This is a genomic window from Pseudomonas syringae pv. coryli str. NCPPB 4273 (genome assembly GCF_000972175.1).
Taxonomy (GTDB): Bacteria; Pseudomonadota; Gammaproteobacteria; order Pseudomonadales; family Pseudomonadaceae; genus Aquipseudomonas; species Aquipseudomonas syringae.
This window is the reverse complement of the sequence record NZ_AWQP01000003.1, coordinates 57,258-100,826: the sequence shown is the minus strand read 5'-3', so window position 1 is coordinate 100,826 and position 43,569 is coordinate 57,258. Positions and strand designations below refer to the sequence as shown.

The 43,569-nt window shown below is 59.3% G+C and carries 49 protein-coding genes and 1 pseudogene (1 of these 50 cut by a window edge); 25 read left to right on the top strand and 25 right to left on the bottom strand.

Annotated elements, in window-relative coordinates; genetic code table 11:
- Positions 1 to 323 precede the first annotated feature (323 nt).
- Both P406_RS01780 and P406_RS01775 read right to left on the bottom strand, forming a co-directional pair.
- Positions 324 to 1,334 (bottom strand): AI-2E family transporter, encoded by a 1,011-nt coding sequence (locus P406_RS01780; RefSeq protein WP_003419507.1) that lies wholly within the window; start codon positions 1,332 to 1,334, stop codon positions 324 to 326.
- A gap of 188 nt (positions 1,335 to 1,522) precedes the next feature.
- Positions 1,523 to 1,813 (bottom strand): PsiF family protein, encoded by a 291-nt coding sequence (locus P406_RS01775; protein WP_046235134.1) that lies wholly within the window; start codon positions 1,811 to 1,813, stop codon positions 1,523 to 1,525.
- Positions 1,814 to 1,965: 152 nt separating this feature from the next.
- On the opposite strand from P406_RS01775, the gene P406_RS01770 reads away from it, so the two are divergent.
- On the top strand, positions 1,966 to 2,847 hold the full coding sequence (locus P406_RS01770; RefSeq protein ID WP_046235133.1) for a DMT family transporter: 882 nt from the start codon (positions 1,966 to 1,968) through the stop codon (positions 2,845 to 2,847).
- Here the strand turns inward: P406_RS01770 and P406_RS01765 are convergent.
- Positions 2,844 to 3,077: a hypothetical protein gene (locus P406_RS01765; protein ID WP_003368905.1), complete on the bottom strand. Its 234-nt coding sequence runs from the start codon at positions 3,075 to 3,077 to the stop codon at positions 2,844 to 2,846. The genes P406_RS01770 and P406_RS01765 overlap by 4 nt on opposite strands.
- A gap of 311 nt (positions 3,078 to 3,388) precedes the next feature.
- Here P406_RS01765 and osmE point away from each other — a divergent pair, with 311 nt between their 5' ends.
- Entirely contained in the window at positions 3,389 to 3,727 is a 339-nt protein-coding gene (osmE, locus tag P406_RS01760; protein WP_003317036.1) for an osmotically-inducible lipoprotein OsmE, read from the top strand.
- 209 nt (positions 3,728 to 3,936) lie between these two features.
- Here osmE and P406_RS30470 read toward each other — a convergent pair whose 3' ends face one another.
- Positions 3,937 to 4,023: a small membrane protein YohP gene (locus tag P406_RS30470; protein ID WP_441344152.1), complete on the bottom strand. Its 87-nt coding sequence runs from the start codon at positions 4,021 to 4,023 to the stop codon at positions 3,937 to 3,939.
- A gap of 210 nt (positions 4,024 to 4,233) precedes the next feature.
- Here P406_RS30470 and P406_RS01755 point away from each other — a divergent pair, with 210 nt between their 5' ends.
- On the top strand, positions 4,234 to 4,773 hold the full coding sequence (locus P406_RS01755) for a ferritin-like domain-containing protein (RefSeq protein WP_003317037.1): 540 nt from the start codon (positions 4,234 to 4,236) through the stop codon (positions 4,771 to 4,773).
- A gap of 121 nt (positions 4,774 to 4,894) precedes the next feature.
- On the opposite strand, the gene P406_RS01750 is transcribed toward P406_RS01755, so the two are convergent.
- Positions 4,895 to 6,961: an AsmA family protein gene (locus P406_RS01750; protein WP_046235132.1), complete on the bottom strand. Its 2,067-nt coding sequence runs from the start codon at positions 6,959 to 6,961 to the stop codon at positions 4,895 to 4,897.
- Positions 6,962 to 7,184: 223 nt separating this feature from the next.
- Here P406_RS01750 and P406_RS01745 point away from each other — a divergent pair, with 223 nt between their 5' ends.
- From P406_RS01745 to P406_RS01725, 5 genes are all read left to right on the top strand, one after another.
- Positions 7,185 to 7,817: a TetR family transcriptional regulator gene (locus P406_RS01745; protein ID WP_002555418.1), complete on the top strand. Its 633-nt coding sequence runs from the start codon at positions 7,185 to 7,187 to the stop codon at positions 7,815 to 7,817.
- Positions 7,818 to 8,050: 233 nt separating this feature from the next.
- Entirely contained in the window at positions 8,051 to 8,551 is a 501-nt protein-coding gene (gene ureE, locus P406_RS01740) for an urease accessory protein UreE (RefSeq protein ID WP_003317039.1), read from the top strand.
- Positions 8,548 to 9,222 carry an urease accessory protein UreF gene (locus tag P406_RS01735; RefSeq protein WP_046235131.1) on the top strand — a complete coding sequence of 225 codons (675 nt, stop codon included), beginning with the start codon at positions 8,548 to 8,550 and terminating at the stop codon, positions 9,220 to 9,222. Before ureE ends, P406_RS01735 begins: the two co-directional genes overlap by 4 nt.
- A 21-nt stretch (positions 9,223 to 9,243) precedes the next feature.
- Positions 9,244 to 9,861, top strand: coding sequence for an urease accessory protein UreG (gene ureG / locus P406_RS01730; RefSeq protein ID WP_003368915.1), 618 nt, complete (start codon positions 9,244 to 9,246; stop codon positions 9,859 to 9,861).
- Between the two features lie 25 nt (positions 9,862 to 9,886).
- Positions 9,887 to 10,459 (top strand): HupE/UreJ family protein, encoded by a 573-nt coding sequence (locus P406_RS01725; RefSeq protein ID WP_003368916.1) that lies wholly within the window; start codon positions 9,887 to 9,889, stop codon positions 10,457 to 10,459.
- A gap of 41 nt (positions 10,460 to 10,500) precedes the next feature.
- Here P406_RS01725 and P406_RS01720 read toward each other — a convergent pair whose 3' ends face one another.
- From P406_RS01720 to nrdR, 9 genes are all read right to left on the bottom strand, one after another.
- Positions 10,501 to 10,920 carry a hypothetical protein gene (locus P406_RS01720; protein WP_046235130.1) on the bottom strand — a complete coding sequence of 140 codons (420 nt, stop codon included), beginning with the start codon at positions 10,918 to 10,920 and terminating at the stop codon, positions 10,501 to 10,503.
- Positions 10,917 to 11,534 (bottom strand): GTP cyclohydrolase II, encoded by a 618-nt coding sequence (gene ribA, locus P406_RS01715; RefSeq protein WP_003419520.1) that lies wholly within the window; start codon positions 11,532 to 11,534, stop codon positions 10,917 to 10,919. Before ribA ends, P406_RS01720 begins: the two co-directional genes overlap by 4 nt.
- 133 nt (positions 11,535 to 11,667) lie before the next feature.
- Positions 11,668 to 12,633: a thiamine-phosphate kinase gene (gene thiL, locus P406_RS01710; RefSeq protein WP_046235129.1), complete on the bottom strand. Its 966-nt coding sequence runs from the start codon at positions 12,631 to 12,633 to the stop codon at positions 11,668 to 11,670.
- Between the two features lie 16 nt (positions 12,634 to 12,649).
- Positions 12,650 to 13,147, bottom strand: a complete 498-nt coding sequence (gene nusB / locus P406_RS01705) for a transcription antitermination factor NusB (protein WP_003419525.1) — start codon at positions 13,145 to 13,147, stop codon at positions 12,650 to 12,652.
- A complete protein-coding gene (gene ribH / locus P406_RS01700) occupies positions 13,144 to 13,620 on the bottom strand; it encodes a 6,7-dimethyl-8-ribityllumazine synthase (RefSeq protein ID WP_002555427.1) in 477 nt (158 codons plus the stop codon). Before ribH ends, nusB begins: the two co-directional genes overlap by 4 nt.
- 129 nt (positions 13,621 to 13,749) lie before the next feature.
- Positions 13,750 to 14,841, bottom strand: a complete 1,092-nt coding sequence (gene ribBA, locus P406_RS01695) for a bifunctional 3,4-dihydroxy-2-butanone-4-phosphate synthase/GTP cyclohydrolase II (RefSeq protein ID WP_003368927.1) — start codon at positions 14,839 to 14,841, stop codon at positions 13,750 to 13,752.
- Between the two features lie 21 nt (positions 14,842 to 14,862).
- Complete coding sequence (locus P406_RS01690; RefSeq protein ID WP_046235128.1) at positions 14,863 to 15,525, bottom strand: riboflavin synthase; 663 nt, start codon at positions 15,523 to 15,525, stop codon at positions 14,863 to 14,865.
- A gap of 47 nt (positions 15,526 to 15,572) precedes the next feature.
- A complete protein-coding gene (ribD, locus tag P406_RS01685) occupies positions 15,573 to 16,673 on the bottom strand; it encodes a bifunctional diaminohydroxyphosphoribosylaminopyrimidine deaminase/5-amino-6-(5-phosphoribosylamino)uracil reductase RibD (RefSeq protein ID WP_162234446.1) in 1,101 nt (366 codons plus the stop codon).
- Between the two features lie 41 nt (positions 16,674 to 16,714).
- Positions 16,715 to 17,179, bottom strand: coding sequence for a transcriptional regulator NrdR (nrdR, locus tag P406_RS01680; RefSeq protein ID WP_003317051.1), 465 nt, complete (start codon positions 17,177 to 17,179; stop codon positions 16,715 to 16,717).
- Positions 17,180 to 17,355: 176 nt separating this feature from the next.
- Between nrdR and P406_RS01675 the strand changes: the two genes are divergently transcribed.
- The 3 genes from P406_RS01675 (at position 17,356) to trxA (ending at position 19,568) form a co-directional block, all read left to right on the top strand.
- A complete protein-coding gene (locus P406_RS01675; RefSeq protein WP_046235126.1) occupies positions 17,356 to 17,805 on the top strand; it encodes a lipoprotein in 450 nt (149 codons plus the stop codon).
- A complete protein-coding gene (locus P406_RS01670; RefSeq protein WP_046235125.1) occupies positions 17,802 to 18,455 on the top strand; it encodes a class I SAM-dependent methyltransferase in 654 nt (217 codons plus the stop codon). Before P406_RS01675 ends, P406_RS01670 begins: the two co-directional genes overlap by 4 nt.
- 240 nt (positions 18,456 to 18,695) lie before the next feature.
- Entirely contained in the window at positions 18,696 to 19,568 is an 873-nt protein-coding gene (trxA, locus tag P406_RS01665; RefSeq protein ID WP_003349508.1) for a thioredoxin, read from the top strand.
- Positions 19,569 to 19,624: 56 nt separating this feature from the next.
- Here the strand turns inward: trxA and P406_RS01660 are convergent, their stop codons facing one another.
- Entirely contained in the window at positions 19,625 to 19,978 is a 354-nt protein-coding gene (locus P406_RS01660) for a hypothetical protein (protein ID WP_046235124.1), read from the bottom strand.
- 61 nt (positions 19,979 to 20,039) lie between these two features.
- Positions 20,040 to 20,462, bottom strand: coding sequence for a nuclear transport factor 2 family protein (locus P406_RS01655; protein ID WP_046235123.1), 423 nt, complete (start codon positions 20,460 to 20,462; stop codon positions 20,040 to 20,042).
- A gap of 301 nt (positions 20,463 to 20,763) precedes the next feature.
- On the opposite strand from P406_RS01655, the gene P406_RS01650 reads away from it, so the two are divergent.
- The 5 genes from P406_RS01650 (at position 20,764) to P406_RS01630 (ending at position 24,721) form a co-directional block, all read left to right on the top strand.
- Positions 20,764 to 21,351 carry a DUF2796 domain-containing protein gene (locus tag P406_RS01650; protein WP_046235122.1) on the top strand — a complete coding sequence of 196 codons (588 nt, stop codon included), beginning with the start codon at positions 20,764 to 20,766 and terminating at the stop codon, positions 21,349 to 21,351.
- Positions 21,352 to 21,420: 69 nt separating this feature from the next.
- Positions 21,421 to 22,131 carry an ABC transporter ATP-binding protein gene (locus P406_RS01645; RefSeq protein ID WP_046235121.1) on the top strand — a complete coding sequence of 237 codons (711 nt, stop codon included), beginning with the start codon at positions 21,421 to 21,423 and terminating at the stop codon, positions 22,129 to 22,131.
- Between the two features lies 1 nt (position 22,132).
- Positions 22,133 to 23,398 carry an ABC transporter permease gene (locus P406_RS01640; protein ID WP_003317058.1) on the top strand — a complete coding sequence of 422 codons (1,266 nt, stop codon included), beginning with the start codon at positions 22,133 to 22,135 and terminating at the stop codon, positions 23,396 to 23,398.
- A gap of 8 nt (positions 23,399 to 23,406) precedes the next feature.
- A complete protein-coding gene (locus P406_RS01635; RefSeq protein WP_004412093.1) occupies positions 23,407 to 23,931 on the top strand; it encodes a DUF3299 domain-containing protein in 525 nt (174 codons plus the stop codon).
- 103 nt (positions 23,932 to 24,034) lie between these two features.
- Complete coding sequence (locus P406_RS01630; RefSeq protein ID WP_011269052.1) at positions 24,035 to 24,721, top strand: OmpW/AlkL family protein; 687 nt, start codon at positions 24,035 to 24,037, stop codon at positions 24,719 to 24,721.
- 1,017 nt (positions 24,722 to 25,738) lie between these two features.
- On the opposite strand, the gene P406_RS01625 is transcribed toward P406_RS01630, so the two are convergent.
- The 3 genes from P406_RS01625 to P406_RS01615 all read right to left on the bottom strand — a co-directional run bounded on the left by P406_RS01625 (position 25,739) and on the right by P406_RS01615 (position 30,017).
- On the bottom strand, positions 25,739 to 26,668 hold the full coding sequence (locus tag P406_RS01625; protein WP_003391839.1) for an NAD-dependent epimerase/dehydratase family protein: 930 nt from the start codon (positions 26,666 to 26,668) through the stop codon (positions 25,739 to 25,741).
- Positions 26,661 to 27,545, bottom strand: coding sequence for a sugar nucleotide-binding protein (locus P406_RS01620; protein WP_003426665.1), 885 nt, complete (start codon positions 27,543 to 27,545; stop codon positions 26,661 to 26,663). Before P406_RS01620 ends, P406_RS01625 begins: the two co-directional genes overlap by 8 nt.
- A 153-nt stretch (positions 27,546 to 27,698) precedes the next feature.
- Positions 27,699 to 30,017, bottom strand: coding sequence for a mechanosensitive ion channel family protein (locus P406_RS01615; protein ID WP_046235120.1), 2,319 nt, complete (start codon positions 30,015 to 30,017; stop codon positions 27,699 to 27,701).
- A 291-nt stretch (positions 30,018 to 30,308) separates the two neighbouring features.
- Here P406_RS01615 and P406_RS01610 point away from each other — a divergent pair, with 291 nt between their 5' ends.
- Complete coding sequence (locus P406_RS01610) at positions 30,309 to 31,127, top strand: alpha/beta fold hydrolase (protein ID WP_046235119.1); 819 nt, start codon at positions 30,309 to 30,311, stop codon at positions 31,125 to 31,127.
- A gap of 48 nt (positions 31,128 to 31,175) precedes the next feature.
- On the opposite strand, the gene P406_RS01605 is transcribed toward P406_RS01610, so the two are convergent.
- Positions 31,176 to 32,024 carry an ureidoglycolate lyase gene (locus P406_RS01605; RefSeq protein WP_046235118.1) on the bottom strand — a complete coding sequence of 283 codons (849 nt, stop codon included), beginning with the start codon at positions 32,022 to 32,024 and terminating at the stop codon, positions 31,176 to 31,178.
- 318 nt (positions 32,025 to 32,342) lie between these two features.
- On the opposite strand from P406_RS01605, the gene P406_RS01600 reads away from it, so the two are divergent.
- The 6 genes from P406_RS01600 to P406_RS01575 all read left to right on the top strand — a co-directional run bounded on the left by P406_RS01600 (position 32,343) and on the right by P406_RS01575 (position 37,779).
- On the top strand, positions 32,343 to 33,155 hold the full coding sequence (locus P406_RS01600) for an energy transducer TonB (RefSeq protein WP_046235117.1): 813 nt from the start codon (positions 32,343 to 32,345) through the stop codon (positions 33,153 to 33,155).
- 10 nt (positions 33,156 to 33,165) lie between these two features.
- Positions 33,166 to 33,858, top strand: coding sequence for a MotA/TolQ/ExbB proton channel family protein (locus P406_RS01595; protein WP_046235116.1), 693 nt, complete (start codon positions 33,166 to 33,168; stop codon positions 33,856 to 33,858).
- Between the two features lies 1 nt (position 33,859).
- Positions 33,860 to 34,264 (top strand): ExbD/TolR family protein, encoded by a 405-nt coding sequence (locus tag P406_RS01590; RefSeq protein WP_010438282.1) that lies wholly within the window; start codon positions 33,860 to 33,862, stop codon positions 34,262 to 34,264.
- 72 nt (positions 34,265 to 34,336) lie between these two features.
- Entirely contained in the window at positions 34,337 to 36,643 is a 2,307-nt protein-coding gene (locus P406_RS01585) for a TonB-dependent receptor (RefSeq protein ID WP_046235115.1), read from the top strand.
- A 263-nt stretch (positions 36,644 to 36,906) separates the two neighbouring features.
- Positions 36,907 to 37,146, top strand: a complete 240-nt coding sequence (locus tag P406_RS01580; protein ID WP_003317071.1) for a hypothetical protein — start codon at positions 36,907 to 36,909, stop codon at positions 37,144 to 37,146.
- 81 nt (positions 37,147 to 37,227) lie between these two features.
- Positions 37,228 to 37,779: a hypothetical protein gene (locus P406_RS01575; protein ID WP_004412114.1), complete on the top strand. Its 552-nt coding sequence runs from the start codon at positions 37,228 to 37,230 to the stop codon at positions 37,777 to 37,779.
- 42 nt (positions 37,780 to 37,821) lie between these two features.
- Here P406_RS01575 and P406_RS01570 read toward each other — a convergent pair whose 3' ends face one another.
- Positions 37,822 to 38,457: a hypothetical protein gene (locus P406_RS01570; protein WP_003317073.1), complete on the bottom strand. Its 636-nt coding sequence runs from the start codon at positions 38,455 to 38,457 to the stop codon at positions 37,822 to 37,824.
- A 315-nt stretch (positions 38,458 to 38,772) separates the two neighbouring features.
- Between P406_RS01570 and P406_RS01565 the strand changes: the two genes are divergently transcribed.
- Positions 38,773 to 39,594: a glucose 1-dehydrogenase gene (locus P406_RS01565; RefSeq protein WP_044312262.1), complete on the top strand. Its 822-nt coding sequence runs from the start codon at positions 38,773 to 38,775 to the stop codon at positions 39,592 to 39,594.
- A 19-nt stretch (positions 39,595 to 39,613) separates the two neighbouring features.
- Here the strand turns inward: P406_RS01565 and P406_RS27000 are convergent.
- Positions 39,614 to 39,762, bottom strand: a pseudogene (locus tag P406_RS27000) (integrase); the annotation flags it as partial.
- A 440-nt stretch (positions 39,763 to 40,202) separates the two neighbouring features.
- On the bottom strand, positions 40,203 to 40,514 hold the full coding sequence (locus P406_RS01560) for a cupin domain-containing protein (RefSeq protein WP_024692021.1): 312 nt from the start codon (positions 40,512 to 40,514) through the stop codon (positions 40,203 to 40,205).
- Positions 40,515 to 40,747: 233 nt separating this feature from the next.
- Between P406_RS01560 and P406_RS01555 the strand changes: the two genes are divergently transcribed.
- Positions 40,748 to 41,590 carry a hypothetical protein gene (locus P406_RS01555; protein WP_046235114.1) on the top strand — a complete coding sequence of 281 codons (843 nt, stop codon included), beginning with the start codon at positions 40,748 to 40,750 and terminating at the stop codon, positions 41,588 to 41,590.
- 11 nt (positions 41,591 to 41,601) lie between these two features.
- Here P406_RS01555 and P406_RS01550 read toward each other — a convergent pair whose 3' ends face one another.
- Positions 41,602 to 42,132, bottom strand: a complete 531-nt coding sequence (locus tag P406_RS01550) for a nucleotidyltransferase family protein (protein WP_044312301.1) — start codon at positions 42,130 to 42,132, stop codon at positions 41,602 to 41,604.
- A gap of 195 nt (positions 42,133 to 42,327) precedes the next feature.
- A protein-coding gene (locus tag P406_RS01545; protein WP_046235113.1) for a putative bifunctional diguanylate cyclase/phosphodiesterase crosses the window boundary here: on the bottom strand, positions 42,328 to 43,569 show its end. Its footprint extends 1,677 nt past the window's final position; the window shows 1,242 of its 2,919 coding nt (coding positions 1,678-2,919); its start codon lies beyond the right edge, outside the window; its stop codon occupies positions 42,328 to 42,330.

Here is a 43,569-nt window from a genome sequence, read left to right as displayed (position 1 = left end):
AGCAAGCTCACTCCCACAGGGTGGGAATGCCCTTCGTGATGCTCCGCGTCACAGATCGCTGATCTTGTGGGAGCGAGCTTGCTCGCGAAGACGGATTACCTGACCAATGGACTTCCAGCGGCTGCACTGGCCTCTTCGTGAGCAAGCTCACTCCCACAGGGCCGGGGTGTTTTCAAGCCATGCGGATCACTCACACGGGCGGGAGTGTTTCGAGCCATGTGGATGCTCTGCAGCACCGCAGACGCAGAGCGTCCAGAACTGCATGCCAACGCGGTGAACTGGCACGATAGGCGTTCTTTCGGACGCCTATCTACCCAAGCGCCCTAGACCAACCCTTCCTTTTGCAACTCGCTCTTCAGGTAGGCATAGTAGATCGGCCCTGCGACCACGCCCGGCAGACCGAATGCGGCTTCGAACAGCAGCATCGCCAGCAGCAACTCCCACGACTTGGCGTTGATCTGTCCGCCCACGATGCGCGCATTGAGGAAGTACTCGACCTTGTGGATCACGATCAGGTAGCCCAGCGCCGCCAGCGCGACCCAGATCGAGATGGACATGCCGACGATGAAGATCAGCGTGTTGGACATCAGGTTACCCACCACCGGCAACAGGCCGAGCAGGAAGGTCATGATGATCAGGGTCTTGGTCAGTGGCAGGTGAATCCCGCACAACGGCAGCACGACGGCCAGAAATACCGACGTAAACGCCGTGTTGAGCAGGGAAATCTTGATCTGGGCGAAAACAATGTTGCGAAACGCCCGGCTGACCAGGTACAGCCGATCGAACAGTGCGGCTGCTAGCGGCTTGCGCGCATGCACGTCGGAGATACGCTGCAAGGCAATGATCGCGCCCAGTACCATGCCGATCAGCATGGTGACGAACATGTGCGCCGCGCCCTTGCCGATCAACTGCAATTCGCCCACGTGCTTCTGCAGCCATTGCCCGAGCGAAACCTGAAACTCTGCTGCGCTGGCAGGCAGGTAGGCATCGATGAACGGAGGCAACTGACCACGAGCGCGATCCACCAGGGTCATGAACTTGTCGAGCGAGGCGCCCGGATTTTCGGCTTCGTGCAGCACAAAACTGATGGCCCCGGCAAAAATCAGCGTCAGCAGGCTGACCACCAGCGTGCCCAGCAGCGCCACAGCCAGCCAGCGGGCCCGCTCGCCGGAAATCAGCCGTTGCAGCTTGGGGGTCAACATGTTGACCAGCTCGAACACCAGCAGTCCGGCCAGCAGGCTGGGCAACAACTTGAATGGCAACACCAATAACAGACCGCCAAATACAAGTATCCAGCTGGCTATTAACACCTGACGCGCAGAAAACGTTGGCATAGACCCTCAACGGGCAACACAAGGAAGGTGGGCAGTCTGCCAGCCTTCTCAGTCCAGAACCAGTGATCCGAAAGCGCTAAAAAACAAGCCGCAATCATCTGCCCGATGATCGGCTCGAGAACGGCGCGAAAGCGCAGTGTTTACTGCACCCGCGCCTGTTGCCAGCAGCAAAGAGGCTGACTGAAAAATTATTTCCTCTTGAGACAATCGCTCATGAAACTCTTGCGCGCGTCCCCCTTGAGCGCCTGAGTGCTGGCGGTCGCGTTGCAGGTTTTCATCTTCTCCTGCTGGGTAGCCGCCGGCGGCGGTGCCGCTTTCAGGCAAGTGCTCATGAACGCCTTGCGCTCATCCCCCTTCAGCGATTGCGCGCTGGCGTCGGCATTGCAGGTGGTCATTTTGTTCTGCTGCGCGGTCGCAGCGAAACCCTGGGCAGACAACATCAAACCAACGAGCAACACAGGAATACCGAGCTTGTTCATCGATCCACTCTCCAGATCCACTGCACCGGGCGGCACAGGCTGAGATTCAGTGTAGTCAGCGTCTGCGCTCTGTGACGGGACACCGGACATCGCCGCTGGCATTCTCGACAAACAGGCGGATAATTACGCCTCGCTTTAACGATGATCCCCTTATGCAATACGCTTTTCCGCTGATCACCGTCCTTATCTGGGCGATCAACACAGCCGTCACCAAGGCGTCTGCCGGGGTGATCTTTCCGGCTGAAATAGGCTTTTATCGCTGGGCGCTGGCCGGCTTGCTGTTCACGCCGTTCATGCTCGGGCCTGTGTGGGCGAACCGCGCGGCAATCAAACCGGTACTCGGCAAGATCTTCATTCTGGCCGTGCTTGGCACAGCGCTCTATCAGAGCCTGGCGTATTTCGCGGCCAGCCTGACAACCGCCACCAACATGGGGATCATTCAATCGATGGTGCCGATGATGGCGCTGGGGCTGTCGATAGCCTGCCTTGGCACTCGCCTGACCTCGGGCGCACTGCTCGGGGCGGTGCTGTCATTCGCGGGAGTGGTGGTCGTGGTCTCGGCGGGCAATCCGGCCAGTCTGATCGAGCAGGGTGTCAATCGGGGCGATGCGATGGTGCTGGTGGCCGCCGCGTCGTATGCGGTCTACAGCACGCTGCTGAAGAAGTGGCAGTTGCGCTTGCCGCCCCTGCAGTTGCTTTACGTACAGATCCTGCTGGCGATTATCGTCTTGCTGCCGCCGTTCATGCTGTCGGCGAAAACCGGCCTGAATGCGAGCAACATACCGATGGTGCTGTATGCCGCGATTCCAACATCGATGCTCGCGCCGTGGCTGTGGATGACCTCGATCATGCGCCTGGGCCCCAGCCGCACAACACTGTTCTTCAACCTGATGCCCATCGCCACGGCCTTGATTGCCGCGGCGACACTGGGCGAGCAACTGGCGCTCTATCACCTGTTCGGCGGAGCGCTGACCCTGTGCGGCGTCATCCTCGCGGAACGCTGGACGACACCGCTGCGATCCAGGGCGGATTAGGCAGTCGCGCTGCCTTCGCTGCCCTCCAGGCTGTGAATCGACACATCGGTGATGCCGGCGGCAAGCGGCAGACCGGCTTCACCCATCGGCAGCTCGTCCAGTTCTACGTGATGCTTGAGCGCCAGTTCGTGCACCACTTCGATGATGGGCACGTCCAGATTCTCGATAATGTCTACGTGGTGCTCGCCGAGCAGGGTGTACTCGATCTCATACAGTTCTTTATCGCTCATCGCATCTTCCTGGCCGTCACTGAGGAGCGGCTGATTAACGAACTACGGTCCGACAACCGATGACCGAGCCCAAGGCTGAGCAAAACGCTCAACCATGCCATCAGATTGACCTCGGCCTTTCGGGAACGTGCGAGGAATATTCAAAGCGCTTTTCATGCCCGATCGTCATGGCGTTCGGGGGGATTCAGCAAAGGCATCAGGGTGGAGGCAAGGTACTGCCTCATCGCCATCTTTTTTTCGAACTCTTCAGCCCCTCCTCTGCTCCAAGGCATACCGGGCCAAAACCGGCTCTGACATGTGGAGCAATAACGATGTACAAAAAACTCTTCGCGGCGACCTTTGTATTGGCGACGATGGCTGGCTGCAGCAACACAACCGTGCAGAACCCGGTGGACTACGTCACTTATCGCAATGAGCCGCTGGTCAAGCAGGTCGAGAACGGCATGACGCGCCAGCAGGTCCTGACCATCGGCGGTGAGCCGTCGAGCACCATCGAGCGCCGGGTCAACCCAGGCACTTGCAACAATTACGTCATGAACAAAGACGGCCACAAACAGGTTTACCACGTCAGCTTCAACAGCGACGGCCGTGTGACCAACAAAGGTTTCATGACGTGCGAACAACGCGAGAAGAACGAAAAAGCGATGTAATCAAAACGCAGGCACAAACAAAAAGCCCGAGGCCTGTATGCCTCGGGCTTTTTGTTGAATGCTTTTTTAGGATCTTTACGAAAAGTGGCTGCGCTCGGTGATGCTTCGTTAAAAACAGGCTCGGAATGCTCATTTACAACACGTAGACTCCGCTTCCTCGCCTGTTTTTGCCTCGCCTGACCTTCGCTCGCCGACTTTTCGTACAGAGCCTAGAAAACCAGCTTGAACAGGGCGATAACCACGACCAGGCCGATCAGAAAGATGATGCCAACGGTGCTTCCCAGGAACTTGAGCATTGTGTATCTCCACGATTTATTTGGGTCTCAAGGTTGGGACCGCGGGGCTCAGCACTCGTTTCTTATATTTTTACATTCAGTCACAACCTTGCGCACCGGCGAAAATCCGATAAAACTTTTTCCCTCCTCCAGCACTCACAACCCTTGCTGATCCTGCCGGGCAATACACAGAGCGAGACAGCAAAACCTGATGAGTCCTGGAGATAAATGATGAATTCTGCACCGCAATCACAGCTTTCCGATGTAAATACTCTGCGCCAGCGCGCACGCCAGAACGTTGAGGATGGTGCTGTGACTCAAGGTTACAGCGCTGACCGCGAAACGGTCCTGCGCCTGCTCAATGAATCGTTGGCTACCGAGCTGGTCTGTGTACTGCGCTACAAGCGCCACTACTACATGGCGTCGGGCCTGAAAGCGAGCGTCGCGGCAGCCGAGTTTCTGGAACACGCAGAGCAGGAAGCGCAGCACGCCGACAAACTGGCCGAGCGTATCGTGCAACTGGGCGGCGAGCCGGAGTTCAACCCGGACACCCTGTCGAAGAACTCCCACGCGCAGTACGTGGCTGGCAACACGCTGAAGGAAATGGTCTACGAAGATCTGGTTGCCGAGCGCATCGCCGTCGACAGCTATCGCGAGATCATTCAATACCTCGGCGACAGCGACCCGACTACCCGCCGCATCTTCGAAGAAATCCTTGCTCAGGAAGAAGAGCACGCTGACGACATGGCAGACATTCTGAACGATCTGTAAGCCGCAGCAGCCAATGAAAAGCCAGGACCTGTGTCCTGGCTTTTTTGTGGCCGGTAGTTTCTCGAGGCACATATGTGAACATCGTTGCGCACGCTCCAGCGCGGGCAACAGAGATGGAGCGTTACTTCACCGTCTTCGGCGCCTTGCCGGTGCGCATCTGCTCCAGCAGCGGGCCACACTGATTCGGCTCGCTGTCGCCAGTGGCGACCAGCGCGAGCAAACCGGCAACTGGACCTACGGTTGCACCGAGCAGCACCATGCCGGCTCCGCGCAGCAACAACGGACCGGACTGTACGCCTGCGTTGGGCTTGGCGAACGGGCCGTTGACGTACAGCGGCGAGCGCAGCGAGAACACGCGGAAGCCCTTGGACTCAGGGTTGATCTGCAGGTCCAGTTGCTCGGTCTTCAGGTTCGCGGTGCCGTTGATGTAAATGATGGCGTTCTCGGTATCGAAGACAAACAGCCGGCTGGTCGCCAGCCCGTCCTTGATACCGAAGTTCGAGGCCGCGCAATTGATCTTCACGTCCTTGTCGCCGAACAGCTTGCCGACTACGTAGTTGCCCACGTTGAGCCCGGCAATTTCCATCAGGCCACGACTGATCGCGCCGTCGTTCACCAGCATCTTCATTTCGCCGTTGGCAGACCCCAGCAAGGCTGAAACCGAGTTGCCGCGCCCACTGATATCGGCGTCGCCGTTCAGCTCACCGAAGCTGGTTTTCATCGGTTCGAAGGTCGGGAACAACTGCTTGAGCTTGAAATTGCGCGCCGACAGCTTGGCCCTGCCCTGCATCGGCTTGTTTTGCCCGTTGAGGCGAATGTCCGCGTCCAGCTTGCCGCCTGCCACACCAAAACGCAGCGGCTCGAGGCTCAACTGACCATCGTCGAGAACCAGATGGGTGTAGAGGTCGGTGAACGGCAGGTCCGGGCTCTGCACGATGCGCTTGCCGGTGAACTCCACGTCGGCGTCCATCGCCCGCCAGCGATCGGTCTGAAACTCCTCGACAGGCAGAACCTTGCCCGAAGGCTGCTTGCTCTCGCCGCCGCGCTTTTTCTGCGCAGCATTGGAGTCCGCACCGATCAACGGCGCGAGGTCACTGAACAGCAACTGGTTGGAGACCAGCACGCCGCTCAGCTTGGGCCGGGGCTGACTGGCGACGAAGCCCAGATCGCCATGGATATCGCTGTTGCCGATCTTGCCGTTGAAGCCTTCGTAACGGAAGTTGGCGCCAGCCGGGTCGTGCAGTTTGGCGATCAGGCGGCCATCGGTGGAGTACGCCGGAGAATCCGGCAGGGTCACACCCGTCAGCGGGTACAGATTGCTCAGGCTCGCGCCGGAAAGCTTGAGGCGCAGATCCAGCGCGCCCAGGTTCTGTGGATCGGTCAGGGTCCCGGCGATCACCGCATGGGTGTCACCGACCTTGACGTCAGCCTGTACCGGAAACGGCTGATTGGCATCCTTGAGCGCGAGCAGACCGCCGACCTTGCCGGTGCCGCTCAGCTTCTGATCGTGGTATTGGCCGGTGACCGCCAGTCCGAACGCATAATCCTGCGGTACTGCACCCTTGTCCTGGGCCTTTTTCGCTTCCTTGCTGCCGACGATTTCACTGAACGGGACCGGCTTGCCGAGCAGGTCGATCACTACGTCCAGATTGGCGTTGAGCTTCTGGTCGTTGAAGCTCACCAGCCCCTTGTCAAACTTGATCGCGCCGATGTCCATCACCCACTTGGAGGGCTCGGCATTCGGGTCGGATTTGGGCAGATCGAACACCCAGTTGGCGCGACCATCGGCCAGACGCTCGAGTCTGGCCTCGGGCCCGGTCAGATCGATACGCGGGATAACCACTTGCTGAGCCAGCAGCGGCAGCAGTGAGAGACGAAATTCGACGTGCTTGAGGGTCACCATCTGCGGGGTCTTCGACCATTCAGGGTTACCCAGGCTCAGGTCATCGGCGACAAAGTGCGGCGACGGCACCCAGGCACGCCAGCCACCGAGTTCGGGCTCGCGCGTCCAGCGCACATCCAGATCACCATTGATGGCGAACGGACGATGCAGCGCTTCGCTGACTTTTGCATTGAGGGTGGGTTTGATGCGATTCCAGTCGAAAGTGACGATCACAATGACCAATATAGCCAGCACCACCAACAACGTGGCACCTGTCCAGGCGAAAATCTTGCGGCTGCGCGTCATGCGTCACTCTCCAGAAAACAGCGCCCCGACCCTGGCGCGCTGAATACGACATGAATGTTCGACTGACAAACGCGCCGAGGGTTTGATTTGAATACGAAAATGCATCGAAGGCCAGCACTCATGCACTGTTACTGGTCAAGGAGCCTGACTGAAAACCCTTTCGACGCAGGCAAAGCGCATTTGCTAAAGTGCAACCCAGCCTAATCCAAGAATCGTTTGAGCCATGCTGCCCCGCGCCGAACAGAAACAACAGACCCGAAGAGCCCTGCTAGATGCTGCCCATCAACTGATGGAGAGCGGGCGCGGCTTTGGCAGCCTGAGCCTGCGCGAAGTGGCGCGCACGGCAGGTATCGTACCGACCGGTTTCTATCGGCACTTTGAAGACATGGACCAGTTGGGGCTGGCGCTGGTCAGCGAGGTCGGCCAGACCTTTCGCGAGACCATCCGGCTTGTGCGCCACAACGAATTCGCCATGGGCGGGCTGATTCGTGCGTCGGTGAAGATATTCCTCGAACGTGTGGCGGCCAACCGCTCGCAGTTCCTGTTTCTGGCGCGCGAACAATACGGCGGCTCCTTGAAGGTGCGCCAGGCGCTCGGAGCGCTGCGTGAAGGCATCAGCGCCGACCTCACCGCCGACTTGGCAAAGATGCCCAAATGGCAGCACCTGAATGCCGATGCACTGTCGATCATCGCCGACCTGGTGGTCAAAAGCGTGTTTGCGATGCTGCCGGAACTGATCGACCCGCCCCCTGCCTCACTGGCCCCGCACCTGACACCTCAGGCGAAGATCACCCAGCAACTGCGCTTCATCTTCATTGGCGCACGGCACTGGCGGGGGCTGGGCAGTCACGATTGAGCGTCGGCACGCTCTGCTTCGTCCCGAGAACGACGTCTCACTATTAACGTTCCCCTCAAGCAAAAGACTCGCACCAAATTAACGCAACGACTTGCTTATGCACCTAAATAGAGCAAAGCAATATGTGCCAACATTCGCATCGCCCGCTTCTGTCAGCCATTTCGTCGCAAGCTGCACTGTTGGCAAGCCCCTTGCTCTGATTTGAAGCATCGCAATTGGCTGGAAGCTATCTGATGCTGGTGATTCACGACCGAATCGAACCTCAGGCCGAATGGGCCGCCGAGCTGCATTTGAATTTCGAGGCACGCAGCAAAAGTCGACTGCGCTGCTTCAGTGCGGAAAACGAAGACGTTGGCCTGTTTCTGCAACGCGGCCAGTCGCCGCTGCGCGATGGAGAGTTTCTTCAGGCCCAGGATGGCCGCGTGGTGCGTGTCTGCGCGCGTCCCGAAAAACTCATGCACGTCACGTGCAGCAGCACCTTTGAACTGACCCGCGCGGCCTATCACCTTGGCAATCGTCACGTGGCCCTGCAAGTCGGCGACGGCTGGCTGCGCCTGCTCGACGATTACGTGCTCAAGGCGATGCTCGATCAACTGGGCGCCACTGTCGACACCATCGAAGCGCCGTTCCAGCCGGAACATGGCGCCTACGGCGGTGGGCATCATCACTCGCGTGCAGGCGAGGAGGATTTCAACTATCCGCCGCGCATGCACCAGTTCGGCGTGCGCAAGTGAACAGCGCCTGGGCGCTATTGCGCCTGGCCAGTCCGCAGCTGCCTATCGGTGGCTACAGCTATTCGCAGGGGCTGGAAATGGCAGTGGAGCAGTCCATCGTGGTGGACCCGCAGACTGCGGGCCGCTGGATAGGCGATCAACTGCTGCTCAATCTCGCGCGTTTCGAGGCCCCGCTGCTGCTGGCTCATTGCGAAGCAGCGGCAGCCGGTGACTGGGGACAGTTGCTGCAAGTCAGCGAGCAGCATCGCGCCAGCCGCGAGACCCGCGAGCTGCATCTGGAAAGCCGGCAGATGGGTTACTCCTTGAAGCAGTTGCTCGATGGCCTGCCTGAACTGGATCGTGATGCACGGCATTTTCTGCAGCAGACTGCAGAGCCGCACCTGGCCCTTGGTTGGGCGCTGGCCGCACGCGCCTGGCAGATCAGCCCGCAGGATGCGCTGGCCGCCTGGCTATGGAGCTGGCTTGAAAACCAGCTGGCCGTGCTGATGAAAACCCTGCCGCTGGGCCAGCAAGCCGCCCAGCGGCTGACCAGCGAACTGTTGCCGTTATTGCAGCAGGCGCAGCTCAGTGCCAGCGCACAAGATCCCTGCCATGCCGGCAGCGCAGCCTTCGGTCTGTCCCTGGCGAGCATGGCGCACGAACGTCAATACAGCCGGTTATTCCGGTCCTGATCAGTCCTTATGGAGAACTCAATGAACAGCCAACCTCTGCGCGTCGGAATCGGTGGCCCGGTCGGATCCGGCAAGACGGCGCTGACCCTGGCGCTGTGCCTCGCATTGCGCGACCGCTATAACCTGGCCGTGGTGACCAACGATATCTATACCCGCGAAGACGCTGACTTTCTGGTGCGTAACGAGGCACTGGCACCTGAGCGCATCATCGGCGTTGAAACCGGCGGCTGCCCGCACACCGCCATTCGCGAGGATGCTTCGATCAACCTGGAAGCCGTCGACCAGCTCAATCGCCGCTTCGAAGGCCTGGACCTGATCATCGTCGAATCCGGTGGCGATAACCTTTCCGCGACCTTCAGCCCGGAGCTTTCCGACCTGACCATTTACGTGATCGACGTGTCGGCCGGCGACAAGCTGCCGCGCAAGGGCGGTCCGGGCATCTGTAAGTCCGACCTGCTGGTGATCAACAAGATCGACCTCGCCCCGTTGGTGGGCGCGTCACTGGAAATGATGGACAGCGACACGCGCAGGATGCGTGGCGAAAAGCCGTTCGTGTTCAGCAATCAGAAAACCGGTCAGGGTCTGGAACAGATCATTGCCTTCATTGAGCGCCAGGGCCTGCTGACTGCAGCCGCCTGAATTCACAACCAAAAGGAACCCGTCGATGAACTACAAAAAAGCCCTTGGCGCCCTCGCGCTGTTGCTGGTCCCGACTCTGGCGCTGGCTCACCCCGGTCATGGCGATAACGGCCTGATCGCTGGTATCAGCCACCCGATTGGTGGGCTGGACCACTTGCTGGCAATGCTTGCCGTCGGCTTGTGGGCTGCGCAGCAACAAGGTTCGGCACGCTGGGCGCTGCCGTGCACTTTCGTCGGCACCATGCTGATCGGCGGCATGCTGGGCTTTGAAGGTCTGAACCTGCCGGCGCTGGAAAGCGGCATTGCCGCATCGGTACTGGCTCTGGGCCTGGCCGTGGCATTGGCAGTACGTCCGCCGCTGGCGTTGGCGGTAGCCGCAACTGCTTTGTTCGCCTTGTTCCACGGCGTGGCGCATGGCCTTGAACTGCCGGAGATGTCCAGCCCGTGGGCGTACGCAGCAGGTTTCGTTGCTGCAACTGCGGCCTTGCATGCGCTGGGTTATGCGGTGGTTCGCGTGTTGCCTCAAGCGGCAGCACCGCTGGTGCGTATCGCCGGTGCAGCCTCTGCGGCAGCGGGTGTGTGGTTGCTGGCAGCCTGATCGAGCTTCGCGCTGATCGTGTCCGCTTCAGTTGCGGATGATCAGCGCGAAGGCGCAGGAATGCGGTACAGGTAGAGCAGCACTGCGCTGGCAAACGCCAGCAGGCAGACCGGCAAGGGATGCAGACCGAACAGCACCGCGATGGCGGCGATCCAGGCGGGCAACCCGGCAGCCAGGAACGCCAGGCGGCGGATGGCCGCGAGTTTGAGCCATGCTGCCGGCTCCTCGGGTGTATCGAGTGCAGCCTGGGTGATCGCCAACGCGCGCTTGTAGGCGCCGAAGGGTTTCAGGCTGACGAACATCGAGCCTATGCCGGCGATGAACAGCGGGATCGCCAACACCGGAATGAGCGGCTCGCTGGCACCGAAAAATACACAGACCACCAGCAATGGCGCCAGGGTCAGACCCAGTTGACGCCACCATTGCATCTCCAGCTTTTGACGAACCTCGCTGCGTGTCACGCGGGGCCGACCTCGCTTTGATGTTCGTTGCCCATCATGTGCCCCAGCTTGCCCGCCTTGGTCGCCAGATAAAGACGATTGTGCGGGTTTTGCCCGGTGTGCAGCGGCACGCGCTCGGCGACTCTGATGCCCATCTCGGTCAAGGCTTTGACTTTGCGCGGGTTGTTGGTCATCAGCCGCAACGACTGCACGCCCAGATGCTGAAGCATCGGCAGGCAGATCGCGTAGTCACGCTGATCGGCAGCAAAGCCCAGGCGCTCGTTGGCTTCAACCGTATCGGCGCCGCCATCCTGCAGCTCGTAGGCGCGGATCTTGTTCATCAGACCGATACCGCGCCCTTCCTGGCGCAAATACAACAACACGCCCCGCCCTTCGGTGGCGATGGCGCGCAGGGCGGCTTCCAGTTGAGAACCACAATCGCAACGCTGACTGAACAGGGCATCGCCCGTCAGGCATTCGGAATGTACGCGACCCAGAACCGGCTCACCGTCCGCCACATCGCCCAGACTCAGGACGACGTGTTCACGGCCGGTTGCCGACTCGATAAAGCCGTGCATGGCAAACTCTGCAAAGGGAGTGGGCAGTTTGGAAGCGGCGACAAAGACGACGGGCACCGTGTGCTCCTGATCAGTATGAAGACTGGAAATTCGCAAGATTTGCATTGTAACAGCAGGTTCCTGCAGACGCTTAGGGTGAATTCTCGGGCATTTAGATCATAAAGTTCGATAGATAGAAGCGCTCATCGGCTCACTGCTCACCGCCAAAATGCTGGTAGCCACGCGTGTCAGGCGTGACGTCTTGCCCTGTGTCGTCAACAAGAATGACGCCTTGCCCCTGCTCTACCCGGCCAATCACATGCACCGGCCAGCCTTCTTTCAGCAAAGTCGGCAAGTGTTCGGAAGGCAGTGTGAAGGCCAGGATGTAATCGTCGCCACCGCTGAGCGCAGCCTGTCGGGCAGAAGGCAGATCGAACAAGGTCAGCAACTGGTCAGACATCGGCAGCCGGTCCCGCTCAACCACCAGACGAACACCCGACGCGCGAGCGATGTGTCCGCAGTCGGCCAGCAGCCCATCGGAGATGTCCAGCGCCGACGTCGCCCTGCCGCGCAAGGCCTGCCCAAGCGCCAGTTGCGGTTGCGGCGACCAGTAGCGGGCCAGCAATGCTTCGGTGATCAAGGGCTCGGCGCTGCGCTGCTTCAATACCAGCGGTAACGCACCTGCGCCATCACCCAGCGTGCCGCCGACACACAACAGGTCACCCGCCTGAGCACCCGCGCGGGTCAGGGCTGATCCGCCCGGCACAGCGCCGAACACTGTCAGGGTCAGGCTCAAGGGACCGCGCGTTGTATCACCACCGATCAGACGCAGCGAACAGCCTTGCGCCATCTGGTCAAGGCCGCGAGCGAAGGTCTGCAGCCAGTCGGCATCGACCTGCGGCAGGGTCAGGGCAAGGGTGAACGCGACAGGCCTGGCGCCCATGGCCGCCAGATCACTGGCAGACACCGCCAGCGCGCGCTGGCCAAGCAGAAAGGGGTCGCAGGCATCAGGAAAATGTACCCCGGCAACCAGGGTATCGGTCGAGATCGCCAACTGCTCACCGGGCGCTAACGTCAGCAGCGCGCAGTCGTCGCCGATCCCCAGGGCAACTTCCTCGCCCGCCTGCGCACAGGGCGCGGCGGCGAAGTAATTGCGGATCAGCTCGAACTCTCCCATGAAGGTCAGGCGCGAATCAGCGCTTGTGGGCCTTCACTTCGACTTCACGCAGGCGCGGCGCCAGCTTGTCCAGCACGCCATTGACGAACTTGTGGCCGTCAGTGGAGCCGTAGACTTTCGCCAGCTCGATGCCTTCGTTGATCACCACGCGATAAGGCACGTCGATGCGCTTGAGCAGTTCGAAGGTGGACAGCCGCAGTACGGCCAGCTCAACCGGGTCGAGCTCTTCGATGGTCAGATCAAGGCAAGGCGAAAGCGCGGTGTCGATCTCGGTCTTGTTGGTTGCCACGCCGTGCAGCAGCTCACGGAAGTAGGTGCCGTCAACGTTGCTGAAATCATTGTCGACACGGAACTGCGCTTCGATCTCGTTCAACGAATGGCCAGCCATGTGCCACTGATACAGGGCCTGGGTTGCCATCTGACGTGCTTCACGACGCTTGGCGCTTTTGCCCTTGGCGGCTTCCGGCGACTTGGCATCGCGCGGGTTGAACTGGTCGGTATCGTCGGAAATCACTTGGCCTCCAGCTGCGACAGCAGACTGACCATTTCGATAGCGGACAGAGCGGCTTCAGCGCCTTTGTTGCCGGCTTTGGTGCCGGAACGCTCGATGGCCTGTTCGATGGAGTCGACGGTCAACACGCCGAAAGCGACCGGCACGCCGAACTCCATGGACACCTGGGACAAGCCCTTGACGCACTCGCCTGCCACGTATTCGAAGTGTGGAGTACCGCCACGGATCACTGCACCCAGTGCGACGATGGCCGCGAACTCGCTGCGTTGGGCAACTTTCTGCACAACCAGTGGAATCTCGAACGCACCCGGGGCACGGATGATGGTGATGTCGCTTTCGCTCACGCCATGGCGTACCAGCGCATCAACGGCACCGCTAACCAGGCTTTCCACGACGAAGCTGTTGAAACGGCCAACTACCAAGGCATAGCGGCCCTGGGGGGCGATGAAGGTACCTTCGATGGTCTTCAAGGTCATTCGGTGAGTCTCGTATTAAAGAGCAAGCCCGCCTTGGGGCGGACTTTGAGGGATATTAGGCCACGAATCATGCCTGTCAGGCCAAAACCTGCGAAAAACCATCTTCCACACGCCCCGACCTGCCGGTATTTATTCGGAGGGCACGTATTCTACAACTTCCAGATCGAAACCGGATATCGCATTGAACTTCATCGGCGAACTCATCAGGCGCATTTTGCGCACGCCGAGGTCACGAAGGATCTGCGAACCGGCACCGACCGTGCTGTACGTGGTCGGTGTCTTGATCGGTTGCTGACCGGCGGTTTCGCGAATATGAGCCAGCAAGACATCGCCATCCAGCGGGTGACCGAGCAGCAGCACCACGCCGCTGCCCGCCTCGTTAACCGCGCGCATGGCGGCGCGCAGGCTCCAGCGGCCGGGCTGGCTGACCATCAACAGGTCACGCAGCGGGTCCATGTTGTGCACGCGAACCAGCGTGGGCTCTTCGGCGCAGATGGTGCCCAGGGTCAGCGCCAGATGCACGTCGCCCTCGACCGAATCACGGTAGGTCACCAGGTTGAAACTGCCCAGTTCGCTGTCCATCGGCTGCTCGGCAATCCGCTGAACGGTACGTTCGTGGATCATCCGGTAGTGAATCAGGTCGGCGATGGTGCCGATCTTGATGTCATGTTGCAGGGCAAATGCTTCGAGTTCGGCGCGACGGGACATGGTGCCGTCGTCGTTCATGACTTCGCAGATCAGGCCCGTCGGCTCGAAACCGGCCATGCGCGCCAGGTCGCAGGCCGCTTCGGTATGACCGGCGCGCGCCAGGGTGCCACCCGCCTGAGCCATGAGCGGGAAGATATGGCCCGGGCTGACGATGTCTTCGGCCTTGGCGTCCTTGGCAGCGGCAGCCTGCACAGTACGTGCGCGGTCGGCTGCCGAGATACCGGTGGTCACGCCTTCGGCGGCTTCGATGGAAACGGTGAACTTGGTGCCGAAACCCGAACCGTTGCGCGCGGCCATCAGCGGCAGCTTGAGGGTTTCGCAGCGCTCGCGAGTCATCGGCATGCAGATCAGACCACGGGCGAAACGCGCCATGAAGTTGATGTGCTCGGGCTTCACGCATTCGGCGGCCATGATCAGGTCGCCTTCGTTTTCGCGGTCTTCGTCATCCATGAGGATGACCATCTTGCCCTGGCGAATGTCTTCGACCAGTTCTTCGATACTGTTGAGCGCCACGCGGCACCCCCTTCAATCAATTCAGGATTTGAGGTAGCCGTTCTCGGCCAGGAAGCTTTCGGTGATCGTGCCGTGGCCCGGCTCGGCGGCCTTGTCACCTAGCAGCAGGCGCTCCAGATAACGCGCCAGCAGGTCGACCTCCAGGTTGACCTTACGGCCGGGCTGGTAATCGGCCATGATCGTTTCGCTCCAGGTATGAGGCACGATGGTCAGTTCGAACTCCGCGCCGTTGACCGAGTTGACGGTCAGGCTGGTGCCGTCGACCGTGATCGAGCCTTTGTGGGCGATGTATTTGGCCAGCTCACGTGGCGCACGCACGGTGAACTGAATGGCGCGGGCGTTATCTGCACGGGCGACGATTTCGCCGACGCCGTCGACATGACCGCTGACCAGATGGCCACCCAGACGTGTAGTCGGGGTCAGGGCCTTTTCCAGGTTGACCCGGCTGCCGGTCTTCAGGTCGACAAAGGCGGTGACGGTCAGGGTTTCCCGGCTCACATCAGCCCAGAAGCCATCACCGGGCAATTCGACGGCGGTCAGGCATACGCCATTCACGGCAATGCTGTCGCCGAGTTTGACGTCGGTCAGGTCAAGCTTGCCGGTTTCCACATAAACGCGGACGTCGCCGCCTTTGGGAGTCAGGGCGCGGATGCTGCCAATGGATTCGATAATGCCGGTAAACATGGGTCCTCCGGGAGAACAAGGGCTGCGCGCTAGGCGAAAGCCGGGAATTATACGCCGGGTGTGCGCACAGGGAGAGCGATGACTCGCCAGTCATTACCGACAGCACGCATTTCCACAATGTTCAGCTCAAGTGCCTCGCTCATCTGCGCCAGGGGCAGATCGAGCAGCGGACGGGCCGATGAGCCGAGAAACTTGCCGGCAATGAAGAGCTGAAACTCGTCGACCAGCCCGAGCCGCGCAAAAGCCCCAGCCAGTCGCGGACCGGCCTCGACCAGTACTTCATTGACGCCACGCGCGGCCAGCTCGCCCATCAACCTGCGCAGGTCCACATGACCGGCGCTGTCGGCCAGGGCGAGCATTTCGTGGCCCTCTTCCTGATAACGACCTCGCGCCGACGCAGCGGCGCAGGTCACGACCAGCGCACTGCCTGCCTGGAAGAACGGTGCATCGAGCGGCACGCGTAAACGGCCGTCGATCAACACGCGCAACGGTGCACGTGCAGCGGCCAGCGCGGTCAGTTCGGCATCGAGCCCCAATTCATCAGGGCGCACGGTGAGACGAGCCTTGTCGGCCAGCACCGTGTCGGCGCCGCTGAGCACCACGCTCGACTGAGCGCGCAGGCGCTGCACGGCAGAACGCGCCTCGGGACCGGTGATCCACTGGCTTTCACCGCTGGCCATCGCCGTTCGACCATCCAGGCTCATGGCCATCTTGACCCGCACGTACGGCAGGCCGGTTTCCATGCGCTTGAGAAAACCTTTGTTCAGCGCTCGCGCTTCGCTTTCCAGCACACCACACTGAACGCCGATGCCAGCGTTCATAAGGCGTAACAGGCCACGGCCGGAAACGTCGGGATTAGGGTCCTGCATCGCCGCGACAACCCGCGTCACCCCGGCTTCGATCAGTGCATCGGCACAGGGCGGTGTGCGCCCCTGGTGACTGCACGGTTCGAGGGTGACGTAGGCGGTCGCGCCTCTGGCCAGCTCGCCGGCCTGGCGCAACGCATGCACTTCGGCATGCGGCTCACCGGCGCGCGCATGCCAGCCTTCGCCAACGATCCGGCCTTCACGCACGATCACGCAGCCGACTCGCGGGTTGGGATGCGTGGAGTAGAGCCCCTTGCGCGCCAGCTCGAGTGCTCGCGCCATGTAATGAACGTCGAGAGCCGCCTGTTCAGTCAGCAATGCATTTATTCCTTGCCCGGCTCGCGGGCCAGACGATCGATTTCTTCACGGAATTCGTTGAGGTCCTGAAAGCGCCGGTACACGGAAGCGAAACGGATGTAGGCCACTTCGTCGAGCTTCTGCAGCTCGGTCATGACCAGCTCACCCACTACCAGCGATTTGACTTCGCGTTCGCCGGTCGCGCGCAGCTTGTGTTTGATGTGAACCAGGGCCGCTTCCAGGCGTTCGACACTCACCGGACGCTTTTCAAGCGCGCGCTGCATACCGGCGCGCAGTTTTTCTTCATCGAAAGGCTGGCGGCTGCCGTCCTGTTTGATCAGACGCGGCAAGACCAGCTCGGCAGTTTCGAACGTGGTGAAGCGCTCGCCGCAGGCCAGGCACTCGCGTCGGCGGCGTACTTGCTCGCCTTCGGCGACGAGGCGGGAGTCGATGACTTTGGTGTCATTGGCACCGCAGAAGGGACAGTGCATGGTGGCTGGCAACGAAAGAATGGGGAGCGCCATGTTAGCGCATCCTGCCGGCAAGACAAGGCTGAGGGTTTACGGTATATAGACGCGCATTAAAGCGGTGTGAAATTGTCCGGGCTCGGTAATACTGCACGCTTGGCGTCACCCAGCCTTTCGAATTTTGCCTTGTGGAGCTCTTGATGACGTTACGCCCCGCTTTTCTACTCTGCTTCATCGGCTTGCTGGCCGCGTGCAGCAGCAATGACGCGCCGAAACCCGCTGCGCCGCCACCGGTCGCGCCTTCGATCAAGCTGCCTGCCGGGCCGGGGCCACTGCAACCGTACCAACGTGAACTCAGCGGGCAATTGCTGGGCGTGCCGACCGGCGCCGAGGTCGAGCTGGCAATGCTGGTCATCGACGAACGCGGACGTCCGCAGAAGCTGCTGACCAACACCCTGCTCAAGGGTAACGGTCAATCATTGCCGTTCCAGCTGCGCTTCAACCCGGAAGCCTTTCCGGTCGGCGGACGCGTCGAATTGCGTGGCCGCGCCAGTAAATCCGGGCAGCTGATCCTGCACCTGCCGTCGATGCGTATCGATCAGCCGGTGACTCAGGCCCTGGGGCAGTTGCAGTTCGTCAAGGCGCCATGATCGCTCCGCAACACCTGCAACGCACGCTGAGCGAGCTGCTCGGCGACGCCCGGCTGGCAATTACTGCGCTGCCGGGCACAGCGCTGAAGCTGTGGCTGATCGACGATGCCAACATGGACCGCGCCTTCAGCCCGGATGAAACGCGGCGTATTCTGGAAGATCCACCGTACTGGTGCTTTTGCTGGGCCAGCGGCCTGGCTCTGGCACGTTTTCTGGCTGAAAACCCGCACTGGGTGGCTGGCAAACGGGTACTGGACTTTGGTGCGGGCTCGGGTGTGGCGGGCATTGCCGCGCTCAAGGCCGGGGCGCTTGAGGTCGTGGCCTGTGATCTCGACCCACTGGCGCTCGCTGCCTGCCGGGCCAATGCCGAACTCAATCAGGTGCCATTGCGCTACTCGACGGATTTCTTTGCCGAGGCGGACCGCTTCGATCTGATTCTGATCGCCGACGTGCTCTACGACCGCGCCAACCTGCCGTTGCTGGACCAGTTCCTCTCCCGAGGCCGCGAGGCACTGGTGGCCGATTCCCGCGTGCGCGACTTCAAGCACGCTGCCTACCAGCGTCTGACGATGCTCCATGCGCACACCCTGCCGGACCTGGCCGAGCCGCACGAATTTCGCGACGTGAGCCTCTATCACGCGGCGCGGTGAGCGTGCTGACTCACGCTTTATCGTTCCGCACGCTCCAGCGTGGGAATGCATTTCTGGACGCTCTGCGTCCGACCTTGAGCGTGCGGAGCGGCGCAGAATTGCGACGCAGAGCGTCACGAACTGCATGCCAACGCAGAGCATTGGCACGATAGTCAGTTCCCAGCCCCATGAATGACACCGCTTTCAGCATTGCCCTGCGGGCTTTATAGTTGGCAGCATTCAGATTCTTCGAGACGTGCAATGAGCCAGGAAACTGCTTACATTTTCGACGCAACCGCCGCGAACTTCGATCAACTGGTGATCGACAAGTCCTTCGACCAGCCAGTGCTGGTGGATTTCTGGGCCGAGTGGTGTGCGCCCTGCAAGGTCTTGATGCCCCTGCTGCAGCAAATCACCGAGAGTTATCAGGGCGAGCTGCTGCTGGCCAAGGTCAATTGCGACATCGAGCAGGACATCGTGGCGCGCTTCGGCATTCGCAGCCTGCCGACCGTGGTGCTGTTCAAGGACGGCCAGCCGGTAGATGGCTTTGCCGGTGCCCAGCCCGAGTCGGAAATCCGCAAGATTCTCGACCAGCACGTGGTCATGCCGCCGCCTCCGGCCGCCGATCCGCTCAAGCAGGCACAGGCGCTGTTTGCCGAAAGTCGTTTCGCCGAAGCCGAAGCACAGCTCAAAGTGCTGTTGGGCGAAGACAACACCAATGGCGCCGCGCTGATTCTGTATGCGCGCTGCCTGGCCGAACGGGGCGAGCTGAGCGAGGCCAAGGCCGTGCTGGATGCGGTCACCGGTGATGCACACAAGGCCGAACTGGCCGGTGCCAAGGCCCAACTGACGTTCCTCGCGCAGGCCGCGACCCTGCCGGACGCCGCCGAACTGAAAAGCCGTCTTGCACAAAACCCGCAGGACGATGAAGCAGCACTGCAACTGGCGATTCAGCAGTTGTCGCGTCAACAGTACGAAGCTGCGCTCGAGGGCCTGCTCAAGCTGTTCATCCGCAATCGCAATTACGCCGAGGGGCTGCCGCACAAGACGCTGCTGCAAGTATTCGACCTGCTGGGCAACGATCACCCGCTGGTCACGGCGTACCGTCGCAAGCTGTTTGCCGCGCTGTACTGAGGCGTAACACAACAGGCACCGCAATGAGGTGCCTGCTGTTGCTGAGCGCGGTCAGGTCACGTTGCTTCGATCCAGCTGTACAGCGGCGCATCTCCGCCGCTCTCGACCTTCACGTTCGCCGAGTGACGCAAGCGCACCAGCAGATGCTTGCCCGCAGCGGTACTGCCCGCCAACCCTTCCAGTTGTCCCAATAGATCCGGCCCACTCATCTGCCCGGCCTTGTGCAGCAATTCCTGAGCGACTTGCCAGAGCCTGTCGTCCTGGTTGAGCGGCGTGTTCTCGGCTACGGCGGCTGGCGCCTCCGGGGCCACGCCCTTGAGCTGCGCGCCCAGTTGCGCCCAGTCTTCTTCGTCCAGTTCAAGGGTCAAATCCACCGGCCACTGGCCTACGGTTCCACGAATACGCAACATGATGTGCACCTGCTGACAGTCAGGCGTACATGCTCCCACAGGCTGGCGCGCATTCCCATGATCAACCGTAACGCCACTGGTTGAGGACCGGTTCCTTGCCGTTGATGAAATTGCCAAGCGCCCGCACGTCGTAGACGTTTTCCCAGCACTCGATAATTCGGCCATCGCGAAACCGCCACAGGTCGCAAAACGGCATGATGATCTTCCGGCCCTCGCAACTGGCGCGCATCTCGCCCAGCACCGAGCCGAAGTGATCGTTGGCGACGATGTCGTGGACATCCATGTACAGGGTCTGATGGGTACGCCTGATCAGATTGATCTGATGGGAAAGCACTGCCTCCCTGCCGATGGCTATGGACAAGCCACCGCCAGCGCCTTGATCCGCCTTGTGCAGCACGATGTCAGCGTCGGCGAATTCGGTGATGCGTGTCATATCCTTGTACACAGCACGCAGGACTTCTCTGTTCGAATGGAGCTTGTTCATGAGTATCTTCCCTGATGTCGCACTCGGCCCAGGTCGAGCGCAGGCCCTTACTGGCGATGAAAACCTTCCTGCGCATCCGGCGCAGGTGTAGCGATTTTCATCTTCCAGAGTAGGACTTGATGACGCGAAGTGTGAGACTACTTAGGCATAAGCACCGGACCGGGTATGCCCGACAAGACCGTCAATAGCGCTTTGCTGCAGCCCGGTCACCCTGCGTCTGGATAAAAACACGTCCACGCAGGCCGTCACTTGTTATAAGATCACATAACAGTTTTTCTCGATTATTGTTCTGGAGCCCGCTATGCGCCGTATGCTACTCGCCCTGCCTTTCGCCCTGTTACCACTCGTTGCTGCGCACGCGGCTGAAGAACACGACCACGATCATGGCGATGAGCATGGCAGCCTGGGCGCGCACGAGCATGGCGTAGGACGTCTGGATGTGGTGCTGGAAGGCAAGACGCTGGAATTCGAATTCGATAGCCCGGCCATGAACATCGTCGGTTTCGAACACGTTGCGACCTCGGATGAAGACAAGGCCAAAGTCGCCAAGGCGCGCGAATTGCTGCTCAAGCCCAACGCGTTGTTCAGCATTGCCGATGCCGCCAATTGCTCGGCCACTTCGGTAAAGCTGGAAAGCCCGTTGTTTGGTGACAAGGATGACGATCACGATGAACACGCCAAGGGCGGCGACGCCGATCATCATGAGCACAGCGAAATTCACGGTCATTACAAGTTCGTCTGTGACGCACCGGCCATTCTGAAGAAGCTCGACCTGTCGCAAATCTTCACAACCTTTCCCGACACCAAGAAGCTTCAGGTACAACTGATTTCGCCAGGCGGCCAGTCAGGCGCAGAAGTGATCGCAGCCAACCCGACGCTGAAATTCTGATCGCACCCTGCAGTACAACGACCGGGCCTGGCCCGGTCTTTTAATTTCCAACCGAGCGTGAGTCAGCCCATGACCCAAGCACTGATCGAACTGTCGGACCTGCGCTTCAACTGGCCCGGCCATCCGCAACTGCTGGACATCCCCGAGTTCCGCCTGCAAAGCGGCGAAACCCTGTTCCTCAAAGGCCCGAGTGGCAGCGGTAAAACCACGCTGCTGGGCCTGCTGGGCGGTGTACAAAAACCGGTCAGCGGCAGCATTCGCCTGTTGAACCAGGACCTGTCGGCCCTCTCTTCGGCCGCGCGTGATCGCTTTCGCGTCGATCACACTGGCTACATCTTCCAGCAGTTCAACCTGCTGCCGTTTTTGTCGGTGCGGGAAAACATCGAACTGCCCTGTCACTTTTCAAAGGTCCGCGCCGAGCGTGCCAGGCAACGCCATGGCAGCGTCGAGAAAGCCACCACTACCCTGCTCGCCCACCTGGGTTTGAAAGACCCGGCGATGCTGATACGCCGCGCCGACTCGCTGTCCATCGGCCAGCAACAGCGAGTCGCTGCCGCCCGGGCGCTGATCGGTCAACCGGAGCTGGTGATTGCCGACGAGCCAACGTCTGCGCTGGACGCGGACTCGCGCGAGGCGTTCATTCGCCTGTTGTTCGCCGAGTGCCGCGAGGCCGGGGCCAGCCTGCTGTTTGTCAGTCATGACCAGAGCCTGGCACCGCTGTTTGATCGCGATCTGTCGCTGAGCGACCTGAATCGCGCCGCCGTTGCCGTGGAGATTTGAGATGTATCTGTTTCGTCTGGCCATGGCCAGCCTGGCCAACCGCCGTTTCACCGCGTTTCTCACTGCCTTCGCCATTGCGCTGTCGGTTTGCCTGTTGCTGGCCGTCGAGCGGGTGCGCACTGAAGCGCGCTCCAGCTTCGCCAGCACCATCAGCGGCACCGACCTGATCGTCGGTGCGCGCTCCGGCTCGATCAACCTGTTGCTGTACTCGGTGTTCCGCATCGGCAATGCCACCAACAACATTCGCTGGGACAGCTTCGAGCACTTCGCCAACAGCAAGCAGGTCAAGTGGGCGATCCCGGTTTCGCTGGGCGACTCCCATCGTGGCTACCGGGTGATGGGCACCAATGAAGCGTATTTCGAGCATTATCAATTCGGTCGCCAACAGCACCTGGAAATGGCCGAAGGACGCGAGTTCAAGACCGATCCCTTTGAAGTGGTGCTGGGTTCGGAGGTCGCCAAGGCGCTGCATTACAAGCTGGGCGACAAGCTGGTACTGGCGCACGGTGTCGCCGCGATCAGCCTGGTCAAGCATGACGACAAGCCATTCACTGTGGTCGGCATCCTCAAGCCGACCGGTACCCCGGTGGACCGCACGCTGCATATCAGCCTGGGCGGCATGGAGGCCATTCATATCGACTGGCACAACGGCGCCCCGGCACGCGGCAACGAGCGCATCTCAGCCGATCAGGCGCGCAACATGGACCTGACGCCGACGGCGATCACTGCCTTCATGCTGGGCTTGAACAGCAAGATTTCCACCTTCAGCCTGCAACGCGAGATCAACGAATACCGTGGCGAGCCCATGCTGGCGATTCTGCCCGGCGTGGCACTGCAGGAGCTGTGGAGCCTGATGGGCACGGCGGAAAAGGCGCTGTTCGTGATTTCGCTGTTCGTGGTGCTGACCGGACTGATCGGCATGCTGACTGCGATTCTCACCAGCCTCAACGAGCGCCGCCGGGAAATGGCCATACTGCGCTCGGTCGGCGCGCGCCCCTGGCATATCGCAAGTCTGCTTATACTCGAAGCCTTCGCCCTGGCGCTGGCGGGTGTCATCAGCGGCCTTGCGCTGCTCTATATCGGCATCTTCGTGGCCCGCGACTACGTGCTCGACAACTACGGTCTGTACCTGTCGTCTATGCCACCTGGCCAATATGAATGGACATTACTCGGTGCCATTCTCGGCTGCGCGCTGTTGATGGGAACCGTGCCAGCCTGGCGAGCCTACAGGCAGTCACTGGCCGATGGACTGTCGATTCGTTTATGAGGACCTTCATGATGCGGCGCATGCTACTCACTCTGCTGTTCTCGGTTACCACTCAAGTGTGGGCCGCCGAGCCGCGTGAGCTGACCTGGAATGACATGATTCCACCCGATGCACCTGTGGTGAAGCCGGTAACGGCTCCGCTGCACGATATGTCCAAGCTGTCCGATGCACTGGCCATGGAGGCAGCGCCTGCGGCCCACCAACTGGCGCCGCATGCGCCGGTGGTCAAGGCACTGGACGGCAAACTGGTGCGTTTACCGGGCTACATCGTGCCGCTCGAGGTCAGTGAGGAAGGCCGGGTGACGGAGTTTTTGCTGGTCCCGTATTTCGGCGCCTGCATCCATGTGCCGCCGCCACCGGCGAACCAGATCGTGCATGTCACGAGCGAGCTGGGTGTGAAGGTCGATGAGCTGTATCAGCCGTACTGGATCGAAGGACCGATGCAGGCCAAGTCGTCTTCCAGCGAACTGGCAGAAGCGGGTTATCAGATGCAGGCAGACAAGATTCTTGTCTACGAGTTGCCGGATTCATAAGGATCACGAGGTTCCCAGCGATTTCATTGAGCTGAGTCAAAGTCGCCGCTCGACAGCGCTTTAACATTACGCCCATAAATTTTGACTGATCTCTGGAGCCTCCATGCACAAGCATCTGCTACGCGCGTCCCTTGTCGCGCTTGCCCTCACCGCCCCGGTCGCGGCACACGCCTACCAGCCTGGCGACTTCATCGTTCGCGCCGGTGTCGCACACGTCCAGCCCAATGAAGACAGCGGCGAAGTACGCCTCGACGGTGCCAAGGTTTCCGGCACCAAAGCGACTGTCGACGGCGAAAACCAGCTGGGCCTGACCTTCGCCTACATGCTGACCCAGCACGTCGGCATCGAGCTGCTGGCCGCTACGCCGTTCAGCCACACCGTGTCGGTCAAAGGCCTCGGGCCTGGCCTGGATGGCAAGCTGGCCGATATCAAACAACTGCCCCCGACGCTGTCGTTGCAGTACTACCCGATGGAACCGTCGTCGAAATTCCAGCCGTACGCTGGCGTGGGCATCAACTACACCACGTTCTTCGATACCGACCTGACCGGCAACCGCAAGGATCAGGGTTTCAGCAACCTCAAGCTCAAGGACTCGGTCGGCCTGGCCGGGCAGTTGGGCATGGATTACATGATCACCGACAACGTACTGCTCAACGCCTCGGTCTGGTACGTCGACATCGACACCAAAGCAACCGTGGACGGCCCGTCAGCCCTGGCCGTCGGCAAGACCAAGGTCGACGTGGACATCGACCCATGGGTATACATGGTGGGTGTGGGTTACAAGTTCTGACCTGAACGTCTCAAGCGCCACAAACACAAAGGCACCCTTATTGGGTGCCTTTGTGTTTTGTAGACCTGATGATCTCGTACCAACTCCATGACGAAGTAATGCCGCGTTTTTTGCAGGAGCGGGCTGGTCCGAAGGCAGTTACATTCGATGCACTTTCTGCGTCTGCAATATCGTCTTCGCGAACAAGTTCGCTTCTACAGGTGCTCACAGGCTTTTGTAGGAGCGAACTTGTTCGCGAATAGGCAGTTACATTCGATGTACTTTCTGCGCCTGCAATATCGGCTTCGCGAACAAGTTCGCTCCTACAGGTGCTCACAGGCTTTTGCAGGAGCGAACTTGTTCGCGAATAGGCAGTTACATTCGATGCACTTTCTGCGCCTGTAATATCGGCTTCGCGAACAAGTTCGCTCCTACAGGTGCTCACAGGCTTTTGTAGGAGCAACTTGTTCGCGAATAGGCAGTTACATTCGGTGTAATTTCTGCGTCTGCAATATCGGCTTCGCGAACAAGTTCGCTCCTACAGGTGCTCACAGGCTTTTGTAGGAGCAACTTGTTCGCGAATAGGCAGTTACATTCGGTGTAATTTCTGCGTCTGCAATATCGGTTTCGCGAACAAGTTCGCTCCTACAGGTGCTCACAGGCTTTTGTAGGAGCGAACTTGTTCGCGAATAGGCAGTTACATTCGGTGTAATTTCTGCGTCTGCAATATCGTCTTCGCGAACAAGTTCGCTTCTACAGGTGCTCACAGGCTTTTGTAGGAGCGAACTTGTTCGCGAATAGGCAGTTACATTCGATGTACTTTCTGCGCCTGCAATATCGGCTTCGCGAACAAGTTCGCTCCTACAGGTGCTCACAGGCTTTTGTAGGAGCGAACTTGTTGCGAATAGGCAGTTACATTCGATGCACTTTCTGCGCCTGCAATATCATCTTCGCGAACAAGTTCGCTCCTACAGGTGCTCACAGGCTTTTGTAGGAGCGAACTTGTTCGCGAATAGGCAGTTACATTCGATGTAGGGCTCACTGCCCCATCAACAACTCAAGCCCACGCACCAGCGGCGTTGGCTCGTCGAGGGTGAAGTGTTCCAGCAGGCGCTGGTTGCTGGCGCGGGAGTGTTTGATGTCGCCCGAGCGTGGTGCCTGATAGGTGACTTCCGGCTGCTTGCCGACAACCTGCGCAAGCGCAGCCAGCAGTTCGTTGAGCGATGTGGTCTTGTTCAGGCCGACGTTGATCGCGCCTTCGATAGCGCTTTCCCGTGACAAGGCCTGCAGCAGCAGCTTGAGCAGATCCCCGACGTAGTAGAAATCCCGCGTTTGCTCGCCATCGCCAAACACGCTGATCGGCAGGCCTTTGCGGATACGCTCGGCAAAGATGCTGATCACACCGGAGTACGGCGACGATGGGTCCTGGCGTGGCCCGAAAATGTTGAAGAAGCGAAAGATCACCGGTTCCAGGCCATGCTGGCGACGGTAGAAATCCAGGTAATACTCGCTGGCCAGCTTGTCCGAGGCGTAAGGGGTCAACGGTGCTTTGGTGGTGTCCTCGGTGATCGCTTCGCCCTCACCGTTGTTGCCGTACACCGCCGCGCTGGAAGCGAAGATCACCCGTTTGATGCCCGCTTCGCGCATGGCCTCGCAGACATTCAACGTGCCGATGAAGTTGCTCTGGTGGGTGCGCACCGGGTCATCGACCGACGCCTGCACCGAGGCCACTGCCGCCAGGTGCACAACGGCCTTGCAGCCCTGCGCCGCGCGCTTGACCAGGTCGGCATCGGCCACGTCCCCTTCGATCAGTTCGACCCGCGGGTTATCGAGCGGCAAGTTGCTGCGCTTGCCTGCCGAGAGGTTGTCGAGGATACGCACGGTCTGCCCGCTGGCAAGCAATGCGTCGGTCAGGTGCGAGCCAATGAAACCCGCACCTCCAGTGATCAGAACAGGAGCGTCAGACATGTCGATAATACCGATCCAGCAGGCTTGGCAGGCCGGCCCGCCAGGCGCGGGGCTTGATGCCGAAAGTGTGGAGAATTTTCTTGCAGGCCAGTACCGCGTGCTGCGGTTCTTCGGCTGCATCGGGACGCGCGGCATGAGCCTGCGCAGTGGGCGATTCGATGGCCAGCGCGTGCAGCAGACGCGCTTCGGTGAGCACTGCCTGCCCCAGCGCCAGTGGCGTGGTCGCCTCGTGTCCGGCGTAGTGGTAGGTGCCCCACAGCGGCGCTTCGCAGTCGAGTTGCTTGATGACCGAAATGATCACCCGTGCCGCATCATCGACCGGCGTCGGGTTGCCGCGACGATCGTCGGCGAGCAGCAGCTCTCCGGGTTCCTTGGCACGCGAGAGAAAGCGGCCCAGCACGCCATCGGTGCTGTCATCCAGCAACCAGCCGAAACGCACCAGCACATGTTGCGGGCAGGTCGCACGAACGCTCTGCTCGATACGCCACAGGGCCTGGCCGCGCAGGCCCAGAGGTACAGGCTCGTCTTTTTCGCTGTAGGCCGTCGCGCGGGAACCATCGAACACACGATAGCTGGACGGCTGAACCAGCGTGATGTTGTGGTGCTGACACAGTTCGGCAAGACGCTCGACAGAGCGCTCCTGATGGGTCAGGCGCGCTTCACTCACGGTCTCCGCCTGAAACCAGTCGAAGTAGTAAGCAAGGTTGATCAGGGCATCGGGACGGGTGTCATCAAGCAGTTGCGTGAGGCTCGCCACGTCCCAGCCGTCTTGCGGTGGACGTGGTGCGAGGAAACCAATGTCTTCCTCGGCACCCAGACGAATCAGCGCCTGCCCGAGGGCATTCCCGCCGCCCAACAGCATAAGGCGCATTCGCATAGAGTCAGCAGGCTCGGTATCAGGTAATCAAACGAACAATTGAAAAACGCCTGCAAACATAACACGTTGCCTGCCAACCCCCAACAGTTGCGCAGCCTGGCGGGTTAATGACGCCGCGACAAAGCGTTGCAGCGTCCCCGTGCGTCGGTTGAATTACTGAGCTGCCGGGCCGGGCGTGCTGTTGCCTTTGGACAGACTGAGCGGCGCGGGCGCAGGCGCAGAAGGTGTCGCCATGGCAGGGTCCGAGGGCGCGGGTGGCCCTTCGGCTTCGACGCCAGCCTGCGGGTTATTGAAGCCCGGCCCCATGACCATCTGTGGATAAGTCTGCGCAAAACGCACATTCGGGTTCTTGTCCACAAGGCGCTTGAGACGCTCGTTGAACGCGCGCCCCACCGCGTACTGACCGCCCGAAGAGGTACGAAATTGCGCGGTCAGCACCACGCCGTTGAGGTCCATGCGATCGACGCCGAAGACCTCCAGCGGCCCCTGCAGGTTGTGCTTGAGCAGGATGTCTTCGCTGATCGACTGGCCGGTCTCGCGGATCAGCGCCAGCGCGTCATCGATGTCCGAGTCATAGGTGAACTGCACCGAGAAGAACGCGTACGCGAATTGCCGCGACTGGTTGGTGACCGCCTTGATCTGGCCGAACGGCACCGAGTGGACGAACCCCTTGCCGTCACGCAGGCGCACGGTGCGAATGGTCAGGCTTTCCACCGACCCGGAATGGCCGGTGCTGAGCACCACCCAGTCGCCCACCGAAAAGGTGTCCTCGATGATGATGAACAGGCCGGTGATCACATCCTGCACCAGTTGTTGCGAACCGAAACCGATGGCCAGACCGACCACACCGGCACCCGCCAGCAGTGGTGCCACGTTGATGCCCAGGTTGGCCATGGTGGTGATCGCACAGATCACCACCAGAATGATTTTCACCGCGTTGCGCAGCAGCGGCAGAATGGTTTTGATCCGAGTACTCGGCTGGCGTCCGCTGCGATGATTGACCGGCGGTTTCAGGGCTTCCTGAATGGCGGTGTCGAGCACTACCCACAACAGCCAGGTGACGACGAAGATCAGACCGATGCTGCTCAGCGAATCACTGATCACTCGGCCCAGAGTATTGCGTTGGGCAAACTCGAACATCGAGAAGCCCCAGATCCGCCCCAGTATCTCGATGAACCCGATGGCCAGCGCGATACGCAACACCGCGTACACCAGGCTCAGCAGGCGCGCCTTGTACACATGCCCGCCGCGCCCGAGGGTTTCCGTCGGTTTGAACAGGTGCTGGAACACGGTGCTGAGGAACACCGTGGCAATCAGCAGAATGGTGGTGAACAACGCACACCGCAGCGCTTGCTGACTGTCCTCGCCAGCGCCAATCAGGTTGATCGCCGAGACCAGAATCATCAGCAGGATCGGCAGGTGCCACAGCCTGGAGAATATCTTCAACGACTGTTGCAGCGCGGGCCGCTGCAGACGACTGCTCAAGGAGCGGTTACGGATCAGGTGGGCCACCGGGCGACGCACCTTGATGATCAGCATGCAGAACACCACCGAGGCAAACAGCCCGGTAAACACCGCAACACTGGTGGTGACGTTACTGCCCAGCTGACGGGCGATCTGCGGACTGGTCAGCGCGTCACTCAGCGCCGCCAGGAAGCCGACCACGAACAGTGGCCGCGGCGCGTAGCGGCGGATCATGCGCACGCCGGCACGCTTATGCCCGAAGTTGAACATCACGATCACGCAGAGCAGCACCGAAGTCGAGACGATGCCGCTGCTGGTTGCATACGCGAAACACAGCGCCAGCGCGCGGCCTACCGAAGACGGCATGAAGTGGCTGACGTAAAGGGTCAACGGCAGGCAGACGATGGCTGGCAGAGTAAATGGCAACACGTACTTGAGCAGCGCCTGACTGCGCGCGCGCACCCGCATGAACGGTGTGCGGCACAAGCGTACGGCCAGAAAACGACCCAGCGTGGTCAGAACCGCAAACGATGCGATCCATACAAAAGACAGGGCGAGAAAGTCCCCGGCGACACTCCATGGGGAGCGTGTGGTGCGTTTGTTGACCAGCTTTTCCAGCTCGTCAGCGGCGCGATCGGCGCGCAGTTGCCAGGCGTCGAACAGGTTGTCATCCAGATTGAGCTTTTCCTGGACGTCATCGATGCTGGTACTGATGGCACCGAGCAACCCGCCCTGCACCAGCAACTCTGGGGCCTCGGCCGCAGGCTCTGCACCATCGGCTGGTTTCGCATCGGTCTTGTCCTTGTCCGCCGCCTTGTCATCCGCTTTCGCGGCGGGTTTGTCAGCGGCCTTGGGGTCGGCTTTGGGGTCAGCCTTTTCAGCAGCCTTGTCGTCTGCCGGCACCGCCGCGCCCATCGGTAATGCAGGTACATCGGCCGCCTGGAGATTGAAACTGCCTGCGAATAACAGCAGACCCGAAAGGATCAAGATTTTCAGCTGAGACGCCACGCAGTTCTCTCCTTCAATGGGCAAGTCAAACCATAGACAGGGCAAGGCAAGCCTCGACCCCAATGAACTGATTCCCGTATGCGCGGCAAGTTCGGTTTCGGCAGGGAAATACGATGAGGCAATGTTTCAGAAAACCGCGGTTGGGCAGTACGCTCAGTCTTCTCGACTGAACTATGCAAAACCTCCAGTGCCGGAATTATCGGGAGCTGCCGAAGGCGTTCACCCGCCTGCGCAGCACGGCGTTCGCCGGATCAACCCGACATCGAGAACCTGACATCAAGAGGAATCTGCATGAGCACGTTCAACACCAAAGATGGCACCGAGATCTATTACAAGGATTGGGGCACGGGCAAACCGGTCCTGTTCAGCCACGGCTGGCCGCTGGATGCGGACATGTGGGAATACCAGATGGAATACCTGAGCAGCCGGGGCTATCGCACCATCGCCTACGACCGCCGCGGGTTCGGTCGTTCCGGTCAGCCGTGGACCGGCTATGACTATGACACCTTCGCTGACGACATCGCCGAGCTGATCGAACACCTCGATCTGCGCGACGTGACACTGGTGGGTTTCTCCATGGGCGGCGGTGACGTCACGCGCTATATCGCCAAACATGGCAGCGAGCGGGTGGCCAAACTGGCGTTGCTGGGCTCGGTCACACCGTTCTTCCTCAAAACCGCTGACAACCCGGAAGGCGTCGAGCAGTCCGTATTCGATGGCATCATGGCAGGCCTGCTCAAGGACCGCGCCCAATTCATCAGCGACTTCGCCAGCACGTTCTACGGCATCAACCACGGCCAGAAAGTCTCCGAAGGCGTACAGACGCAGACGCTGAACATCGCCCTGCTCGCCTCGCTCAAGGGCACGCTGGATTGCGTGACGGCGTTCTCCGCAACCGACTTCCGCCCGGACATGGCAAAAATCGATGTGCCGACCCTGGTGATTCACGGTGACGACGATCAGGTGGTGCCATTCGAGGCTTCGGGCAAACGGGCTGCCGCGATGATCAAGGGGGCCGAGCTGAAGGTCTACCCAGGCGCGCCGCACGGGTTTGCAGTGACCCATGCAGAGATGCTCAACAAAGACCTGCTGGCGTTTTTGCAGGGCTGATGGCTTGTGTGACAGGGAGCCGATTGCCAGCTCCCTGCTGGCAGCGGGTCAGTCGGCCGGAACGGTCAACTGATTCTGCTCGCCCAGCCCCGCAATCCCCAGACGTATGCGTTGCCCTGCACGCAGGAAGACAGGTTGCGGCTTCACGCCCTGCCCCACACCCGGTGGCGTCCCCGTCGAGATGACATCGCCTGGTTGCAGGCTCATGCAACGGCTCAGGTAGGCGATCAGTTGCGGCACGCTGAAAATCATCGTGCGCGTATTGCCATTCTGATAGCGGTGGCCGTCCACTTCCAGCCACAGGTCGAGCGAGTGAGGATCGGCAACTTCGTCGCGGGTCACCAGCCATGGACCTAACGGGCCGAAGGTATCGAAGCCTTTACCCTTGTCCCAGGTCCCGCCGCGCTCTAGCTGCCATTCGCGCTCGGACACATCGTTGATCACGCAATACCCGGCTACGTGCGCCATGGCATCGGCTTCGTCGATGTAACGTCCGCCCTTGCCGATGATCACGCCCAGTTCGACCTCCCAGTCAGTCTTGAGCGAACCACGGGGGATCTGGACATCATCGTTGGGGCCGCAAATTGCACTGGTCCACTTGTTGAAGATGATCGGTTCCTTCGGCACTTCCATCTGCGACTCGGCCGCGTGGTCAGCGTAGTTCAAGCCTATGCAGATGAACTTGCCGACCTGCCCGACACACGCTCCGACGCGTGGTTGGCCCGGAACCAGAGGCAGGCTCTCGGGATCCAGCGCAGCCAGGCTTGCAAGACCTGCCGGGCTCAACACATCGCCAGCGATATCCTTGACGTGTGCAGACAGGTCACGGATCTGGTTGGCAGCATCAAGCAAGCCTGGCTTTTCCAGACCCTTCTCACCGTAACGTAGCAATTTCATCGAGTTCTCCCGTTTCTGTCCAAGGTTTGAACCGCGGATCAAGAGGGTGACGCCCTGTTGCCCAGCCTGCGCGGCAATACGTTTCGTGTAGGTAGGAACGTGGCACGTCTGGACAGATAGCATTGCAGCCGATGCCTCGCCTAATGAAATTTACGAACAGTTGCGCGGCAAGCCGGTTCACGTTTAACAGCAGAAAACCACGATCACACGGCGGCGGTCATAATTAATACACACAACGAGTATTAATATCAGCTCCAGTTGAAACGAGCCTTTCGCCAACACGACGGGCTCGTATTCCTTCACGGGTGAGCTGAACTCATGTCAACGCTGATACTGCCCCGCCGATTACCGCCGCGCCAGCTACGACACTGGCCCCATCAGCCTGTGGGTAACTGCAACGTTGCCCCGTCGTCGCTTGTGGTCCAGCAGCACAGCGACAACGCACCACGCACATGGCCGCACGCCGCATTGGCGATTGCACTGGCGATCGGGTTGCATGCCGCGCTGGCCGCGTGGCTGATGGCCGATCACCCGCAAGCACCCGAGCCGACACCGCCGATGCCGATCACCGTGCAGTGGATGCCGCCGCCCGTGGCGCCGCCGGTTGCACAACCGACGCCGCCCGAGCCAACGCCTCAGCCAGCACCGGAGCCGCCTGCGCCAGCCCCCAAGCCTGCGCCACCTGAGCCCAAACCTGCCGAGCTACCCAAGCCCAAGGCGCAGCCCAGAACCGCGACGAGCAAACCTGTCGCCAAACCTGTTGCGCCGGCACCTTCCGTCGCGGCGCCCACACCGGCACCTGCTGCAGCGCCAGCGCCAAGACCTGCACCCGCGGCACCACAGACCACCACCGCGCCGATAGGCCGGGCCGGTTACCTGAACAATCCGCCGCCGGTCTACCCGCCCGCCGCCGCGCGCCGCCATCAGGAAGGCACGACGATGCTGCGTGTGCATGTGCTGCCCAACGGACGTACCGACCAGGTGCAAGTGCTGCAAAGCAGCGGCGTTCCGGCGCTGGATGAAGCCGCGCAGGCCGCCGTCCGGCAATGGACCTTTATTCCCGCCAAACGCGGCGACACCCCGGTAGAAGGCTGGGTCAACGTCCCCATGGCTTTCAAACTCGCACCCTGAGGCTCACGTCATGAACACTGCTTATTCCGTACTCATTACCCAATCCTCAATGGCCCTGCTGGTGATTTTCTCGCTGGTGACCTGGGCGCTGTTGCTCGGCAAGACCTTCCAGCACTGGCGACTGACCCGGCAGAACCGACGCTACGCCACGCAGTTCTGGGCCGCCCGTGACCTTAAAAATGCGCTGCACCTGCCGCACAGTGAAGGCAGCCTGGCACGCCTGACCGATGCCGGCGCGCAGGCCCTCGCCGCGCCCCACGACTCGCCGGACCTGGGCCACAGCTGGAACCGCCAGGACTTGCTTGAGCGCAGCCTGCGCCAGCAGATCCACAAGGAACGTCGTCGCCTGGAGAGCGGCATGATCCTGCTGGCATCGATCGGCAGCACCGCGCCCTTCATCGGCCTGTTCGGGACGGTGTTCGGGATCATTCATGCACTCAGCGCGATCAGCCAGGCCAGGTCGGCGAGCATTGCGGTGGTCGCCGGGCCGATTGGCGAAGCGCTGGTAGCGACCGGCGTTGGCATCGCCGTCGCGGTGCCTGCGGTGCTGGCTTACAACTTTTTCGGGCGGCGTCTGAAGCTGGTGATCGCGGACCTTGAAGAGTTCGCCGTGGATTTCCTCAACCTCTCGCAACGCAACGCCTTCCGGCTGCAACCCGACCACCGCGACAAGACGGCCCCGAGCCTGAAAGGAGTGAGCTGACATGTCCTTCTCCACGTCCAACGATGACGATGCAATCAGCGACATCAACATCACGCCGTTGGTGGATGTGATGCTGGTATTGCTGGTGACCTTCATCGTCACCGCGCCGCTGCTCAATAACGCCATACCGCTGGACCTGCCGCAGACCGTCGCCACCACCTCACTGGATCAGGCCGACCCGGTGGTGGTGAGTGTCGACGCCAGCGGCGGCGTGTTCATCGACAGCGAAGCTGTAGCGCTGGAGCAACTTCCGGAGGCGCTGCAAGCCCTGCACAGCAAAGACCCGGACGTCGCCGTCAGCCTGCGCGCCGATCAGGCGACGGGTTACGGCCGCGTGGCGCAGGTACTGGCCGATGTGCAGAAAGCCGGCATCAGTCGCCTGTCGGTGATTACCGAAAGCCCCTGAAACAAGAACCTGTCGTTAACCACATGACCTGCCGCAAGCGCGGCGCCCTGACGCCCCCAGGAAAACCTTTCCATGAACAATCGATCGATACCGCGTGCCCCTCGATTCCCGGTAACGCGCCTCGCGCTGCTGGTTTCATTGAACTCACTGTGCCTGATCAGCCCGTTCATTCAGGCCGATGACGATGTGCCCACCTCGGCAACGGCGCCCGCCAGCGACAACAGCGCCGCCATGACGCTGGGCACGGTGTCGGTGATTGGTCAGGGCGAGACGCGCCAGGTGCAGCGCGTGACGCAAAAGGATGTGAAGGCTTACTCGGCAGGCACCAGCCCGATGAAGGTTCTGCAACGCCTGCCGGGGGTCAACTTCCAGTCCGGTGATCCGCTGGGCCGCGAGGAAGGCAGCCAGCGCATCAGCCTGCGCGGCTTCGATATGCACCACCTGGGCTACACGCTGGATGGCGTCACCCTTGGCAACATGAGCTTCGGCAACTTCAACGGCCTGAGCATCACCCGCGCGATCATCGCGGAAAACATCGCCTCCAGCGAAGTGGCACCCGGCATCGGCTCACTGGGCACGGCATCGAACAGTGATCTGGGCGGCACCATCCAGTTCACCAGTTCCAACCCTGATAAAGAGTTCGGCGCGCGTCTGTCGCAAACCCTGGGCAGCTACGACACGTCACGCACTTTCATGCGGGTCGACACCGGCGAATACAACGGACTTTCAGCGTACGTGTCGGGCGAAAAGTACGACGCCGACGCCTGGAAAGGCCACAACAACCCGCAAAAGTCCGACGCGGTGAACGCCAAGGTCAACTACGACTTCGGCGACAACCGGGTGAGTTTCTTCCACAGCACCTCGTCCCATGACGAAGCCAACCTGCCGAACCTGTCGAAGAGCATCATCCAGCGTCTGGGCTACAACTGGAGCTACTACACGCCGGACTGGACCCGCGCAGTCAATGCAGCCAACGGCATTTATAGCGGCGGGGTCACCAGCGCGAACGATGCGACCTACAACGCCAGCAGCCTGCGCGACGACGAACTGGACATCCTCAACGGCAACTTCTCGCTGACCGATGATCTGGTTCTGGACGCGACCGTCTATCACCACCATGACTCGGGCCGGGGCAATTCGTATTACCCGTTCGTCTACACCAGCGGCTCGACGACAGTGCCGAGCAATTCGATTCGCAGCACAAAATACGGCATCGATCGAACCGGCTTCCAGAGCTCGCTGACCTACTACCTCGGCCAGCATGAAATTCAGGGCGGGTTCTGGATTCAGTCCAACAAGAACGACATCTCGCGCTACCTGTTCGATACCACCAATGCGACGCCGCAGAACCACATCGTCAAAACCGATGGCCTGCCCCTGGCGGCCACCGTTCTGGATCAGAGTTACAACGACCTGACCCGGCAGTTCTACCTGCGCGACACCTACACCCTGCTCGATGACCGCCTCAAACTTGAGTTCGGCGCGAAGAATACCGTGACGACCTCGACAGCCGAGGGCAAAGGTGGCGGTTATGCCAGTGGTTCGCTGCAAGCGCGGGACAGGTTTCTGCCGCAAGTAGGCGCAACCTACAAACTCGACGAAGACGACGAAGTCTTCACCTCTTACTCGGAAAACATGGCCGCATTCCCGAGTGGCGGTTACAGCCCGTTCTTCACGACGCAGAGCGCCGTCGATGCGCAGAACGGTTTCAAGGACCTGAAGCCGGAAACCTCGAAAACCGTCGAATTGGGCGTGCGCCGCAGCACCAAACTGTATTCGGCCTCGGCGGCGATCTACAACACCAAATTCGATAACCGCCTGGTCGCCATCACCAACTGCACCGGCATCGTCATCTGCCAGAACGGCGTCGCCAACGTCGGCTCGGTCACCAGTCGAGGCCTGGAGCTGTCGTTCGGCCTGACGCCCAATGAGAACTGGCGCTGGTCCAACTCCATGTCCTATAACCACAGCACTTACGACGATGACTACGCCAGCGGCGGCAACACCGTTCATGTAAAAGGCAAGACCGTCGTCGATACACCGAAACTGATGTATTCAAGCAACCTGGACTGGAATTGGGAACACTGGAACGCCGGCTTGCAAGGCAGCTACATCAGCAAGCGCTATTACACCTACACCAATGACTCCAGTGTCAGCGGCTACTGGCTGGCAAACGCCAACCTCGGCTATGACTTCGGCAAACTCGGCGCCCTCAAGGACACCACGCTGTCGCTGAACATGGTCAACCTGTTCGACAAACGCTACATCTCCACCCTCAACACCGACGCCAGCGCAGCCACCGACCCGGCGGGCAACTTGCAGATTCTTCAAGTGGGCACACCGCGCAGCGCGTTTGTAACACTGGGCGTGAAACTCTGATCGTCGCTGAATAAGGACGGGCGAAGGATCGCCCCACCCGCCACTTGCATTGAATGACGCTGCGCGGTTTGCTGCTGGAGACAGGCTTCTGTGGGAGCGAGCTTGCTCACGAAGACAGGCTTCTGTGGGTGCGAGCTTGCTCGCGAAGGCAATCTGCCAGTCGCTGCATAATACGGGTAGGTTGCCAGCCCCACGGCGACGAACAGCGCACGGTGCTGCATACTCCCCCGCATCTATAGCACTGACTTCCATCTGGACACACCATGACACCCAACGCAGAACTCTATAACCCCTCCACCGAATATGCCGACAAACTGATCTCGCGCATCGGCCAAACCCCTTCGTGGATCGCCAAGCGCATCGGTGTGACCGACAAACGCATTCGCTACATCCTCGATGGCGAGCGGACCGTCAAGGGCGAGACCACGCCGATTCAGATGACCTATACCGAGCAGTTTGCGCTGGAGTGTCTTGTGGCAGAGGCTATAGCGCTGAGGATGTAGGCCAGCAGGCTATCAAGCATTGCCCTTGAATCTGAGGTTCCTGATAATCACGCCCTCAAATAACTCAGGCAAGGAAATGCAGTGAAAGGAAATCTACTGTTGGTTGCGGTGCTTGCACTGTTGATGCAAGGCTGTGGCGTGACCATGACGCGTTACGAGCCCAGCTTCGATAACGTCCAGAAGCTCAAGCAAACGCCTCCCCTTTTACCGATCCGTCAGACTCAGGTCAGCGCTGCGGCAGGTCAGGATTCACTGCAGGTGCGCGGTAATCCTGTCACATCCCCTAGCGGCAGCATTACGCAACACATCCAGGATGCCCTTACGGGTGAACTGGACCGCGCAGGTCTGATCGACCCGCAATCGCCACGCCAGCTAAATGTGCTGGTTACGCAGAATGAACTGACCGCTGGAATGGGTACAGGCAACGGCACAATCGCCGCGCACTTCACCCTGATCAACGGCGCGAAAGTTGAATATGACGCTACCAAGCAGGTCAGCAGCCAATGGAACAGCAGTTTTTTGGGTGCGGTCGCTATCCCCAACGCGGCAAACGCTTACAACCCGTTGGTGCGTGATTTGCTCAAGGCTTTATACAGCGACCCGCTGTTTACTCAGGCGCTGAATCACAAATAAAAAAAGAGCCCAAATGGGCTCTTTTTTTCGGGCGTGAGTTCATTACGCCTGCGGAACAGTAACCTTCAGCATTGAGTACTTCAGACTCTGGCTCTCCACCAACTGCTTGAGCAGTGAATTGACCTGGCGCGTAAACGTATCGTTAACAGCCTTCTGCGGTGTATTGGCCATCATCGGCACAAACCAGATACCTATCCAGGTGTTGATTGCATCATGGTTACCGACTGTTCTCAGCACCTTGCCCTGGGAATCCTGCGCGTCCAGGCTCATGCTGTACTGATCGGTGGCCATCGACGGAATAATAGTCAGGGTCAGGCCACTGACAAACGCCATTACCATTTGGCCACCGCTTGGCGGATGGTTATACACCTTGAGGTGCAAGCTGTAGTCGCCTGGCTGCTTCTTGAACTCATCAAGGGTCACTCGGCCAAACAGCCCAGAGTCAGTCAGCGCTTTTTGCAGTTGGGGCTTGAGTGCATCCCGAGCTTGCGGTACTTCTACTGCGCCGGTGGTTCCGGGTGTGCCCTGATAGAAATCGAAGGCAACAAACACATTGGGTTTATTAGTGTAGCTGTCCATGGAAGGCATGGTGACTGGCGCTACTTCATCCTTGGTAAAACTGGCGCAGCCGCTCAATGCCAGCATTGCCGCAAGGCCCAGTGTCTTCAAGCGTTTCATTTACGATTTTCCTTAGTCAATAACAGAACGTCTGTCCGAATCCATTCAAGAATTGCGGCCTTACCACTGCCTCATACGACAGCGACAGAAGCCACTATTGTGCCACCAACTAAAACTTCGTCAATAATCTTAAGGCTGGCGCAGACCTCCAGGCGAATGATCTGAGGAACCATTGGCCACAGCCGCAAAGGATTTCATGCTCTGGGTCGTCTCACGATACTTTGTTATAGCCGTGCGCCGATGATTACAATTGGAAGCGGGTTGACCCGACACTCAGCATGCTGCTGGACACGCTTTACGACGGAGGCTTCATTTATGGACAATAAACTGACATCCAGAATCGCGATCATTACAGGGGCGGCTCAGGGTATCGGCGCCGCGATTGCGCGACGGTTCGTACAGGAAGGCTGCTTTGTTTACGTCACCGATATAAACGACGTGCTCGGAAGAGAGGCTGCAAGCGCATTGGGAGATCGCGCCTGTTATAGGCGTCTTGATGTGCGGAGCGAAGAAGATTGGCATCGAGTGACAACGCAGGTCGTAAAGGCGCACGGCCGCCTCGATGTACTGGTCAACAACGCGGGCATTACAGGATTTGAGCAGGGGGCTATCCCGCATGACCCAGAACATGCGCGTCTGGAGGACTGGCAAGCCGTACATCACACCAATCTCGACGGTGTGTTTCTAGGGTGCAAGTACGCTATACGAGCCATGCGCCATACTAAGGCGGGTTCCATTATCAACATTTCTTCTCGCTCCGGGCTGGTGGGTATTCCTGGCGCGGCTGCGTACGCATCGTCCAAGGCCGCGGTTCGCAATCACACCAAGACGGTGGCGCTTTACTGCGCCGAGCAAGGATTGAAAGTTCGATGCAACTCGATTCATCCAGCCGCCATCCTCACTCCTATATGGGAGCCTATGCTGGGTGCTGATGCTGGCCGTGAAGAGCGAATGGCTGCACTCGTTCGAGACACTCCACTCAGAAGATTTGGCATGCCCGAAGAAGTGGCGGCTGTGGCCCTATTGCTGGCCACCGATGAGGCTACCTACATTACCGGCAGTGAGTTCAACATCGATGGAGGTTTGTTGGCGGGGTCGGCAGCGACGCCAGTGGTATTGGATGACAGCGAAACGTGAGAATTGCACGCACGAATACCAAATCGAATAGCGCCTCATCTCGGGTGTTGCCAGCCATGTCGAGTCTGACGCGAATTTCCCAAATATCTCTGAGACGAAGCGGTGCTTTCTGTCCCACCAGTTTCCCTTATTCCAGGGCTTTTTCGATTGGAACGTGGTACTGGGCATGATGCGTCCTCCACGTGTTTGGGAGGACAAGCATGAACCTCATAGACAATGAAATCGGGCGTTGCTGGCCCAGCGCAGTCTTTCGACACCGGCAGAAGTCGGCCAAAAGCAGCCATTCGAATTCGTCCGTTTCACTCCTTGCTTCGTGAACATAGCCCGTCGTAAAACTCAAAGGTAAGGCGATGAAGCTTGAAATACAGACCCATCTTGCCCAATTGCCATGCTTCGAAGGCCCTAATTTCGATAGGTATCTATATCTATTGTCGCGCCGACGGTGCGGATGAAATCAATAACTGGTCACTCAAAACCTATAGCTGGCATGGGAGCATCTTCATCTTGGTCAATCCACAGTACGACCTGAAAAACGCACCATAAGCGCCCGTCAGTCAAGGATAACTCCATAAGCATGGACAGGAATGATGGGCGATAGCCTGGTCAACTCAAACGCTGCCCTCACGTTCGATAACCAGAATCCGTGCTTCTCCACAAGGATGCGCAACATGTTCACATCCAGCCTCTGCGAAAAACACGTCGCCAATCACCAATCTCACGACGCGCTCAATGCCTGACTCGCGATAATGCATATCCACCGCTCCGTCGAGGACTGCGAAAACTTCCTCACCATCGTTGATATGCCACTTATAGGGCTTGTCAGTCCAGTGGAGGCGGACAGTGGTTCCACCCAAATTAACTATATCGTCAGCCCCCCAAGCTCGAGTGGCGGTGAAGTCTTTGCTACGAATAACTCTCATTGATCGCGGTTCTCGAACAGGTATTTCTAACAATCTATCAGAACGCTTGGCTTTGCACTGCTGGCCGAAAAGAAGACCAGGACTGTAGGGTCGCTATTGGCCGGTTTTTTTCGCCACAGGCAGCGTTTGGTCGAGGCCGCTCGGGGGCGCTTAAAAGTGGGCGAGATGCACTCAGGTAGCGAGACTGCTACGCTCACCCGATGGATGATGTGTTATGAACATGGATGAGTGGAATGGCGTACCAACGTTTCTTTTATCACCCCGTCAGCCTGTGGCTGATCATGCTGATAATGCTCTTGCCTGCCAGTCTGATGACATGGACTTTGTTCTGGAGAGAAGCAAGCATCCGTAGCGGTATCGCGGCGTCTTCGGCGGTTCTTTTTCTGGCCCAAGGGACAACCTGGGCGTCTTTCATAAAACTTCGGCACTCTAAAATAGACGCGCACAATCGCAGCTTCTGGCTAAGGGCACTTACGGGTGCGGGAATGTTTCACATCACACTATTTTTCTTGGCAGCCCTCACCTCTCCTGCCTCTTCGCTCTTCACCACGTTTGTCCTGGCAGGGCCTATCCTGGCGTCCTGCTACATGTGGATATTGGTACGCCAATCGGCACAATGGCAACCCGTAGCCTCAGCGCCGCCGCCCTGGGACCTTAATAAATGGCGTTCCTTGCCTAAGCGCGTGATCGCGTCATTGACCAACGAAACACTGCCATTGCCTCAACCTGACGATCGTCAAACTCTACCAACCCTCATCATCGCGGCCGCGTTTGCATTGATTGCCACCGTCTTAGTGAGCCATGGTTTGGCGGCTAACGATCTGATCGTTGTGAGTAAGCGAGGCACCTTTCATGTAAGTGGGTACAACTCTATTCCATGGGCAGGTATTTACATTGGCCTTGTACTGATCTGCCTGTCTTGCATCGCGGGTCATTTGGACAAACGCCCAAATGCTCATATCTACCGTCGCTTTCGGCACGTAATGGTATGGTTTGTGGGTTTCCTGCTCACCTTGGCGGTATGTGTCGCCTTTTGGCGTCTTTTTGCGCTATTGGCGTTCCCGAGAACGCGTTGACTCGCGGTGATCTAAGTTTGGGGATCTACGATCATGAGCCAGGGCCAGCGAGCTTGGTAGCTTTTCGCTTTCTGATAGAACAGATCTGGCTTGGGATTCTTTGGATTGATACGAAGTAGCCCTTGCTCAGTGTCGGCCAGGCCATTGGGAGCATAGATTTCGCCAGTTTCAACATCCAAACCAATGCAGGTACCGGCAATCAGGTAGCGATCAATCCCGTCTTTAGCCGACTGAAGATGAGGATAATCCCCGCCAAACCGCTGGCTGTACCATAGATGAACGCGAGCCTGATTTTTGATCTCAATGTTAACGTCGATGTCCTGGAAGAGACGCTGAACAGAATCAATGACCTCACTCTCTGCCTCCCAGGACAGATCATTGTCGAAGTAAAAAACGTCGTAATCCTTGACGCCCCAGGCTGATGGCAGATGAGACTGATGATTCCAGACGGCTTGGAACAGGCAGCCCGCAGTGAGCATGCATTGATTCAAGCCGAGTGAAGGTAAGCGTGAGATGATTTCAGCGTTTAATGGATTGGCCATTGCTATCCTGACCAACCTGTCGACAGTCAATGTCATTTTCATCCTTTGGAATCGATCCAGTCCTGGCGACCGACAATACACCCTAGCTGTGTAAAGCTCCGCCAAGGACAGCGTTTTTTCACAAGCGGGGCCAAAAGCAGCCGCTGCGTACAGCGGCCTGCCATGACCGCTCTCGCAGGCGCGATCACTACTACGCTACGCCACACCGCTTTCAGAAAACCCTATATCCAGACTGCGTGACGATTTGATCATCGCTGCACACTCATCACTGATGACAGGCTTACTGAAAAGATAACCCTGCATTTGATCGCAGCCATACGCCACGAGCAGTTCTAGCTGGTCGATTGTTTCGACGCCTTCTGCAATAACTTTAAGACCCAATTCGTGCGCCAATACGATTACCGCCCTGGTGATCGCGGCGTCCTCATGATTGCTGGTGATATCCTTGATGAACGCCCTGTCGATTTTGAGGGCATCAAGAGGAAAACGCTTCAAGTAGGCCAAACTGGAATAGCCCGTTCCGAAATCGTCGACCGAAAGGCTTATGCCATACGATTTTATATCTCGAAGTATCTCAACCGCCGACTCAGGATCGATCATCAGCATCGACTCGGTCAGTTCGAACTCTAAAAGAGCGGGGTTGATACCGTATGCTTCAACGACATGCTTGACGGTTTCAGCCAGGCCTTTTACCTGAAGCTGCCTGACGGACAGATTGATGGCGATCGGCACCATCCTGACATTATTCTCTTCCCAGCTTTTCAGGGTTTCACAGACTTTCTGGATCACCCACACGCCGACAGGAATGATCAGGCCGGTGTCCTCAAGAATAGGAATAAAATCGGCCGGAGAAATCATTCCTTGCTCCGGGTGATTCCAGCGCAATAAGGCCTCCAGACCACTTATCCTGCCATCGGTGAGGCTGACCTTTGGCTGAAAATGCAGAATAAACTCATCGCGCTCGAGCGCACCCCGCAACAGCGTTTCAGTTTGCAAGCGCCTGGTTAGACTTTCGTTCATCCGGGCATTGTAGAACTTGTAATTATTACGACCACTTTTCTTCGCGTGGTACATGGCGGTATCTGCATTCTTCAAGATAACGCCCGTGTCACGCCCGTCAAACGGATAATTAGCGATGCCCACACTCGCTGAAACAAATATATCCTGGCCGCCCAGGTTGAACGGTTTACCCAACGCATCAACAACCTGGGTCGCCAGCGATTTGATGAGGCTCTCGGAATAGACGTTGTGTGTGACGACGATCGAAAACTCATCGCCTCCCAACCGCGCAACCACACTGTTCTCATCAATGCAGTCTTTCAAGCGTCGACCTGCCTGGATAAGCAATTGATCGCCTACCGAATGCCCCATGGTGTCATTCACGGCTTTGAATCTATCCAAATCTATGAATATGACGCTTACTGCATCTGGCGCTGA

Coding starts and splice junctions, on each gene's coding strand:
- P406_RS01780 (WP_003419507.1), bottom strand. CDS start 1,334: ATGCCAACGTTTTCTGCGCGTCAGGTGTTAATAGCCAGCTGGATACTT.
- P406_RS01775 (WP_046235134.1), bottom strand. CDS start 1,813: ATGAACAAGCTCGGTATTCCTGTGTTGCTCGTTGGTTTGATGTTGTCT.
- P406_RS01770 (WP_046235133.1), top strand. CDS start 1,966: ATGCAATACGCTTTTCCGCTGATCACCGTCCTTATCTGGGCGATCAAC.
- P406_RS01765 (WP_003368905.1), bottom strand. CDS start 3,077: ATGAGCGATAAAGAACTGTATGAGATCGAGTACACCCTGCTCGGCGAG.
- osmE (WP_003317036.1), top strand. CDS start 3,389: ATGTACAAAAAACTCTTCGCGGCGACCTTTGTATTGGCGACGATGGCT.
- P406_RS30470 (WP_441344152.1), bottom strand. CDS start 4,023: ATGCTCAAGTTCCTGGGAAGCACCGTTGGCATCATCTTTCTGATCGGC.
- P406_RS01755 (WP_003317037.1), top strand. CDS start 4,234: ATGAATTCTGCACCGCAATCACAGCTTTCCGATGTAAATACTCTGCGC.
- P406_RS01750 (WP_046235132.1), bottom strand. CDS start 6,961: ATGACGCGCAGCCGCAAGATTTTCGCCTGGACAGGTGCCACGTTGTTG.
- P406_RS01745 (WP_002555418.1), top strand. CDS start 7,185: ATGCTGCCCCGCGCCGAACAGAAACAACAGACCCGAAGAGCCCTGCTA.
- ureE (WP_003317039.1), top strand. CDS start 8,051: ATGCTGGTGATTCACGACCGAATCGAACCTCAGGCCGAATGGGCCGCC.
- ureG (WP_003368915.1), top strand. CDS start 9,244: ATGAACAGCCAACCTCTGCGCGTCGGAATCGGTGGCCCGGTCGGATCC.
- P406_RS01725 (WP_003368916.1), top strand. CDS start 9,887: ATGAACTACAAAAAAGCCCTTGGCGCCCTCGCGCTGTTGCTGGTCCCG.
- thiL (WP_046235129.1), bottom strand. CDS start 12,633: ATGGGAGAGTTCGAGCTGATCCGCAATTACTTCGCCGCCGCGCCCTGT.
- ribH (WP_002555427.1), bottom strand. CDS start 13,620: ATGACCTTGAAGACCATCGAAGGTACCTTCATCGCCCCCCAGGGCCGC.
- P406_RS01690 (WP_046235128.1), bottom strand. CDS start 15,525: ATGTTTACCGGCATTATCGAATCCATTGGCAGCATCCGCGCCCTGACT.
- ribD (WP_162234446.1), bottom strand. CDS start 16,673: ATGGCGCGAGCACTCGAGCTGGCGCGCAAGGGGCTCTACTCCACGCAT.
- nrdR (WP_003317051.1), bottom strand. CDS start 17,179: ATGCACTGTCCCTTCTGCGGTGCCAATGACACCAAAGTCATCGACTCC.
- P406_RS01675 (WP_046235126.1), top strand. CDS start 17,356: ATGACGTTACGCCCCGCTTTTCTACTCTGCTTCATCGGCTTGCTGGCC.
- P406_RS01670 (WP_046235125.1), top strand. CDS start 17,802: ATGATCGCTCCGCAACACCTGCAACGCACGCTGAGCGAGCTGCTCGGC.
- trxA (WP_003349508.1), top strand. CDS start 18,696: ATGAGCCAGGAAACTGCTTACATTTTCGACGCAACCGCCGCGAACTTC.
- P406_RS01660 (WP_046235124.1), bottom strand. CDS start 19,978: ATGTTGCGTATTCGTGGAACCGTAGGCCAGTGGCCGGTGGATTTGACC.
- P406_RS01655 (WP_046235123.1), bottom strand. CDS start 20,462: ATGAACAAGCTCCATTCGAACAGAGAAGTCCTGCGTGCTGTGTACAAG.
- P406_RS01650 (WP_046235122.1), top strand. CDS start 20,764: ATGCGCCGTATGCTACTCGCCCTGCCTTTCGCCCTGTTACCACTCGTT.
- P406_RS01645 (WP_046235121.1), top strand. CDS start 21,421: ATGACCCAAGCACTGATCGAACTGTCGGACCTGCGCTTCAACTGGCCC.
- P406_RS01640 (WP_003317058.1), top strand. CDS start 22,133: ATGTATCTGTTTCGTCTGGCCATGGCCAGCCTGGCCAACCGCCGTTTC.
- P406_RS01635 (WP_004412093.1), top strand. CDS start 23,407: ATGATGCGGCGCATGCTACTCACTCTGCTGTTCTCGGTTACCACTCAA.
- P406_RS01630 (WP_011269052.1), top strand. CDS start 24,035: ATGCACAAGCATCTGCTACGCGCGTCCCTTGTCGCGCTTGCCCTCACC.
- P406_RS01625 (WP_003391839.1), bottom strand. CDS start 26,668: ATGTCTGACGCTCCTGTTCTGATCACTGGAGGTGCGGGTTTCATTGGC.
- P406_RS01620 (WP_003426665.1), bottom strand. CDS start 27,545: ATGCGAATGCGCCTTATGCTGTTGGGCGGCGGGAATGCCCTCGGGCAG.
- P406_RS01610 (WP_046235119.1), top strand. CDS start 30,309: ATGAGCACGTTCAACACCAAAGATGGCACCGAGATCTATTACAAGGAT.
- P406_RS01605 (WP_046235118.1), bottom strand. CDS start 32,024: ATGAAATTGCTACGTTACGGTGAGAAGGGTCTGGAAAAGCCAGGCTTG.
- P406_RS01600 (WP_046235117.1), top strand. CDS start 32,343: ATGTCAACGCTGATACTGCCCCGCCGATTACCGCCGCGCCAGCTACGA.
- P406_RS01595 (WP_046235116.1), top strand. CDS start 33,166: ATGAACACTGCTTATTCCGTACTCATTACCCAATCCTCAATGGCCCTG.
- P406_RS01590 (WP_010438282.1), top strand. CDS start 33,860: ATGTCCTTCTCCACGTCCAACGATGACGATGCAATCAGCGACATCAAC.
- P406_RS01585 (WP_046235115.1), top strand. CDS start 34,337: ATGAACAATCGATCGATACCGCGTGCCCCTCGATTCCCGGTAACGCGC.
- P406_RS01580 (WP_003317071.1), top strand. CDS start 36,907: ATGACACCCAACGCAGAACTCTATAACCCCTCCACCGAATATGCCGAC.
- P406_RS01570 (WP_003317073.1), bottom strand. CDS start 38,457: ATGAAACGCTTGAAGACACTGGGCCTTGCGGCAATGCTGGCATTGAGC.
- P406_RS01565 (WP_044312262.1), top strand. CDS start 38,773: ATGGACAATAAACTGACATCCAGAATCGCGATCATTACAGGGGCGGCT.
- P406_RS01560 (WP_024692021.1), bottom strand. CDS start 40,514: ATGAGAGTTATTCGTAGCAAAGACTTCACCGCCACTCGAGCTTGGGGG.
- P406_RS01555 (WP_046235114.1), top strand. CDS start 40,748: ATGGCGTACCAACGTTTCTTTTATCACCCCGTCAGCCTGTGGCTGATC.
- P406_RS01550 (WP_044312301.1), bottom strand. CDS start 42,132: ATGGCCAATCCATTAAACGCTGAAATCATCTCACGCTTACCTTCACTC.